Raw genomic sequence first — 54,238 nt, 5'->3', positions numbered from 1 at the left:
TACCTATCGGGCGTCGAAACATCGAGTATGTACGACAGAATACTCGTCCCGACGGACGGCAGCGACTGTGCGGATCGCGCGGTCGAACACGCGCTCGACATCGCGACACAGTACGACGCCGAACTCCACGTGCTCTCGGTCGTCGACTCCCGTGACGTGAGCCACAGCGCTCCGGCGATCAGTCCCGATCAGGTCCAGAAGACCCTCCGGGAACGCGCGGAGTCAGTCGTCGAAGCGGTCGCCGATCGCGCGGCGGAGGCGGGCGTTTCCGCGGTTACCGCCGTCGAGCCCGGAATTCCGGACGACGTCGTCGTCGACTACGCGAGCGACAACGAGTGCGATCTGATCGTGATGGGAACGCACGGACGGACCGGCCTCGAACGGTACTTACTCGGCAGCGTGACCGAACGAACGGTGCGGCGCTCTTCGGTCCCGGTGTTGACCGTCCGCGGCGAGTAGGAGTTGGGCGCGTAAGATCGGTTTTGTTACTGATCGATTTCGTGGATATCGACGCCTCGGAGACTGCCTCGAACAGCAATAACCGGAGAGTAACTCGAACGGCGACAACCGGAGACGGTCTCCAGGCCTCGACAACGACCGTCATTGGCGATGAGGCGCTGCCGATGGATCGAAGGCCACGGTATATACGCCCGGAGACCGTTTCCGGGAATATGGAACTCCGCCGTCTCCTCCGCGGGCGCGTCGAGTGGTCGCGACTGGAGGCCGTCGCCCGCGAGGTATGCGAGCGGTACGATCGCGAGGAGGTCCGCGTGCGGTTTCTCGACGCCGACAACTGGCTCTCCACGCCGATGGTCGTCGACGACCAGTGGTTCGTGAAGGTCATCTCCCGGCAGAACTCGATCGTTCACGGCCTGTTCACGACGGGGCGAAACCTGGGTGCGTTCTCGTCGGGCACGGAGGGGTTTTTCGAGCACTTCGAGACGCCGATCGAGATGGCCAGACACGAACTCGAAGCGACGCGTCGGATGCGTGAAATCGGCCTCAACGCGCCCGAGCCCGTGGAAACGTTCGAGGTCGACGGTCTCGGGGTGGTCGTCTTAGAGTACCTGCCGGACTTCCGGACGCTCGACGAGCTTGAGGAGGCCGCTGAGGCCGACCTCGCGCCGAGATTGTTCGAGGCGCTGCGGACGATGCACGAACACGAACTCCTGCACGGTGACCTCCGAGCGGAGAACGTGCTTATCCTCGACGATGAGATCTACTTTATCGACGCGACGAACGTCCGGGAAGGTGGCGCGACGGACGCGAAATCGTACGACGTCGCCTGTGCACTCGGCGCGCTCGAACCGCTGATTGGGGCCAAGCGAACGGTCGAGGCCGCGCTGGCGGCGTACGAGCCCGACGAGTTGCTCGCGGCGACGCGGTTTCTCGATTTCGTCAACATCCGCCCCGATCACGACTTCGACGGCGCGTTGCTCAAAGGTGAAATCGAAAAGCGGGCATCGTCGCCGTAGCGACGCCCGTCTCCGCTGTCATACTCGAAAGCGTGTTCCGTTCGGAAGCGTGGGAAGGCGGAGGCGGGAGTGATGCGAACAGCCGCTCTCACTCCGGGAAGTGAGAGCGCTGGACGCGGTGGGCCGCAGCGGACCCCGATGCACTGCGGCGGTGTGCGGCGGGCCTGTGCCGACTTCGACGAGAAAAGCGTCGGTCGTCGGCATCCGATGCTAACATCGGGGACTCAATAAACCCTCCGGGACGGGTCGGGTGATCTCATTGGCAGCGTGGCTCCTGTTTCCAGTGCCTCTTCCGCTTCCGATGTGTCCCAGTGCCTCTTCCGCTTCCGATGCGTCTCGCAGTCGCTAGCGATCCGTCTCGACGGACCGCCGTAGCTCGCGTTCCAGGTTCTCCAACTCCGCGTCCAAATTTTTCTCGAAGAACCGTTCGACGCCCGGGACCCGCCCGTCGACGACGAACTCGTTGATCAGTCGCGTCCCGTCGGCGGTCGGTTCGATCGTGTGCTCGCCGGTAACGCGCAGGACGGAAGACTTTCCGACGAATTTGACGTATTCGGGGGGATCGCGGGCGACGTCTTCGGTCTCCACCCGCGCGGTCGATTTCACGAACGGAATCGGCAGTCGGACGTGCCAGGTCGCCGCACCGGTCTCCTCGTCGACTTCGTATCGATCGACGACGCTGATCGCATCCGCTCGCTTCGACGGATCGGCGATGAATTCCCACACGGCCTCGGGCGGGGCGTCGAACTCGAAGACCCGCCGGATGCGTACCGTCATACCCGCTGGTCGGTGGGCGGCGTAAAAAAGGCCCTGATACGGTCGGTTACCGTCTCTTCCAACCGATCGCGGCACCGAGGAAGCGACCGCCGGTACATCGATACAACCGACCGGATGAATCGCACCGTCGAGCGCGTCTCGCCGTTAGCTCCGCGTGACGCGCCAGGTCGTCGATCGGGCGCGTCCCCACTTCTCGATCTCGACGTCTTCGGACTTCTCGGCGAGTCGCGGAAGCCGAACGCCGACCTGCTTGGCCGTCAGCCCGATCGCGTCGGCGATATTTTTCGCCCGAAAGTACCGCTCGCCAGCGGAGACGCTCTCACGGAGGTACGCGACGATCCGCTGTTCCTCCTCGGTGAACTCGCTCATTATCGCAAACTACGGGTGGTTCGGTCTTAAGTTTCTCGTCCGATCCGACGGGATCAGCCGAACAGGTGTGTCGCCGAAACGGCCAGCGAGGCGGCGATGAGGGCTGCGGCGAAGCCCACCGCGGCGACGAACTGATCGCCGGTCAGCCCCGCGACGAACATTCCGACGACGCCGAAGAGCGCGACGATCGAAAAGAGCACGGTCAGACCGAGTCCCGTATCCGAACTGGCGGCTGCGGTGTCCATACCGAGTGATGTCTCGGTTCTGACTTAGTTCATACGACTCTGGCTTGCTCACTACGACTCTTGGTTCGGTTTATTTGGGCCCCCGATACGTTTCTGGTCGGCCTCGCCACGGTCCTGTTATCGTACTAACCGGAGTCGTTCTCAGTCGTGAGAGCTATGTACCTGCCGTGATCTTGAGCGCACAGGATGTGGTCGTTACTGTCGCTCGGCGGTCGCGCTCGCACCGTAGTCGCCGCGGTCGTCGTCGTCGGTCTCCTCGGCGGCGGCGCGTTCGCGGCTGGCGTCGTCGGGGTCCCCTCCGTCGCTGGCGTCGAGAACTCGTTCGGTCCGGTCAACGAGACGACGACGGTCATCGAGACGAATCTCACCGTGTCGAACCCGAACCCGATCGGTGCGTCGCTCGGCGGACTCACCGTCGACTACGACGTCCTGATGAACGACGTGTCGCTCGCCAGCGGCAGCAAAGCGGGCGTCTCCGTCGGCAGCGGCAACTCGACGCTGAACTTCACCACGGCGGCCGACAACGGACAGATCCCCCCGTGGTGGGTGTCACACGTCCGTAACGACGAGCAGACGACCGTGACCGTCGACACGGCTGTGACCTCTGGGACGCTGGGCCGCACGATCGATCCGCCGAACGTCACCCGACAGGTCGAGACGGACCTGCTCTCGCAGTTCAACTCGACGGAGACGCGGGAGGTCGACGCCAATCGAGCGCTCGTCTCCGATCCGGTGCTGTACATCAACGAGACGAGCGCACAGTGGGGTGACGTCACGAACTCGCGGACGGGGATGGATCTCACGTTCGTCGTGTACAATCCGAAGTCGTATCCGATCGCCGTCAGCGAACTCGGCTACAACATCACGATGAACGAGGTCGCGGTCGGCGAGGGCTCGACCGAATCGGAGTACGTGGTGCCGCCGAAGTCGACGGAGACCATCGAGGCGACCGTGTACATCAACAACGAGAACATCGATGACTGGTGGGTGACGCACCTCGAGCGGAACCAGGTGACGGACCTGAAAATCGACTTCGACGCGCGGCTGAATCTCGCGGATACGACCGTAGACGTCCCGCTCAACTCGCTCACGTACACGACGGAGATCGAGACCGACATCTTCGGCACGAAGCCGACCGACGGCGAGACGGGTGAAGACGCGACACAAGGGGAGGACGACGATGACGCGGAGTCGACCACGACGGGCTCGCCGGGCGATTCTGAAACCGAGACGGAGACGGAGACGAGTTCACCGACGGCGACCCCAACCGAGACCGGAGACGGTTCGGAGACGGCGACCTCAGGCGACGAAACGACGACAGACGGGGAAACGACGACCGATGACGGCGGTTTGCTCGATCTCGGCTGAGGTTCGGCGCTCGCTAAGGTTCGCTACTCGGGTGAGATCCGAAGAGTCGTTCCAGTGCTGTCCTACCCGATCGTGACGTGCTCGGATTCCTCGTTGAGCGCCAGATTCGCCGCGATTTCCGCGTTCCGCATCGCGTACTGCGCGGTCTGCTGGAGGCTGACGAGGACCTCGCGAACTTCCAAGAGCTCTTCGTTCGGCATTTCCGGCAGATCGTCGAGGATCTCCTGCTCGCGGTCGCGAAGCTGTCTGAACCGCGTGCGACACTCGACCGTCTTGTCGTAGTCGCGCTCGACGACCGACTGGACCGCCGTTCGCGTGAGTTCATCGACCTGATCGGTGAACTCTCGGATCCGACGCATCGTTCCGGCGTCGACGTCGAGGGTGTGTCCCTCCGCGTTCATCGCGATGTTGGCGATGTCCTCGGCGTTGTCGGCTGTCAGTTCGAGGTTCTTCGCGACCGAGCGGTAGCCGATCAGCGGGAAGCCGGAATCCAATCCGACCGCGCGGGCGAGGTTCGGGTTCTGATACGCCGTGAAGATCAACCGGAGGAGGAGCACGAAGATCTTGTTCGCCTGTCGCTCGCGGTTCAGCGCGCGCTGTGCGAGATCCGTGTTCCCGTGTGCGAGCGCCTTGACCGCCTCGCCGCGCATAGTACTCCCGGTATTTTCGAGTCGCTCCAGCAGGTTATCGAGGGTGAAGTCCTCGGGATCGACCGAACAGCGGATGGCGATCCGATCCGGCGTCTCCTCGATGACGCCCAACCCCATCAGTTGGGTCTCGGCCTTGTAGACCGCGTTGATGTGCTCTGAATCCAGCGCCCCCTCGCTCTTCTCGATGTGGATGACCCGCCGTCCGAGGACGTACTGCGCGACGATCGCCCGTTCGAGAGAATCTGCGTCCAAGTTGTCGGCGCGAATCGTCGCCGAGGCGTCCTCTTGGCTCGCCGACTCAGGAAGCACCGTCAACGTCCCTTTCCCGCCCATCCGTATCGAGACCTCGTCGCCTTTGTTGACGTCGTGTTCCTTAGCCCACTCCGCCGGAAGCGTCATCGCCAGCGTCGAAGGGCCCAACCGCTGTACCTTACGCGTTTCCATATTACATCATATCCTTGAGTGACCTTAATCCTCACTATATGTGAATTATATATTCTGTATTTTATACGTATTGTTCGGTATATCGTGGGTATGTTAAAATAATACTGCGCAGCCGTGTCTACCACTCAAGTTATCTCGGTTGTTCACGCCAGTTCCGGATTCTCTCACACGATCCGCATCATCCGTCGTTCGAAGCGACCGATTCGGACCTTCGTCCACCCTCCGAGTTCGGCGTCGAGGTCGGGATCGTCCGTATCAACGCGGAGTTCGCCGATGGTGTCGAGTTTCGAGCGCGAGGCGACGATCACGACGTCGCAGCGGCGGATCACGTCGGGCGAGAGCTGCGGATTCCCGCGACCGAACACGAACCCCTGTCCGCCGATCGGCGAGACGACGACGACGTTCTCGCCGTCGGGACCGAGCGCGTCCAGAATCTCCGATTCGCTCGCGTCGAGAGCGAGCACTTCGCCCTCACGCCAGACGTCGACGCCGAGCGGCGACCCCTCGAATCCGAGTTCGGCTTTGATCGCGCCGACGGTGCTCCCGGGGCCGAGTACGAACGTCTTGTCACTCTCGCGGATGTCGTCTGCGACGCCCGCCGCGAGCGCTTCCACGTTGCCGCCGCCGAGTTGCTTCGACGACTGGAGCTCCTCGGCGACAGGGACGTGGGCGATCGCCCGCAACTCGGGATGGACCTCGCCCGCGCGGTACTCGTCCTCGTCGATGTCGAGCACTTCCCGGCGTTCGGTCCGCTCGAAGGTCGCGACGACGTGAGCTGCGTCCTCGGGCGAGACGGCGAAGACCGACGAGTACACTTTCACGCCCGCCGGAACGCCCAGAATTGGCGTTTCGGTCCCCTCCACGGCCGCCGCGACGTCCGCGGCGGTTCCGTCGCCTCCGACGAAGAGCACGAGATCGACGTCGGCGTCGAGGAACGCTCTCACCGCCCGCTCTGTGTCCGCTGCGGTCGAGTCGCGTGAGTCGTCCGGGGAACCGAGCACTTCGGAGTCGAATCCGGCTTCCCGGGCCACGTCCGCGCCCATCGGCCCGCCCCACGTCACCAGGTCGAACCCGTCGTTCAGCTCGCGGAGGTGTTCGAGCGCCCGCTTCGCTCGGTCCGGTGCGCGCGGTTCCGCGCCGCGGCGGCGCGCCTCCTCGACCTTGCCGTCGGTCCCCTTGAGACCGACGCGACCGCCCATCCCCGCGATGGGGTTGACGACGAGCCCGATTCGCATACCCGAACCCAGCGTCGGTGCGTGCAAAAGCCCGCCGGTCGAGCGGACGCCCGCCCGTCGGCCCCTCGGTCAGCCGCGCCGTCTCCGGCCGCGCCGCATCCGACTCCTCTCCGACAGTGTGCGAGGATGCGTCGATTCGAGACCGCTCGACCGCCGCCGACAGTATGAACGCTTAAGAACTCCGTCCGGGAACTGGGTGATATGATTCCACTCGCAACCGAGGGAGCGTCCCTCCCGATCGCGGAGACCGGCGCGGTTATCCTCCTCGTGAGCCTCGCGATGACCGCCGGTTGGCTGTACTACCTGTATCGATAGCGCCCTCCTCGCCGGGAACGGCGAGAGGGGGACGGGACGGCGACCGATCGTCCGGCGGCGGACGACCGCGGTTATTCTTCCTCGATGAGATCGACGCGCGAGGCGAGCCACGCGGCCGCCTCCTCCAGCACCGATTCGTCGGTCGCGGTGAACTTCACCCGGACGGACTCGCCCGGGTAGCTTCCGACCGTCACGTCGTAGCGCGTCTGCACCTCGGCGAGCCGGTCGACCAACTCGCTCTCGGGTTCGTCGACGTCGACGACGGTCGTGAACGTCGCCGTCCCGTGGAACTCGTCGGCGATACCCTCGAACATCGCTTTCATCTCGCTCGGGACGCCCGGGAGGACGTAGATTCCCTCGACGACGGCTCCGGGGGCGACGCCCTCGGTGTTCGGGAGCATTCGGGCCCGAGCGGGGAGCTCCGTGGTCCCGTCGACGAGCCCCTCCGCGGAGTAGCCGCCCTCGCCGGTCAGCCACTCGCGCGCCTCTTCGTGCGGCTCCAGGTTGCGGCCGACCGCGGCGGCGACGCCCGCCATCGTCACGTCGTCGTGAGTCGGACCGAGACCGCCGGTCACGATGACAGCGTCGTGTTCCGCGCGATACTCGTTGACGACGCGGGCGATGTCGGCGACGTCATCGGGTATCGTCGTGACGCGCTCGACGGCGACGCCGCGGGCGGTCAACTGCCCGCACAGCCAGGCGGCGTTCGTGTTGACGGTGTCGCCGGTGAGAAGCTCGTCTCCGACGGTGACGACTGCGACGTTCATACCTCTCGTAGCCCCGAACCGGACAAAAGCACAGCGCCTTCCGAAGACGGATCGAAACCGAAACAGTCTGTCAACACATCCCCTGCAGCGTCCTGTCAGCGCATTCTCGGGGGCGGCCCGTCAGCGCGTCCCCGCAGCGTCCTGTCAGCGCATCCCAGGCGGCGGTCCGTCGTCGTCATCGTCGTCGATCTCGACGTCGATCCCCATCTCGTGTCGCTGCTCGCGCAGCCGATCGATCTGCCGCCGGTAGTACAGCAGTCCGCCGCCGCCGATCGCTCCGACGAGCAAAACGATGCCGCCGAAGATGTAGAGATCGCGCTGGAGGTAGAACCGAACCGAGATGTGGTCTGTCGTCACCGGGTCCGCCCAGGCGATGTGGACGCGGTCTCGCTCGTCGATTTCGGTGTCGTAGTTTCGCGGGGAGACCTGTCCGAACACCGGGAAATCGATCCGACGGTTCGGCGGCAACACGACCTCGTAACTCCCGTCGACGTACGTCGGCAGCGTGAACCGCTTAGGCGTCCCGCCGCTGGTGAACGCCAGCGAACCGCCGCTTTCCGGCGCGTCGTCGGGGAGTTCCACGATCGTCTCATCGCGCGTCTGCCGGACTTCGCCGCTGCGGTTCCTGATCTCGGTGCCGGTGATGACGGTTCCGTCGGGGTAGCGGTATCGGACTGCCTCGACCGGCAGCGGGTTCGTCCCGCCGAACCCGTCCTCTCGGTACAGCTCGATCGTCGAGCTGTTCGTTTCGAGGACGGCCCGGAACTGCGTGTTCTCCTGGATCGTGATATGGGCGTTCCGCTCGGTGTCCCACTCGTACCCGTCGGCGGGCTCGCTGTCCAGCCGCTCGGCGTCGACGGGGCCGGTTCCGATGCCGAGACAGCCGCTCGTGATCGCGAGGAGGGCGAGACAACCGGCCGCGAGGAGGAGTCGTCGGTTCATTCGTGATTTCGGGCGGTGGTGGGTTGTGGTCTGTAGCGCGTTGTGATCTGTGGCGCTTGCTCAGCCGGTCAGCACGCACTTCAGTTCCGATCGGAGATACGATCCGATGCTGGCGAGCAGCCCCGGCGGATCGGTGCTTTCGGGGCAGACGATGCTCTGTTCGAGGAGTCCGAGCCGTTCGACGGTGATGATGTCGTTGGCGTGTCCGGCGCGGTTCACCGTCGCGCGCACCTCGCCCCGGGTCGCGCTGTTGACGTTCACCCGGCCGCCTCCCTCCTCCCGCGTCCAATCGTACAGCCGGTCGCGGGTCTCGTCCGCCAGTCGCGGCGTCTCGCCAGCGACGAACCGCAGCGGCGTGTGCTGGACGACGCCGAACCGGTCGCGGATCTGCGACGGCGACCCGGTCCCGAGACCGAGCTCGTCGCGCTCGATCCGAACGGTGTTGCCGTTGCCGACGTCGAGCACCCATCCGTCGTCGTCCCACGAGTCGAGCGTGCCGACGTACGTCTCTCCGTCCTCGTGATCGGCCGTGATCTCCCCCCACGACTCCGCGAGGAGGTTCCCCGCGACCGTCGCGTCATCGCCCGTGAGTTCGACGTCGACGAAGTCGTCCTCGCGGACGTCGATGGCCCACTCCACGTCGAGTTCGCCGACTTCGTTTCCCACGAGCGAACCGAAGCTATCGAGGGCGCGCTCGCGGGCGTCGCCCTCGACGTAGCATTTGGTGGCGAGAACGACCATCAGTCGTCTCGACCCACGTCGACGTTGAGTTCGTCGCGAAGCTCCTCGATGCGGTGTTCCATCGCGACGACCATATCGTCGTTCTCCATCGGTTCCAGCGGCGCGCCCGTCTCGGGGCACTGGAAGCCCTGTTCCATCGCCTCGGAGAACTCGAAGCGAATGCCAGCCGGTTCCGAGAGGTAGAACTCGTGGGTCCGCTCGTATTCGAGGCGCTCTTCGAGCGCGTCCAGCAGGCGGAGCATCTCCTCTTGGAGGTTCTCGGGGATGTTCTCGTAGTGGAACGTCCAGAGGTAGGTGAGCCAGCCGGAATCCTCGTCTCGGACGCGGCGATACTCGGCCAGATCGTTCTCGTAGAGGATAAAGAGCGCCCGCCTGACGTCGTTGAGTTCGAGACCCAGCTCCTCGGCGAGTTCCTCGTCGGTCACCTCGCCGTCCGGGGGGGCAGCCGCCACCGGCATCCCCGTCGGTCCGACGAGCTCGTGGAGGTACTTCTGGATGACAGGGTCGTTCAGCAGCTCCTCAAAAGCCATTATAAACAGTTGCGCCGCTCAGTCGTTTTAAAGTTGCGGATGCGGCCCCGACGACTGCGTTCACGGTTCGTCCACCGATTCATCGCCGTTGACGACCCGCTTTCCGCGCGCTTGCGGAATCACGCTGCGCTCGGCGTCGACCCACTCCCGTTCGAGTTCGCGGCCCTCGAACAGGTGATCCAGAAAGACGGCCAGCCCCGCCACCTCCGAGTGGGGCTGATTCGTGACGCCGACGTTCCAGTCGGCCGCCTCGTACACCTCGAACGGGACCTTCTCGCCCCCGACGACGACGAGCAGCGGCTCCTCGCGGTGCGCGTCGCGGACGTCGCCTTCGACGTCCTGGATCCGCTCGCCGTACATCGTCAGGTGGACGACCGAGCCGTCCCAGTCTCGAATCGTCGCGTCCAACTCGTCGGTGAGTTCGACCCGGAAGGGGCCGCCGAACCGGCCCGTGATGTCCTCGACGGTTTCGAGCGACTGTCCGGCGTTGTCGGGGAAGATCACCCGATCCGCGCCGAGCGCCCGCGCCGTGAGGCCGACGTGGGTCGTCATCCGGTCGTCCCGACCGGGTCGATGGCCGTAGCGCAGGACGGCCACCGCTGGTTCTCCGTGCATACTCCCCTCCAGACGCGGCGGGCGCTAAGGCGCTTCGCTTCGGTAGTCGATGTCGTCCGCGGCGGACCGACCGCCGGAGCGAAGCGCTTGCTTACGGAAAGGAGAACGCACTTACCCCCGCCGAGTGCACCTCGAATATGCACCTCTCCGACAAGCGGATCGTCGTCACCGGCGGCGCGGGTCTCGTCGGCTCGCACCTCGCGCGTCGCCTCCGCGAGGACAACGACGTCGTCGTCGCCGACGACCTCTCGAAGGGAACGCGCGAACGGGTCCCCGAGGGCGTCGCGTTCGTCGAGGCCGATATGACCGAACAGCGAGACGTCGCTGACGTCATCACCGCCGACGTCGACGTGGTGTTCCACTTGGCGGCGTACACTGATACCAACTACGCCGAGCCCCGCAAACTGTTCGAGGAGAACACCGAGATGACGTACAACGTCCTCGAGCGGATGGACGAGGTCGGCGTCTCCGACGTCGCCTTCACCTCCTCGTCGACGGTGTACGGCGAAGCTCCCCGGCCGACCCCCGAGGACTTCGCCCCGTTGGAACCGATCAGCGTCTACGGCGCGTCGAAACTCGCCGACGAGGGGTTGCTCTCGACGTACGCCCACGCGAAGGACTTCACCGTCTGGTGCTTCCGCTTCGCGAACATCGTCGGCCCGAACCAGCGCGGCAACGTCATCCCGGATTTCATCGAGAAGCTTCTCGATGACCCCGAAACCTTGGAAATCCTCGGCGACGGTCGCCAGGAGAAGTCCTACCTCCACGTCACCGAGTGCGTCGACGCCATCTGCCACGTCGTCGAGCACGCCGACCGCGCGATGAACACCTACAACCTCGGCACGCGAACGACAACGTCGGTCACCCGGATCGCCGACGTCGTCGCCGACGTGATGGGCCTGAACCCCGACTACGCGTACACCGGCGGCGACCGCGGCTGGGAGGGCGACGTCCCGAGGATGCGGCTCTCCGTCGAGAAGCTCTCGGGACTCGGCTGGGAGGCGGAGTCCTCCAGCGACGACGCGGTTCGTCGCGCGGCCGAGGAACTGTACGAGGAACTGCGGGCCGAACACGACGAGGCCGCGTCCGATCCCGCAGATTCCTAGCGAGGGACCGCAGAACGGCATCGCTTTCACGCCGGATCGACTACCTCCTCGCGTGCAGTTCGTCGGCTACGACACGGGCGGTCCAGACGACACCGACGCCCCGGGGCTCTACGTGAGCGACGCATCAGCGATCGGCGATCTTGACTTCGTCACGCTTGACCCCGGAACCGAACTCGCCTACACGCTCGGGGAGCGCCGCTGCGCCGGGACGATCACCGATGAGGGCCACGTCTCCTGCTCGAACCCGAGCGCGCCGTACTGCCCGCAGCACCGCTCGACGTGGGTCTGTGCGAAGTGTACGGGCACGTGTCTCAAAGACGAGATGGACTGCGTCGAACCGCACGCCATCTACCTCGCGGCGTTCGCGCCCGACGTGTTCAAAGTGGGCGTCACGAAGGAGTGGCGGTTGGAGACGCGCCTGCGGGAGCAGGGAGCGGATCGCGGTGCGCTCCTGCAGACGGTCTCTGACGGTCGGATCGCCCGGGAGCGCGAGGCCGAAATCGCCCGGGAGATTCCGGATCGCATCCGCGTGCCGACGAAGCGGGACGGACTCCACCGCACGGTCGACGACGACGCGTGGGACGACCTCCTCGGCCGGTTCGACGTCGACGGGGCGGATCGCTTCGATTTCTCGTACGGGCTCGACCTCCGAGACCGACCCGTCGCCGAGACGATCGCGACGGGAACGGTCCGAGGCGTCCAGGGTCGGCTGCTCGTGCTCGATCACGCGCGGAGCACCTACGCCGTCGACCTCCGGGACCTCGTCGGCTACGAGGCGACGCCGGAGGCGACGACGCGCGACCTGCAAGCGAGCCTCGGCGCGTGGGGTTGATTTGGGAACCTGGGCCGCGACGCCAAGTAATTCGAACAAATTCGGATGAATTCGGTATCAACAACGGTCTACTAAATGACGCTGCGTCCCGTGGGATCGGAGTGAAATGAACCGAAACGCAATCGCGAGCCTGCTCGTCGCGGCGCTCGTGCTTCTCGCCGGGTGCACAGGAGGGATGACCGGGGCAGAAGACGGGACCGCGATGGACGGGACGTCCGACGGTGCATCGACCGCCGGAAGTGCGGAGGGAACGACCGGAACGGTGAATCTGTACATCAGCGACGAACAGAACGCGATCGGCGACTTCGAGCACCTCAACGTCACGATCACCAAGGTGGGGCTGAAGCCAGCCGAGGACGACGCTGATGAGGACGATGACGCCGACGAAGAAAACGCGGAAGACGATGACGCCGACGATAGCGACGAGACAGAGGACGGTGACGAATCGACTGACGACGGAGGTGATACCGTCGACGGCGACGACGCAGACGCCAACCAGACGACGACTGACGCGGAAGATGACGCTGATGACAGCGTCGACGACGATGATGCCGACGAAGGAGAAGACGCGGACGAGGAAGAAGACGAAGGAGAAGACGCGGACGATGACGACGACCGCGAGTGGGTCGAATACGAGGTCGACAACCGGACCGTCGATCTGACGCGTCTACAGGGCGCGAACGCCACGAAACTCTCGGAACTCGACGTTCCGAACGGCTCCTACGAGAAGGTGTTCGTCTACGTTTCCGACGTGAACGGCACGCTGAAGGACGGCAGCGATCAGCGCGTGAAACTCCCCAGCGGAAAACTCCAATTGAACTCGGACTTCACGGTCGGTAACGGCGAGTCCGTCGACTTCGTCTTCGACATCACCGTCGTGAAGGCCGGACAGAGCGGGAAGTACATCCTCAAACCGGTCATCTCCGAATCGGGGACCGACGTCGAGATCGAACGCGTCGACGACGATGACGACGAAGATGACGAAGATGACCGCGACCGCGAGGATCGGGCGGAATCCGCGCTGAACGCGACGTTCCTCGACGACGTCGCACCCGGAGAGAACGCGACGCTACGCGTAACGAACAACGGGTCCGCGATAGAAAACGCGACCGTCGACGTCGACGACGGTCCGTCCGGAACCACCGATGCGAACGGCGAATTCGTCGTTTCGATTCCCGATGACGCCGACGAACTCGAAATCGAGGTCAGTCACGGCGGTGCGGAGACCGAATTGGAGTTCGAGTTCGATGAGAGTGGGGATGAGGTGGACGACGCGGACGACGCAGACGAGTAGGACCGGCCCGAACCTCTACCGATGCCTCGGCCGAAAGCGCCTGAAATTGCGGATCGTCGCGTTTGCTGACACTGCGCGGCGTTCGTCCTTTTTTGTAAGCGGCGTTGCTCGCGACGTGAATACGGTATGAATGGCGGACGGCGGGATTGCCCGGCGTTCCGACGCGGGGAATCCCAGTCGCCTCCTCCACCCCGCGATCCTCCGAGCGACGAACGTTCGCAGGTCCGCTGCTCGCTTCCGCGCCTGGCGGGGTACCGGCGACGAATCACCTCGAGCCGACCCTGCGGCCGGTGTCGGTGAACCGCTGTCCCCGAAGGACGAGGTTTCGACGTTGGCTTCCGGGGCCCGCACCGGTCTGACCGGACGCCCCCGAGTTCGGTCCCCGCTGAAGGCCGAAAATGCGGGTAGAGAGCAGGGCCTAGCTGCCCGACCTAGTCCGGATTCAGGTAGACCGGGATCACATAAGGGGCTTTCGACTCATCGACCGCCGTGATCGAAGGACGCCGTGCGGGTCGCGGGCGAAGCGACCGGCGATCAGCGGGCGTTCGACACTCGCGTTAGGGTAGAATCGCCCGAGCGTACGCGCCAGCGGCGACGGCGACGACCGCCGAGCCGGTGACGACGAGCCACCGGTGGTTCTCGATCCACGCGTACTCGGCGGGGAAGCTGAAGAGCAGCGTCGAATCGATCGAGACAGCCCACAGCAGCGAGAACAGGAGCATCGCGACCGCCGCGACGAGCGCGACGCCCGAGAGGGTGATCGGATCGGAACGCTCCTGCGCGCCCGCGAGGAAGACGACGACGGTGAGCAGTGCGAGCACGCCGACGACCGAGACGCCGAACGGTCCCGACGCGTAGTACGCCGCGACCCCGGTCCCCGGCGCAGAGATCACGAGCGCGGGGACGAACACGACGCCCGCGAGGAGGAGACACGCCACGGCACCGAGCTTCGGAGCGATCGAGTCGAGGTCCACGTTCATATTCCAGTGTCGACACGGGGTGGGTGTAAGCGCTTCGAGAGACGATTCTCGCGTGGGAAGCGCGTTCGCGGTTCCAATTCTCCGAAAGGGAAACCGGTAAGCCACCGCCCCCACGTTCTGGACTATGGAGCGCGTAGCGATCATCGGCGCGTCGATGACCCAGTTCGGGCAACGCGAGGAGTGGATCCGCGAGTTGCTCTCGGAGGCCGGTCAGGCGTGCCTCGAAGATGCTGGTGTCGCACCCGACGCCATCGAACACCTGTACGTCTCGAACATGGCGAGCGGCGAGTTCGAGGGCCAAACCGGTATTCCGAACGCCCTCGCGCACGACCTCTCGGCGATTCCGGCCTACACGGCTCGAATCGATCAGACCTCCTCGTCCGGCGGTGCGGGCGTCTACGCCGCGTGGCAGTCGGTCGCCTCCGGTGCGTCCGAGATGACGATGCTCGTCGGCGGCGAGAAGATGACTCACCGATCGACTGCCGAGGCGACGGACGTCATCGCGTCGCTGACGCACCCCGTGGAGTACAAACACGGCGTGACGCTGCCGTCCTTCGCCGGGCTGACCGCCCGCGCCTACCTCGAAACGTACGACGCCCCGCGCGAGTCGCTCGGCAAAGTCGCGGTGAAGAATCACAGGAACGGCGTCGACAACCCACACGCGCAGTTTCAAAAGGAGGTCGACCTCGACACAGTATTGGAATCACCGGTCGTCGCCGACCCCCTTCGACTCTACGATTTCTGTCCGATCACGGACGGGTCGGCGGCGCTGCTGTTCTGCCCGGAGTCCGTCGCCCGCGAGTACGCCGACGAGTACGCGGTCGTCTCGGGGATCGGCGGCGCGACCGACACCCACGTCGTCCACGAGCGCGCGGACCCGACGACGATGGGCGGCGTCGTCAACTCCTCCGAACAGGCTTACGAGATGGCCGATATGCGGCCCGAGGACGTCGACGTCGCGGAACTGCACGATATGTTCACCATCCTCGAGTTCCTCCAATCAGAAGACCTCGGCTTCTTCGAGAAGGGCGAGGGATGGAAGGCGGTCGAGGAGGGTGTCACCGATCGCGACGGCGAACTGCCGATCAACACGTCCGGCGGCCTCAAGTCGAAGGGCCACCCGCTCGGGGCCTCGGGCGTGGCACAGGTGTACGAGATCTACAAACAAGTCGTCGGCGAGGCGGGCCCCCGACAGGTCAAGGCCGAGGCGGCGCTCGCCTGCAACGTCGGCGGGTTCGGCAACTGCGTGACGACGACGATTCTGGAGGGTCAACAATGAACGAGGATCGCGAACTCGAATCCGACGGCGGATCCGACCACGTGATGGAGGCGTATCGCTACCCCGACGGGAGTCTCACCTACCCCGGCCACCCGCTCGGCCCCGGCGGCGAGGAGCCGACCGGCACCGTCGACCTGAGCGAGTACGTCGCCGAAGTGATCACGTGGACGACGTCGACGGCGACGCCGCCGGGCGTCCGACAGCCGAATACGCTCGCGATCGTCGAGTTCGACGTTGAGGGCGAACCCGTCCGCGCGATCGGGCAGGTGACCACCGAGGAGATCGAAATCGGCGACGAGGTCCGGCCGGTCTACTGCCAGGAACTCCGCGAACCCGGCGCGGGAATCAGAGAGCCCGCGAGCCAGGAGTGGGACGGCTTCCGATTCGAACCGGTCGAATAACGGCGATCAGTTTTCGCGGCGCACAGGCGGCAGACACCCACGCTTTTGCCGCTGCCGGGCGTCAATCCGGGTATGAGCCTCAATTACCGACGACTCGGCTCGACCGGCACGAAGGTATCGGAACTCTGCTTCGGGACGTGGCGCTTCGGCCGCGAGACCGACGGCGTCGTCGAGACGACGAGGGACGAAGCCCACGAACTGCTGGACGCGTTTGCCGACCGGGGCGGCAACTTCATCGACACCGCGAACGTCTACGGGACGCCCAGCGGCCGCAGCGAGTCGTGGATCGGCGACTGGCTCGCCGACAGGGATCGGTCGTCGGTCGTTCTCGCCTCGAAGGTGTACTTCGGATTCGACCCCGACAATCCCAACGGCTCCGGCCTCTCCCGCACGCACATCCGAAACCAGATCGAAGGGACGCTCGACCGCCTCGGGACCGACTACCTGGACCTGTACTACATTCACCGCTGGGACGAGGAGACGCCGATCGAGGAGACGCTGTCGACCTTGAATCGGCTGGTCGAACAGGGGAAAATCACCTACCTCGGGGCGTCGACGATGGCGGCGTGGCAACTCGCGAAGGCGCTGTGGAAATCCGACGTCAACGGGTGGGAGCGCTTCGAGGTCACTCAGCCCCTGTTCCACGCGGGTTACTACGAGGACGTGAGCGAGTACCTCGACGTCTGCGGCGATCAGGGCCTGGCGGTCTGCCCGTACTCGCCGCTGGCTGGCGGCTTTCTCACCGGTAAGTACGAGCGCGCCGATCCCGACGATCCGACGCGAGTGATCGCCCCGGATGGCTCCCGCGGATCGATGGACGACAAGTTCGACGACTACTATCTCTCCGAGCGCGGCTGGCGCGTCCTCGACACCGTCAGGGAAGTCGCCGAGGAGGTCGACGCCTCGCCCGCGCAGGTGGCGCTCCGCTGGCTAATGGACTACCCGGACGCGACGGTCGTCCCGATCGTCGGCGCGCGTACGGTCGAACAACTCGACGAGAACGTCGGCGCGGCCGACGTCGACCTCTCCGGTTCCCAGTGGGACCGGATCTTCGAGGCCCGGTACGCCGACGACGGACGTCGGTGGGGACATCGAGACTGAGCCCTCGATTCGGCGCTCGTCGACGCGCTCCGATCAGCGTCCCTCTCGGACGCGGCGGGTGATCTCGTCGACGTCGTAGTCGTCTTCGGATTTATCCCAGACGACGTCGCCGTCGACCGCGACGGTCAGCACGCCGTGGTCGCCGGTCACCAGCGCGACGCGCTCCAGCCGGTCTCCGAACTGTTCGAGCAGCGCGTGTTGGATCTCCTCGGCGCGCCCCAGGAACCCACAGGGCACGCAGTATTCGATCTCGATGTTCGTCATACCCGTCCCTTGGCGGTGGATCGAATTAAGCGCGTTGTGCGGGGCAAGCGCAGGGCCGGTCTGTGCTCTCGGCGTCGGGGTTTTCAGAGGTAGCTTTTTGTTTGTCTAACGCTAACTACTAGTTTGGTATGTGTTACCATTCCCAGCGGCGGGAGGCGCTGGCGAGGTTGGGACACGAGACTGGCCCGCAAGAAGCGAGCGATGACCGATTCGACGCCGCGGAGTCGCGCGACTCCGACGGCGAGCGCGAACGGAGCGAGGAGCACCACCCCGAGAGACCTGATCCGGAGACGACGCGACGTCCCGAACCGGTCGGCTTCGCCTGAGAGGGGCGGTAGCCGCCCCACCAGGTGAGATTGTCGACGTCTCGATCGCCCGGACCGCCCGGACTCATTTTTTGGCTGAACCGAGGCGACCGCCGACGCGCGGCCGCCAGTACAGGAGCGCGACGGTCACGAGAAAGACCGCCGTCGAGATGTCGTACGAGAAGCCCAACGCGAGGGTGGCGACGGCCGATCCGCCGCCGAGCGCGCCCGTCGCGAGAGAGGCGATGAACGGCCACGTACAGGACACGCACGAGAAGAGGCCGAGGAGCCCCGAGATGGCGGACTCGGCGGCGTCGATCACCGTCGCGTAGACGAGGTACGAGAGGGCTAGGTACCCGACGACGCGGGCGGGAACGAGTCCGACGACCACGTACGGGGTCGTCAAGACCGGCGCAGGGCCCCACCCGGGCGGCAGCGGAGCCAAGCGGGCACCCCACACGCTTTGTGCGGCCGGGAGGGTGACGAGGCCACCAGCCGCCGCGAGGAGGGCGAAGTAAAACACGGCGACGGCGGCGGCCCGCCGTTGAGTCGTCGGGTCCGTCGGCGCGACGTCCGTCTTCCAGACGGCGACGACTCCGACGAGGATCCACGCGAGGCCGTAGAGCGCGTATCGCGGTTCCGTGAGGACGACGTTTGTCGACACGACGTACACGAGCGAGCCGATGACGAGCGTGTTGAGTAGAAGTCCGACGCGGAGCAGGTCGTCGCGGAGCGGCGGCGAGAACGCGGCGGAGACGTTCATAGCACTAACGCGTCGATAATGACCGCGAGCAGCAGCGCCCCGAGGTAGGCGTTCGACGCGTGGAACGTGCGGAACGCCGCTTTTTCGGTCTGTTCGTAATGCAGGCGGACGGCGAAGTAGAGGAACAGCCCGCCGAAGACGACGCTCGTGAGCGCGTACAGCAGTCCGAGCGCGTTCATCGACGCCAGCGCACCGGCGGCGACGAGCGTCGCTGCGAGGTACCAGAGGACGTGTTTCCGGGTTTCGGTCTCGCCGCGGACGACCGAAATCATCGGGAAGCCGCCGCGCTCGTAGTCGTCTTTGTACGCGAGCGCGAGGTTGTAGAAGTGTGCGGGCGTCCACAGGAAGATGATCGTCGCGAGCGCGAGCCCGCCGAGTCCGATCTCGCCCGTGACTGCCGCCCAGCCGATGAGCGCGGGGAGCGCCCCGGCGGCCCCGCCGATGACGGTGTTCTGGACGGTGTTCGGTTTCAGAAGCAACGTGTAGACGACGCTGTAAAAGAGGATCGCGGCGACGCCGAGGACGGCCGCGAGGGGGTTGACCCACGCGAACAGCGCGACCGACCCGGCGGCGAGAAGCAGTCCGAACGCCAGCGCGTTTCGGACGGGGACGAGATCGGTCGCGAGCGGTCGGTCGCTGGTCCGCTGCATTCGTCTATCGATGTCGCGCTCGAACACGTGATTAAACGTCCCCGACGCGCCGATCGAGAGGACGCCGCCGCCGAGCGTCGCGAGCACGACGGGAACCGTCAGGCCGCCCGTCGTGGACGCCGCCAGCGCCATCCCGGCCGCCGCGACGAGACAGAGCAGCCACATCAGCCGGGGCTTGGTCAGTCTGACGTAAGCTTTCGCCGTCGCGATCAGCCGTTCGCGCCGATTGCTCGGAATCTCCGGTTTGTAGGAGCGCTCCAACGGCGGCGCGAGGTCGACGCCGTCGACCGGTTCCTCGGAGGGGTCGCCGGTTTCTCGCTCCAACGTCCACGCGAGCGCGGCCACGAGCGAGACGAAAATCCCCATTCCGACGGTCAGATGGACCGTCGAGAGCGTGCTCCCGGCACCGCCGAGTGCGACGAGCGCGCCGAGCGCGGCCTGCACCGGATAGAGCAGTCCCGCGAGTAGCACTGCGGCGAGCACGCGCCGATCGACGGCCGCCCGAATCCCGACGACGAGCGTCGTGACGCCGAGCAGTCCGACCGCGACGGCGGCGAGTCTGTGCGCGACGGCGAGCCACCCGACAGTCGACGTCGGCGTCGTCCAGCCGTTCCCACAGGCGGGCCACGCAGCGCACGATGCCGCGGCGTCCGTCAGCGCCGAAGTCGCGCCCACCAAGAGGAGGAGATAGACGCCGATAGCCGTCGCGGCGAGCAGGCCGTGAAACCGGTTGTGAGTTGCGATCGACCCCACGAAATACACCTACAACCAGTTGGGAACCCCCGTACTTAGGAGCCTCGCTTTCGACGACCCCGATCGGGCGTTTGACGGGGGCGGCGGTGGCGAAAGTCAGCAACTATTTACGTCACTCCTCCTAACTTCGGATCGATGCGAAAGACCCGTTTGGCACTCGTTTCACTGCTCACGGTCCTCGTGGCGGGCCTCGCTGCGGACCCGGTCGCCGCGCAGACATCCGCCAGCGCGGAGCTCATCAACGGGCTGAACAATAAGCTGCTGTATATCGCCGTTCCCGTTACGCTCCTCGTCGAGGGCATCCTGATCTACACGATCGTAAAGTTCCGGAACAACGACGAACCGACGCCGACGAAAGAGAACCGCCGACTGGAGATCACGTGGACGATCGCGACGGCGATCATCCTGCTGTTCGTCGGCGTCGCCTCCTACGGCGTTCTCGCCGACGAGAACGTCGCTGGCCCGCCGGAGGTCGAAGACGCCTCGGGCGAGCCGGTCGTCGTCCACGCCGAGGCGTTCCAGTGGGGCTGGGAGATGTCTTACCCCGAAGAGGGTAACGTCACCACCGGCACCGAAATCGTCGTTCCGAAGGACCGCCCGGTGGTGATTGAAGTGACATCACGCGACGTGATACACGGCTTCCACGTGCCGGACCTTGCGTTGAAGGTCGACGCGATGCCCGATCAAACGAACACCATCAGGACTGTCGCCTACGAGGAGGACGTCTATCAGGGCTACTGCACGGAGTACTGTGGGGTCGCCCACTCGCAGATGTACTTCACTATGGAAGTCGTCTCGGAGGACGAGTACCAAGACTGGCTCGACGAGCAGCAGAGTAGCGAATAGCGAGTTCCGATTCGTCACCGATCGGTTTTGTTCTCTTCTCTCTCGAACGGCCGAGTCCCGACTCCAGCGTTCGGGAGTGAACGTCGGAAACGGTGAGCCAAGCGCCGAACAGCGGGACTTACGTTCCGCTTCCGCCGCAGCCCCGAGACTCGAGGATTCGGTCGATGATCTGACCGGTAGACAACAACTCATCGTCGTAGCGTGGTTCTCTCGCGGACGCGCGAGCGACCTCACAGTCGATGCCGCGTGACGCGAGCGCGTCACGGATAGCGTCGTCGTCGTGGTGTTGGTCGTGGCCGAGGACGATCACGTCCGGGTCGATGCGTTCGATCGGAACGAAGATGTCCTCGGTGTGCCCGAGGTGGGCCTCGGTCACGACTTCGAGCGCGTCGATGACGTCTCGTCGCTGCCGATCCGGGAGCACAGGCGGTTCCTTGTGCGTGACGTTCTCCCGCCGGGCGACGATGACGTGCAGTTCGTCGCCCATCGACGCCGCGTCCGCGAGGTAGTGCACGTGCCCTGGGTGAATGAGATCGAAGGTTCCTTGGGCGACGATTCGGCGGGTCACCGGCGGTTTCCTCCGAAATCGCGATCCCGGTCAGATTCCGCGTAATCGGATGCGGTGTAGTCGATGTCGAGGTCCGCCTCGGTGAAGTCAAAGAACTCCTCTGGGTCCGGGAGGTCGACGTCGAGCACCTCCAGCTCGCGGACGTCGCCGTTCTGATCGAACGCCTTCCAGTCCCGCGGGCCGTACGGATGACCGAGAATGATGTGAACCTCGCCCTGACCGAACGTGTCGAGGTCGGCGTCGCTGGGGCGAAGCACGCCGTTCGGGTGCGAGTGAATCGAACCGACCGCTCGGAGATCGTTCGGGATCATGTTGTTGTCGACGGTGGCGCTCACCGGGTTCGAGCGCGTTCCGGGGACGATCAACACCTCGGTGATGACCGTCCCGGAGCGATCCAGATCGAAGTTCGAGGCGTCTTCCCCGCGCAGAAACCCCATATACTCGTTCGGGTGGGTCTCCTGTGAGGCCTCCCGTGCGAAGTCGAGTGCGTCGGCAGCGATGCCGAGCACGCCGCTCGACCGGAAGAGTCGCATAGCCGGATCTCGGGGTCGTCTCCTTCTAAACCTTTCGAGGACCGCGCCCATTCCGCACGGTAACGGTCCCTGTCTCTGGACGCCTCCGACCTCGACCGCCGGGAAAATCCGATTTCGACCGCCGGGCACCCCTCACCTCGATCACTGGCGGTCCGACCGTTCCGAGCGGTTCGATGACGAGCGCCGTTCGAGATCGATTGTAAAGTCTTAACCGCGACGCACCACTTTTCGCCAGTATGACTGCCGAAAACGCCGGGGATTCCGGCGGCGAGTCCGCTCCGAATTCGGAGGGCGACTCGCGACCTGTCGTCTACGACCTCGCGCCGAACTGCACGCTCGAAGACGTCGAAGCGGGGGAGCGCTACCACGCCGTCGTCAACGGCGTCGTCGAGTACGGCATCTTCGTCGACGTTTCGGACGAAGTGTCGGGACTCGTCCACGAGTCGAACCTGAACCGCTCCTACGAGGTCGGCGATCGCCTGACCGTCACGCTCGAAGAGATCAAGGAGAACGGCGACCTCGCCTTCGACGCCTTCGAGGAGTCGACGTACCAAACGGTCGCCGTCGACCACGAACCGGATATCACCCCGGTCGAGGAACTGAGCGCGGGCGATACCGTGCACGTGCAGGGGCAGGTCGCCCAGATCAAACAGACGGGCGGCCCGACGCTGTTCCGCCTCGTCGACGAAACCGGCATCGTCTCGGCGGCGGCCTTTCAGGAAGCGGGCGTTCGCGCGTTCCCGGCCGTTTCCGTCGAAGACGTCGTTCGGGTCGGAGGGACCGTCGAGTCCCACGACGGCTCGCTCCAGATCGAAGTCGACTCGCTCACCCGACTCGACGACGAGACGTCGGCGGAAGCGCGGCAGCGCCTCGACGCGGCGCTGGACGAGCGTGCCGCGCCCCCGAGCGTCGAACCGCTCGTCGAGTGGCCCGCCTTCGAGAAGCTCCGATCCGACCTCGAAGCGCTCGCGCGGCTGCTCCGACGGACCGTCTTGGAGGGGCGGCCGATCCGCGTGCGTCACCACGCCGACGGCGACGGGATGTGCGCGTCGGTGCCGGTTCAGCTGGCCTTGGAGAACTTCATCGAGTCCGTCCACGACGACGAGGACGCCCCGCGGCACCTCATCAAGCGACTCCCCTCGAAGGCCCCGTTCTACGAGATGGAGGACGTCACGCGCGATCTGAACTTCGCGCTCGAGGGTCGCGCGCGACACGGCCAGCGCCTCCCGCTTCTGCTGATGCTGGACAACGGATCCACCGAGGAGGACGTCCCCGCCTACGAGAACCTCGCACACTACGATATGCCGATCGCGGTCGTCGATCACCACCACCCCGACCCCGACGCCGTCGATGACCTCCTCGACGCGCACGTCAACCCGTACCTCTACGACGAGGATTACCGGATCACGACCGGGATGATGTGCGTCGAGCTCGCGCGGATGATCGATCCCGACTTGACCGATAACCTGCGGCACGTCCCGGCCGTTGCGGGACTCGCCGATCGCTCGAAGGCGGAGGCGATGGAGCAGTACATCGCGCTCGCAGAAGCGGAGGGATACGACCGCGAACGGCTCCTCGACGTCGGTGAGGCGCTCGATTACGCCGCCCACTGGCTGCGCTACAGCGACGGACAGTCGCTCGTCAACGACGTTCTGAACGTCGGCTGCGACGACGACGCCCGACACCGCGAGTTAGTCGAGTTCCTGGCGACTCGCGCCGAGCGCGACGTCGAGCGGCAGATGGACGCCGCCGCCCCGCACCTCGAACACGAGCGGCTCGACTCCGACGCGCACCTGTACACCGTCGACCTCGACGAGTGGGCGCACCGCTTCACCTACCCCGCGCCGGGCAAGACAACCGGCAAGCTCCACGACCGCAAGGTCCGCGAACACGGCGAGCCGGTCATCACGATCGGCTACGGTCCCGACTTCGCCGTCCTCCGCTCGGACGGCGTCCGCCTCGACATCCCGCGGATGGTCGCCGAACTCAACGAGGAAGTCGTCGGCGGCGGCGTCTCCGGCGGCGGCCACCTCGTCGTCGGCTCGATCAAGTTCGTCAAGGGGATGCGCGAGTCCGTCATCGACAGCCTCGTCGAGAAGATGGCCGAGGCCGAACTCGACGAGGAGCTCTCCTCGCAGGCGATCGTCGACACCGAGATCTGAGATCGCCGTCCGCGACTCGCGGTCCGTGCGATTCGCTTTTTATTCGAAACGCACCGTCCGACGGAGGACTGATACCGCGATCGCGACACCCGAGAGCGCCCCGAGCGCCAACGTCGTCCGCGTTTTCCAATCTGATTCGGATGCGCCCGCACCCCCGTTCGTCGCGGACGCCTCCCAGTCGGCTTCGAACGTTCGCCCGTAGTAGTCCGCCGGTTCCGACCCGTCGAGCGCGAGCACGACTTCTCTGTTCTCCCCCGTCGCGTGCGCGTTCCAGTTGAGACTCCCAACGAGAACGGTTTCGCCGTCGATCACCGCCCCCTTCGCGTGCACCTTCCCGAAGCGACCCCTCGGCTCCGCGATCCGCACCTCGATCGGGAGGCCGCGCGCTCGCAACTCCGCCGCCCGCTCGACGACCCTCCGGTTCGACTCCCGGTCGTACCACGCGTTCGAGAGCAGCACCCGGACGCGGACGCCCCGCTCGGCGGCGTCGACGAGCGCCCCGAAGTACGCCCCGTCGGGGTCGAGCCGCGGGGAGAGCACGTCGACGCGCACCGCCGCGCTCGCGATTGACGCGCTGACCGCACCGCCCGCGTTCCCGGGCGCTGTCAGCACCCGAACCTCGTCGACGGCGACGGACGCTGGGTCGAATTCGGGTTCGTAGGTTCCCGTCGCGGGCGATTTCTCGACGAACGCCGTCGCCGCTCGGTGCTCGCGCCACGGCACGGCGTCGATGCCGTCGGCGTCGTGGGCAAACACCGCCGCGAGTTCGGCGGCCGTTCGCTCGGAGTCGACGCGAACGCCCCACCCGCGGCTGTCTCGTCCGCCCGTCCCCGAGGGCTTCCAGTTCTCAGTCATCACCAACGCTGTCTCGTCGGCGACGGCGTACTTCGGGTGGTGGAACGCGAATCTCGCGTGCGGCCCGTCGATCACGCGGACGTCGACGCCGCCCGCGACCAGTCGGTCGAGTTGCTCGCGCTGGGCGGTCGTCATCCCGCCGACGGGCCCGCCCTCCAGCAGTACGCGAACCCGGACACCGCGCTCGGCGGCCGCGAGAAGCGCCTCCGCTGCGCGCGGTGAGGCGAACGTGTACCCCGCGAGCAGGATCCGCTCGTCGGCGCGTTCGAGCGTCTCCATCGGAACGTCGGGCGCATCTGGGAGGACGAACGCCGTGGCGCTCGCCGGTCCGGTGGCGACGACCGACCGCGGCGTCAACCCCCGCGGCGTCCACTCGGTCGTCGAGGCGTTCAGCCGCTCGCCCTCCCGCGCTCGCTCGTATTCGAGTCGGTCGACCGCGGCGTCGCCGCGCCGGAGGACGAGTTCCTCGCCCCCGTTCGAGAGTGAGAGTCCGGGTTCGACCACCGGAACGTCGACGAGTTCTCGTGTCGCGTTCGGATCCGTCGAGAGGGCGACGACGCCGTCCGGCGGGACTCGCACCGTCGACTCCCCGTCGGAGAGTGTCAGGTTCGACGCGCCCGCAGCGTCGACGACGACGTACTCGCCGCTGTCGCCGTCGGCGACGGGATCCGGAAACGCGGCGACGATCCGCGGGTCGGTGTCGGCCGGGGCGGCACTCGCCGGTGGGGCCGAGGCGGCACTCGCCGGTGGGATGACGGCGAGCGCGACGAGTACGAGCGCGCAGACGGCCCAGCGGCTCAGCGATGGCGACGGACTGGGGAGTGGCTCGCGGGGCCGCTGTCGCGCTCGGGGTGACACGGCGCGTCTGGCCGCCTATTCGGATATAAACCCTCGGCGGGAGAACGGAACGGAGAAAGCGGCCGGGTCAGGCCGTCGGCGTCTCTGCGTCGGCGTCACCGAGCGCGTCGGCGGCCAGTTCGGACTCGTGCTGGACGAGGTAAGAGCGCTCGTCGGTGTACTCCGCGGCCGCTTCGAGCGCCTCCTCGGTTCCGATCTGTCGAAGCGCCCACGCGGCAGCCGCGCGGACGGTGTCGCTGTCGTCTTCCGCGAGCGCGTCGGCGAGCGGGTCGACGGCGCGCGTGTCGCCGATGAGTCCCAGCGCGCGGGCGACGTACGGCCGGACGTTGTCGTTGTCCATCTCCAACTTGTCGGCGATCGCCTGGGTCGCCTCCGTCGAGCCGATCTCGCCGAGCGCGCGGAGCGTCACCTTCTGGAGGGCGGGATCGGAGTCGGCGTCGACGTATTCGACGAGCGTCTCGACGGCCTCCTCCGCCCCCTCGCCCATCCGACCGAGCGCCTTGATTGCGGGCTTGTCGCGGCGCTGGGCGAGCCCGTGCATCTCCTCGAAGGCGTCGGGGTTCGCCATCCGAATCAGCGCGTCCATACAGTGCTCCTGCATAAACTCCGACTGGAGGCTGTCCTTCGCGAGCAGGATCATATCGACGTGATCGCGCTTCTCCCACTCCTTGAGCGCCGACAGCTCCGGCGGGTAGTCCTTGTAGTGACCGAGCACGTCGTAGAAGCCCTCGGCCATCAGCTGCTCGTTGACCTCCAGATCGTCCCACTCCTGGGCCTCTTCGAGGCCGGTTTCGAGCGCTTCGGTCGCCTCTAGCAGCGCCGCGATGGTGTCGGCGTCCTCGTCGGCGTCGAGGTCCGCGCCCTCGACCGCCGCGACCGACTCGTCGAGTGCGGCGACGAGCGCCTCCTCTCGCTTCTCGCCGCTCTCGTCCTCGTCGGCGTCGCTCTTGCCCTCGTCACCCTCGTCGACATCACTCCCGTCGACCTCGATATGGGCGTCGAGCGTATCGCTGACGTCGTCGGCGAAGGCAGCGACGACATCGACGATCTCGGATGCGCCCCGTTCGGTCCAGCGCGTCTCCGTCACCTTCGAGCGCGCGGTCTCGATGTCGTCGACGACGTCGCTGCCGTACGGACCGCGCTGCGATTCGAGATCGTCTCGGACGTCGGAAACGCGCGATTCGAGTTCCTCGCGTGGGTCCTCCGCGTCGTCGTCGTCCTCATCGACCTCGGGCAGGTCCGCCGCTTCGAGATCCGACTCGATCCCGTCGAGATCGGCTTCGACGTCGTCGAGGTCGGCCTCGGTCTCGGCGGCTTCGAGGGCGGATTCGACGCCGTCGAGGCGCTCGTTCAGGGTTTCGGGCGTCACGTCTGTGGTGTCGTCGGACGCCGCCGCGTCGGAATCAGCGGCCGTCTCGTCGTCCCCGTCGCTCATATGCCTGATATCCGTCCGTACCCGAAAAGAGCGTTTCCCTTCTGGTTTCCGGACCGCCCCGTCGCTGAAAGCGCCGATCGGCACGTTCTAAGCCCGTCCGATCCCAATTCGGGGCGATGACGACGCCGACCGAGGAGCCGACGGACGACTGGGACTCGAACGCCTACGACGGATCGCACTCCTTCGTCTACGAGTACGGCGCGGACGTCGTGGGTTTGCTCGACCCGCAGCCGGGTGAGCGGGTCCTCGACCTCGGGTGCGGCACCGGCCACCTGACCCACCAACTCGCCGACGCGGGGGCGGACGTCGTCGGGATCGACCGCTCAGCGGAGATGGTCGAGACCGCTCGCGAATCGTACCCTCACCTGGAATTCCGCCGGGCCGACGCTCGCGACTTCGACGTCGAGGAGCCGTTCGACGCGGTCTTCTCGAACGCGGCGCTGCACTGGATCGACGAGCAGGACGCCGTCTGCGAGGCGGTCGCCGACGCGCTCGTCCCCGGCGGGCGCTTCGTCGCCGAACTGGGTGGGAGCCGAAACGTCGAGGCGATCGTCACGGCGGTCGCGGCCGAACTCGTCGAACGGGGATACAAGCCCGCGCCGGAGCCGTGGTACTTCCCGACCGTCGGCGAGCACGCGACCACGCTCGAAGCGCACGGGTTCGAGGTCCGCTACGCGCGACTGTTCGACCGGCCGACCGAACTCGACGACGGAATGGCGGCGTGGATCGGGATGTTCGGCGATCGGCTGCTCGCGGACGTTCCGGCGGACCAGCGCGCGGACGTGATCGACGGCGTCGAGGACCGCTTGCGCGACGAGTTGTACCACGACGGCGTCTGGACCGCCGATTACCGTCGGCTCCGGTTCGTCGCGGTGCTCGATGCGTAGGCGTTCGGGATTGCGGGCTTACGCGTACGTTTCGAGATACGTCTCCGCCAGCGCGTCGAGCGCCTCGTGGTGTTCCGTCGTGTGCGGCGCGGTCAGCGGCGACACCGACACCCGGCCCTCGACGACGGCGCGCCGGTCCGTTCCCGCCGGATCGGGGAGGTCATCGGCGCGCATCCGCTCCCAGATGCGATCGTGCAGCGTGACGGTCCCGTTACCGTCGTGTTCGGCGGTCATCTCGTAGAGCGTGGAGGGAGTCGTGATCTCGATCGGTGCGGGGTCCCCGCTCTCGTCGGCCAGCGGCGCGTTGACGTTCAGATACTCCGCCCGTTCGAACACCCCGGCGTCGAGCGCGTGCCGGAGCAGGTACGAGGTCGCTCGCGTCGCGTTTCGGAAGTCGGCGGGATCGGTCGCCTGTTCGTGCCAGGGCGTGTCGCCGCCGCCCGGAACGTACAGCGACGCGGCGATGGCCGGGACGTCGAAGAACGCCGCTTCGACGGCCGCGCTCACGGTCCCGGAGCGGCCGAGGACGTACGCGCCGAGGTTCGCGCCCTTGTTACAGCCCGCGACGACGGCGTCGACGTCGGGGCAGAGCGATTCGAGACCGGCGACGACGCAGTCTGCGGGGGTCCCGTCAACGGCGTATCCCAGTTCGTGTTCGCGCACGCTGAACTCGTTCGAGAGCCTTCGACCGACCGCGCTCTGGTCGTCGTCCGGGGCGATGGCGATCACGTCGGCGAACGCCGAGAGCTCCTCGTACAGCGCGCGGAGGCCGACGGCGTCGATCCCGTCGTCGTTGGTCAGGAGAACCGAGAGGGAGTCGCTCATACGCGGTGCTTTGTGGGACGAAAGAAATGTGTACCGCTCGGACGGGTGCGCGACAATTCGGAAGGGCTGTCTCGACCGACGCGGTCGATTGTGGAAGGACGCGGTCGATTGTGGAAGAACGCGGTCGAACGTCAAGCCACGCGGTCGACGAACGTCTCGTCGTCGACGACGAGGTTGTACGCGCGCTCGTCGTCGTTCCACAGACAGAGCACGTTCTCGAAGGCGAGGACGTCGCCGTAGGCAGCGAGAAGCAGGTCCTCGTTCAGCCCGTCGCGGACGGTCGAGACGGCGTAGTGCTCCACCGCTTCGCTCCCGTCGCTGACCTTGAACAGCGGATTGCGGTCGTCGGCGTCGGTCAGGTTCCGGCTCAGTTTGGTCGCCAGAAGGTCGATCCGATTGGTGACGTGTCGCTCCATCTCGGCCATCTTCGCGTGGCGATCCGGATCGGCGCGGACGTCGACGCGACGCGTCCCGTCCGGTCGGACAATGGCGTAGGAGAACTGCACCGTCTCGTTCGTGAACGTGCCGTCGCCGGGCGTGCGGCCGCTTACCGGCTCATCACGATCGACGGCAACAGCCTCGCCCGCCTCGTCGAGCCGTCGCTGGAACGCCGGGGCCGCGATATCGTCCCGCCGGTCGAACGACCAGCCGCGGTCGCTGGGGGCCTCGCCGGGCCACAACCGGAGCGTCGGCGAGTAGACCGAACGGGGCGAGTCGGCGGGGACGAGCGCGCGCTCGACGGTCCGCAGCCCGATACTCGTGTTCTGATCGGCGGGCGCGAGCGCGACGAAGGAGCCGTCGCCGTCGACCGCATCGAGGTACCGCGCGGCGACCGCTTCGGGATCGTCGAGTTCGTTCAACACGTTCGCGAAGACGACGAGGTCGGCGTCCGCGCCGATCGAGTCGGGATCGAACTCCTCGGCGGTCTCGCGGTGGACCGTCGTCCGGAAATTCCGTCCCGTCTCCTCCAGCACCCGTTCGAGAACGTCGGCGGCGGCCGAGGGTTCGACGGCGTGGTAGTCGACGAGGGCGTCGTCCGGGAGGTAGTCGTGCAGGCCGAGCGCAGGCCCTCCCACGCCCGCGCCGACGTCGAGAACGCGCAGCGTCCGCGGGAGCAACTCCCGCTCTGCGAGGTCGTCGAGGACGTAGCCGATCGCGGCGTAGTAGTCCGGCAGGTGATAGACCGCGTAGCCCGACGCGGCCACTTCGTCGTACTCGACGGGGTTCTGTCGGTAGTAATCCTCTTTCAACCGTCTGATTGTCTCCCGGAGGCGATCACCGCTCTCGCCGCGGTGCCAGTTCGCTCCGTAGCGCTCGACGAGGAGGTCCTCAACGGCGAACGTGTATGGTTCGGGGAACGCTTCCGGATTCCATCCGGGCCGCGGGGCTGGCTCCTCGCTCGCGGGAACGAACGCCCCGTCCGCGCGCTCGCGGAGCCGGAGGTCGAACGCCTCTTCCCTGAGCGTCTGGCGGACGACCGCGGGGTGCGGGGTTCCGTCGATGTACTCGTGGATCTCCTCGGGGTCGACCGGGCGGACGTTGCGCAGGTACTTCGCGTTCGCGCGGACGGCGTCGCGATCGATCACGACCGGTCCTCGCGATAGCGATCGCCAGCCTCCTCGTACAGCTGTTCGAACGCGTCGCCGTCGGCGTCGGCGATGCGGCGGGCGGCGTCGGCGACGTCGTCGGCTCCCTCGAACGACTCCTGGATCTCCCGGTAGACGCGCGGGGTGCCCTCGGTCACGGTTCCGACGAGGTCAGAGAGCACCCGCGAGATGGGTGTCGCGAACTCCTCTCGTACGTTGTCGGCCGCGAGCGCGTAGGCGAGAACCGCGGTGTGTGCACCCGCCTGAACCGTCTCCATCGCCGAATCGTGCTCTTCGGGATCGGTCTCGAAAACGTGGTTTCCGGCGTCGCCGATCGCGTCGAGTATGGCTCCCGTTACCGGACCCTCGGCGTCGACGACCGCGGCGACGTTGCCGGGGGCGTTCTCCGGGGCGAAAAGCGGGTGGAGACTCACCCGCTCGCGCTCCGGAAGGTGCGCCCGCATCGCTTCGACGGGTCCGGCCATCACGCCCGTCACGTCGACCATCGCCCGCGAGGCTCGCTCCGCGTGAGCTTCGACCGCCGCCTCTGCGGCGCTGATCGGGACCGCGAGACAGACCGCATCGAACGTCTCCGTCGTGTCGAGTGCGACGGAGCGGCCGCCAACGGCCTCCGCAGCGCTCGCTGCGGCGGACGGTTCCCTGTCCGCGAACGCGACGCTGAACTCCCTCGCGAGCGTTTCGCCGGTCCAGCGGCCCATCGCGCCGGACCCGACGACGAGTACCTCCATCGCCGCCGACTACGCGCCGCCGCACTCAAAAGGGGTTCGGTGCGATGGTGGTCGGTTCCGATCTCTCGCATCTCAAATTCACGTGGATTGACGATATTGATTCCGCAGTAGATATCAAGTATGATACCCAGAAGCGTATGTTTAACCGGATTGCGCAGTAATGATTGCTGGGGGAACGAAATCTGCATCGTTACGACACCGATAGGCCGATCGAACTGGGGGAACCCTCCGCTGACGCCCGGGTAGACGGACCCGGGCGGTATGGGGACGAAAGCGCGCTTAATTGCCCTATAACAATACGCACGTAAGGACAGCAGACACTGATGAAATTTCCCACGGTCCCTGGGAGAGACACGCACGGGCGTCGATTGACGTTGCCCGACGACCTCGACGGAGAGCAGACGCTATTGGTCGTGAGTTTTCACCAGCGACAACGCTCACTCGTGAACTCGTGGCGGCAGTTCGCCGCGGAGTTGTGCGGCAAATTCGCCCACTTCGCCTACTACGAACTCATCGTCGGTAGCTCCGGCGGGATGCTCCCGCCGAGCGTCGCCGGTGGGATGTCGCCGACGAACGCCAGACAGCGCGTTCACGATAACACGATCCTACTCTCGGTGGACAAACAGGCGTTCCAACGCCGACTCGGAATCGTCGGCGAACAGACGATCTACGCGTTCCTCGTCGAGGACGGGCACGTCGTCCGACAGGCTGCGGGCGTTATCACACCGAAGACCGCTGAGGCGCTCGAATCGCTGTTGGAAGCCTACCGCGACGAGAAGAACCGCCAGTCGAACAGCTCTGAAAGTCCCGGCGAATCGTCAGTCTGATCGCCAGTTCGCCCGCGCTGTTGTCGACTTCTCCAATTCAGATCCGTAGTTCGATGACCTGTTCGGTCAGATTCTCGTGTCCGTCTTCGGTGACGACCACGAGGTCCTCGATGCGGACGCCGCCGACGTCGGGGTCGTACAGGCCCGGCTCGACCGTCACGACGTGTCCCGGTTTCAGCTTGCCGCCGTCCGGCGAGAGCCGGGGCAGTTCGTGGACGTCGAGACCGACGCCGTGGCCCGTCGAGTGGATAAACCCGGTTTCCGCCCGCGGATCCGATCGTAGCGTCGGCAATCCCGCGTCTTCGTAAACGTCGCAGACGACGTCGTGAACGTCTCCTCCGGTCACGCCGGGTTCGATCGCCGCCACGGCGGCGTCGAGCGCCTCGTGTGTCAGGGCGAACCACGATTCGAGCGTGTCGTTCGGTTCTCCCTTCACGAACGTCCGCGTCATATCCGCGTGGTACTTCGACGCCTTCGAGCGCGGGAATATGTCGACGATGATCGACTCGCGGGGCCGAAGCGGTCCGCTTCCCCGATCGTGCGGGTCGGCGGCGTCGGCCCCGCAGGCGACGATGGTCTCGTCGAGCGCACAGCCGTGTCGGAGCAGCGTTACCTCGATCTCCTCGCGGACGCGCTCGCTCGTGAGAACCCCCGCATCGGTGCGGAGCACGTCGCCGCCGTCGGGACCGCCGCCCGCGTCGATCTCCGCCTCGCGAAGGAGCGCCTCCGCGGCGTCCATCGCCGCCTCGTTGGCGCGTTGGGCCGTCCGGATGTGCTCGATCTCCTCGGGCGTCTTTCGCGCGCGGATCTGGGTCACGACGTCCTCGGTTTCGGGATCGACGCCGACGCCGCGTTCGCGGAGCCGATCCGCGGGACCGAGCGGGAACCGATCGGGGGTCGCGACGCGCTCGACGCCGAGATCGTCGAGCCACGCGGCCACGACCCGCACGTTCGCTTCCTTCGCCCCGTGTTCGGCGGCGAGTTCACGGAAGTCGTACTCCGCCAGCCGCGACACGTCGTCGGCGCGGCTCTCCCGCTTCGCGCGGCCGAACTCCAGCGCCGAGACGAGAAGCGCCGTCGTCTCCGGCGTGTAGACGGTCACGAACGGGTCGGGTGCGTCGAATCCCGAGAGGTACCGCTGCGTCGAGTCTGCACTGTCGGCGTCGACGAGGTAGCCGTCCAGCCCTTCGTCGGCCAGAAACGAGTCGAGCGAGGAGAGGTCCGGATCCATAGGTGGTGATCGGACGCGGGCGGATAAAGGATGTCGCATACGTCGCACCGGCGGACGGCACGATCGGACCACAACCGTATTACGGACGCGATGCGGTTGTCGGAGTATGGCTGTCGAGAACGTCATCTGGCCGCGCTACCTCGACGCGTCCGTCTCTCGAAACGACGGTCGTCGTGTCCCGCTTGCGGAGGCCGTCGAGGAGCCGACGGTCGACGAGATCGCGCAGGCCGTCCAGCAGATCGGCTACGACGCCGTCATCGAGCGCGACGTGACGCATCCCCGCGAGTGGGACGCCCGGGGACGCGTGCTCGTCAAGGGCGCGGAGGACTCGACGAAGAACGACCTCGTACAGGCGGTCGCCGCCTACGTGGGCATCCTTCGGGACTGACGATGCAGCGACTCGGAACCGTCTCGCGGACGGCGCAGAACCTCCTTATCGTCCGCTGCGACGACGCAGAACATCCCGGAATCGGCGCGGAAGCCGTCGACGAATCGCTCTCGACGGTCGGCCGCGTCGTCGACGTGTTCGGGCCGGTGTCGCGCCCGTACGTGGCCGTCACGCCCGCGGGAGGCGTCAGCGCGGCGTCGGTCGTCGGGAAACGGCTGTACGCGCGGTGAGACGCGGTGAAACCGTTCCCCGTTTCTCTCCCTTGGAAAACACAACCCCCATAGTGGGGCGGTCGAATTGCTCTCCTATGCGAAAACGCGTCGCCGCGGGCGTCGGGTTCGCCGCCCTGCTGTTTCTCCTGGTACAACTCGGTGCGCTGGCGCTCGTGCCGACCTTCTACGAATCGGGCTATCAGACCGTCGAGGACCCCTCAGATCCGACGAACAGCCTCGTCTACATCGTCGCGATCCTCGTCGCCACGGCCGGGATGCTCGCCGCGTTCAAATACGACCTCGACTGGGTCGTCAGAGCGTTCGTCGTCGTCGCGGCCGCGTCGATCGCGTGGTACGTCTTTTCGGTGTTCCTCCCGCCGCTGGCGGCGATCGGCGCGTCGATCGCCCTGGCCGCGCTGCTCGTGATCCATCCCGAGTGGTACGTCATCGACGCCGCGGGCGTCCTGATGGGCGCTGGCGCGGCCGGGTTGTTCGGGATCAGTTTTGGGCTGCTTCCCGCCATCCTGCTGCTCTCCGTTCTCGCCGTCTACGACGCGATCAGCGTCTACGGCACCGAACATATGCTCGATCTGGCCTCCGGAGTGATGGATCTGAAGCTCCCGGTCGTACTCGTCGTTCCGACGACGCTGTCGTACTCGCTGCGGGACACTGACGCCGCGAAGACGGTTTCCGATGCGGGTCGGGACGGCGATGCCGACGTTGCTGCCGATTCCGATGCCGACGTGGCTGTCGATATCGAGGGCGACGACGGCGACGTGATCACCGCTGACGGCGAAGACGACGTCGGCGACGCAGACGGCAACGACACTGACGACGACGTTCGCGACGCCTTCTTCATCGGTCTCGGCGACGCCGTGATGCCGACGGTGATGATCGCGAGCGCGGCGTTTTTCCTCCCTGCAGACCTAACGCCGTCACTCGGTCTCGCCTGGCTTCCGGCGCTGACGTTTCCGGCATTGACGTCGATGGTCGGGACGTTCGCCGGGCTGTTCGTTCTCCTCTGGATGGTGTTGAAAGGGCGCGCCCACGCCGGACTGCCGCTCCTGAACGGCGGCGCGATCGGTGGCTACCTCGTCGGCGCGCTCGTGAGCGACGTCCCACTCCTGACAGCGCTGGGCCTCTGAGGCGGCCGGACCGGGTCTATTACTCGTCGTCCGGTTCCGCACCGTCGCGCACGTGGACGGCCATCCCCGTCTCGAAGTCCGCCATCGCGTCGGCGGAGAGCTCGGCGCGCCCCACCGCAAGCACGGTGTCGTCGTCGCGGACGACCGCGACTTCGTCGCCCGGCCTGACGTCGGGGTCGACGTCGCGGACGAACTTCGCGAAGGCGTTCTTGCCCTCGCGGACGAACGGCTCGCTCTCGTCGCCGACGACGACGCGGGCGGCCGGGTACCCGAGCGCGCCGACGAGTCGCCGCCCGCCCGCGACGCCGAGCGTGAACCGCCCGTCGGTGCCGTAGGAGACGATCCGACCGCCGGGTGCGACGATCTGTCGCGGGCGGCCGCTCGTCGAGCGGTGCACCGTCAGCGACTCGTCGCTCTCGCTCGGGAACAGCGCTTCGCCCGCGCCCGCGCCGAACTGGTAGTCGGCGATGGTGCGCAACTCCGCCAGCGTCTCGCCGTCTGCGTCGCTCATACCGCGTCGTTTCCGGCGGAGCGTCAAGACGTTCGCGGTCCGCGACAGACTACAGCAGGAACGTGTCCTGTCGCTCCGAGAGATCCAGGAACGTGTCGGCGGCGTCGATCAACTCCTCGGCGGTCGACTCCTTAAACGCCATCACCTCGACGCGGACGCCCTCGTGGCGGAGGTGCGAGCACAGTCTGGAAAAGTCGCCGTCGCCCGTGCAGAGGACGACGGTGTCGACGTGGTTCGCCAGCGTGACGGCGTCGAGGCTCATCCCGACGTCCCAGTCGGCCTTCTTCGACCCGTCGCCGAACGTCTTGATCTCCTTGATCTTCGGCTCGAAACCGATGTCGACGAGCGCCTCGAAGAAACTCTCCTCGTCGGGCGAGTCCGCGCGTACGACGTACGCGATAGCTCGCGTGAGTTCGCGTCCGGAGACGCCCTTCTCGAGAAGCGACGCGTAGTCGATATTCCGCGAGTAGAGGCTTTGCGCCGTGTGATAGAGGTTCTGTGCGTCCGCGAGCATCGCCACCCGCTGACTCGGGTGAATCTCGGTCATACTGTCCCTGGGGGCGGCATAGTACATGAATGTCCGGTCATGCGTTCGGTTCTCGCATCGAGGGCCCGCAACCGACGACGAAACCTATATTATTCACGAGCGTCCAACTCCGGGTGTGACTCGCGCCACGTCGACTTCGACGGATACGCCCCGTCAGGCAGCGACGCGTGGCCCATTTTTCATCGGTAAAAAACGCGCACCCTGACGCCACCGGCGGGAGTGGCACCCCCGTCTTTGGCGACCTCCGGGCGGGCGCGCACCGACGTTCGATCGCCGACCGGCGTCGAAGGCACGCGGCGACGAACAACCGACACACCCTACACGGTAGACAACAGTACACCCTACAACGATGACACAGATCGACTTCACCGGCGTGTTCCCCGCGATGACCACGCCGTTCGACCAGGATGGCGAAATCGACCACGAAACGCTCGCAGCAGACGCGCAGCGGCTCGAATCCGCTGGCGTCGCCGGACTCGTTCCCGCCGGATCGACCGGCGAAAGCGCGACGCTCACGCACGACGAACACATCGAGGTCGTCGAGACAGTCGTCGAGGCTGTCGACGACGTCCCCGTCGTCGCGGGGTCGGGGTCGAACTCGACACGCGAGGCGCTGAACCTCTCACAGCGCGCGGCCGACGCGGGCGCGGACGCGCTGCTTCTCATCTCTCCGTATTACAACAAGCCCGAGCAGGCGGGCCTCTACGAGCACTTCCGGACGATCGCCGACGAGGTCGACCTCCCGCAGATCGTCTACAACGTCCCGAGCCGGACGGGCCAGAACGTCGAACCGGAGACGGTCGCCGACCTCGCATCGCACGAGAACGTTCGGGCGTACAAGGCCGCTAGCGGCGACGTCGCACAGATCTCCGAGGTTATCGAGTACACCCGCGAGGAGGATCTCGCGGTGCTCTCCGGCGACGACGCGCTGACGCTGCCGATCTGCTCGCTCGGCGGTCGCGGCGTCATTTCCGTCGCGGGCAACGTCGAACCCGAGCGCAACGTCGCGCTCGTCGACGCCGCGCTCGACGGCGACCTCGAACGCGCCCGCGAGCTTCATTTCGAGCTCTCGCCGCTGTTCCGACAGCTCTTCGTCGAGACCAACCCGATCCCGGTGAAGGCGGCGATGGAGATCCGGGGTCACAACTCCGGTGCCCTCCGACCACCGTTGACCGAAATCGAGGCGGCGAATCGCGAAGAACTCGAACGCATCCTCGCCGACCTCGAGGCGAGCGACCTCCCCGAGGCGACGGAGGCCGTCTGATGGGCGGCGGCCTCACCGTCGCGATCACCGGCGCGAGCGGCCGAATGGGCGGTGAACTGCTCGCCGCCGCGGCCGACCGCGACGACGTCGGATTCGTGCTCGCGGCGAGCCGAACGCCCGAGGACGTTCCGAGCGGCGACGCACCGAACGCGCCGGACGCGATCGTCGCGGACGACGAACTCGGCGCGGCGATCGACGAGCACGCTGTCGACGTCCTCGTCGACTTCACCGTCCCCGAGGCCAGCGTCGAGTACCTCCGCGCGGCTGCGGACAACGGCGTCGCGGTCGTCGTCGGAACCACGGGCTACGAGGACGCGGGCGAAGACGCGCTCGATGCGGTCGCGAGCGACGTCCCGTTCCTGCGCGCGTCGAACTTCTCCCGCGGCGTCGCGGCGCTCCGCCGCGCGGTCAGCGAGGCGGTCTCGGCGCTCCCCGGCTACGACATCGAGGTGACGGAGACGCACCACAACGGCAAGCGCGACGCGCCCTCGGGCACCGCGCTTTCGATCCTCGACGACATCGATGCCGCGCGCGGAGCGGGCGGTGGCGGCGCCGCGAGCGACGCCGAGCGCGTCCACGGTCGCGTCGGCGACCAGCCCCGGGAGGGCGACGAGATCGGCGTCCACGCGCGACGGGCGGGCGACGTGACCGGCGAGCACGAGGTCCTCTTGGCCGGAAACGAGGAAGTGGTCGAATTGACGCACCGCGCCGGATCGCGCGGGATCTTCGCCGCGGGTGCGCTCGACGCCGCGGCGTGGCTGTCCGGCCGCGACGCGGGTCGGTACGATTTCGACGAAGTCTTAGACGCAGACGATGACGGCGACGACGGGGATACTGATTCACGATGAGTTTAGAATCCGAGGTTGACGATCTGTGGCAGCGCTATCAGGACGACGACGTCGACGCCGCGAGTGCGGGGTCCGCCGCGCGCTCGACGCTCGACGCCTTCCTCGAAGCCCTCGAAACGGGCGACGTGCGGGCGGCCGAGCAGGTGGGAGACAGCGGCCCGGACGGCTGGGTCGTCAACGAGTGGGTCAAGCGCGGCATCCTCCTCAACTTCAGCCTGCGCGAGACGCTCCCCCGCGAGTACGGCGACGTCACCTACTACGACGTGCTGCCGCTCCGCTCGACGACCGACCTCGGTGGCCGCGGAACGCGGAACACGCCGGACGGGACCGTGATCCGCCGCGGCGCGTACCTCGGCTCCGATTGCATTATGATGTCACCCTCGTTCGTCAACGTCGGCGCGCACGTCGGCGACGGCACGCTCGTCGACTCCTGTGACACGGTCGGATCCTGCGCGCAGCTCGGCGAGGGCGTGAAGCTCGGCGCGAACACGCTGATCGGCGGCGTGCTCGAACCCGTCGAGGACGCGCCTGTGATCGTCGAGGACGGCGTCTCGCTGGGCGCGGGCTGCCGCGTCACCTCCGGGTTCCACGTCGGCGAGAACACGATCGTCGGCGAGAACACGCTCTTGAGCCCGCGGATCCCCGTCTACGACCTCGTCGAGGAGGAGGTCATCTACGGTCATCTCCCATCCGACCGCCGCGCGTTCACCCGCTACGTCGAGTCCTCGCTGGGCGATCACGACCTCTTCGAGTCGGGCGCGTACAAGCCCGCGGTCGTCGCGCTCGATATCGAGGACGACACGCTCGATAAGACCCGCCGCGAGGAGGCGCTGCGGGAATGAGCGGGGGCGGCGACGGCGGGTCGGAGATCCGCCGCCTCGACGAGTGGAACGATGACCGACTCGTCGCGCTCGCCGAGGAGTACGAGACTCCGCTCTACGTCGTCGACCGTCGGAGGATAACGGAGAACTGCGCGCGACTGCGGGCGGCGTTCCCCGACGCGGACGTTCGCTACGCCGCGAAGGCGCACACCGGCCAGCCCGTGCTGCGATCGGTCCGCGAGGCTGGGCTCGGAATCGAGTGCGCCTCCGCCGGTGAGGTCGAACGCGCGTTCGACGCCGGATTCACCGGCGACCGAATCCAGTACACGGCGGTCAACCCGCCCGACCGCGACCTCGATCTCGTGACCGCGCGGTGGCGCGAGCACCCCGAACTGACGATCACCGTCGGCGCCGAGGACACGGTCGACAGACTCCGCGAGCGCGGCTTCGACGGGCGGCTCTGTATCCGCGCGAACCCGGGCGTCGGCGCGGGCCACCACGAGAAGGTCAGCACCGGCGCGAACGCGAAATTCGGGATTCCGATCGAGCGCGTCGCCGATCTCGCCGCCCGGTGGGCCGAGGAGTTCGACCTCGTCGGCGTCCACGCCCACGCCGGGAGCGGCATCTCCGGCGACGACCTCTCGGCGCACCGCGAACTGGTGAGCCGAATGGGCGACCTTTGTCGGGAAATCGAATCCCGCGTCGGGTCGCTCGAATTCGTCGACGTCGGCGGCGGGTTCGGCGTCCCGTATCGCGAGGAGGAACCGCCGCTGGACCTGGAAGCCGTGGCGGAGGCGACCCGCGAGGCGCTCGGAAACCTCGACGCGACGCTGTCGATCGAACCCGGCCGATACGTCGTCGCCGACGCGGGCGTCCTCCTGACGACGGTCAACACGGTCAAGCGCGCGCGCGACGCCACGGTCGTCGGCGTCGACGCCGGAATGACGACGTTGCTCCGCCCGGCGATGTACGACGCGTATCACGCGATACGGAACCTCTCGGCCCCCGAGGACGCCGAACAGATCGACGCGACGGTAGCGGGACCTATATGTGAGTCCGCGGACGTACTGTGTGAACACAGATCGCTCTCGCGTCCCGACCGGGGGGATATCCTGGCCATCGGGAACGCGGGCGCGTACGGATACGAGATGTCGAGCACCTACAACTCCCGGCCGCGGCCCGCGGAAGTCGCGTTGTCCGGCACGACCGTCGTTCTCGCCCGACGGCGAGAGACCCTGACTGACCTGACCGCACTGGAACAATGAGCGTACAGCACGACAGAGTAGCAGTAGAGAAGTACCACGGCACCGGCAACGACTTCATCGTCGTCGATGCCGTCGAATCGATCCCCGACCGACCCGCGTTCGCGACGACGCACTGCGACCGCGAGACCGGCGTCGACCACGAGGCCTCGTCGCGAACGGGCGCGGACGGCGTGCTCTTTCTGGCGCTGGAGGCCCGTTACTCGCCGCCGCGAGTCGTGATGACGCTCGTCCAACCGGACGGCTCCGTCGCCGCGATGTGCGGCAACGGCGCGCGCGTCGCCGCCGCGTGGGCGGCGGAACGCACGGGATCGACGGAACTGATGATCGATACGCCCGCGGGGACCAGACGCGCGGTCGTCGACGGCGACGACGTCACTATCGAGATGGGCGTCCCGAGGTTTGCACCGCGGGATGTACCGCTTGCGCGTGAGACTGAGTTGACCGAGGAAAACGTCGGGGACCTCGTCGTCACGGCGGTGAACACGGGCGTCCCGCACGCGGTCGCCATCGTCGACGACGTCGACGACGTGGATCTCGAAGCCGTCGCGCCCGCGATTCGGCACGCGGACGTCTTCCCGGAGGGAGCGAACGTCACGATCGCCTCACGGGTCGACACCGACACCAACGCAGAAGGTGCCCCCCGCTTCCGCCAGCGAACGTACGAACGCGGCGTCGAGGGCGAGACGCGCTCCTGCGGCACCGGCGCGGTCGCCGTCGCAGCGGTCGCAAAGCGGCTCGGCCTCGTCGACGGCGACGAGACGGTGACCGTCAGCCCGCCGGGCGGCGACCTTCGGATCACCGTCCCCGACGGCGAGTCCGCGACGCTCGCCGGACCCGCCGAACGGGAGTTCGTCGGCGAGCTCGACACGGTAATGCGGTCGATCTAGATGTCCGGAACCGTCGAAGCGTCGGCGTTCGACGCGGTTTCCTTCCTCGAAGCGGCCGTTCCGATCGCCTCGAACGACGACGTCGACGAGATGCGCGAGTTCCTCGTCGAGACGATCGAATCCCAGGGGATCCACGCCCGCGTCGACGACGCCGGAAACACGCTGGCGTCCAAGGGCGCGGCCGACCCCGAAACGCACCTCGTCTTCAACACGCACATCGACACGGTCTCGCCGCACGTTCCGTTCGAGCGCGAACAGGTCGACGGCCACCTCGTCCGCATCCACGGCCGGGGATCTTGCGACGCGAAGGGGCCGCTCGCGTCGATTCTCGCCGCCTTTTTCGCCGTCGAACCGCGCGAGGACGCCCGCGTGACGCTCGCGGTGACGCCCGACGAGGAACTGCTCTCGACGGGGGCGGCCGCCCTCGACCTCGACGCGGACCTGTACGTCGTCGGCGAGCCGACCGGACTCGACGTCTGTCCCGCGGCGAAGGGCCGCTTCCAGGGGACGCTGACGCTCACCGGTTCGGCCGCACACGCGGCGGAGGCAGATTCGGGCGTCAACGCGATCGCCGGGCTGGAGGGCGCACTCGCCTCGATTCGGACGTTCGACGCGGGCCGCGAATCACACCCGCAGCTCGGCTCGGCGTCGCTGACGCCGACTGTCGTCTCCGGCGGCGAGTCGACCAATCAGGTCCCAGCGCGCTGCGAGCTCGTTCTCGATCGACGGAGCGTCCCGCCCGAGACGGCCGAGGGGTTCAGAACGGAACTCGAAACGGCGGTCCGCAAGACCGTTTCCGAGGACGTCGGCGTCGCCTTCGATCTCACTGAGCGGCCGACGCCGTTCCTCGAAGCGTTCGCGACCGACGGATCTCACGAACTCGTGCGCACGCTCGCCACGGCATCGGAGCGGGCGGGCGGCTCGGGCGTCGTGCGGCCCTTCTCGGCCGCGACCGAGGCGTCGTACTTCTCTCCCGCGCCGGTCGTCGTGTTCGGGCCGGGCGTCCTCGCCGACGACGAGGGGGCCGTCGCGCACGCCGACCGCGAGTACGTCGACGTCGCCGACGTCCGACGCGCGGCCGCGGCGCTGACGGACGCGACGGACCGACTGGTCGGCGGAGCGTGACAACGCCTGACGAAGCGTGGCGTTCCGGGGCGTAGCCGACCGTCGGTCCCACGACCGTAACTGCCATACGCGCCCGGAGAGTTCTCCCCAGTATGTACGAGGCGGTCCACGCCTACCCCGACGGAGCCAGCACGGCCGCCCGCTTCGCGGCGACGGCCGAGCGCTACGGGTACGACGGCGTGGTCGTCCGCGCGGACGACGCGTCACCCGAGTACGGACGCCTCCGCGAGTCGCTTTCTGTCGATGTCGTCGACGCCGCGGAAATCGTCGCATCCGACCCACAGCACGCCAGCGGCGCGGTCGGCAACGCTCGGACGAAACACACGGTCGTCATCGTGGCGGGCGGGACGAACGCGCTGAACCGCTTCGCCGTCGAGCAGGCGCGCGTCGACGTCCTCGCGCGGCCGTTCGAGGGCACGGTGAACGGCGACGACCGGAACGGTCCCAACGGGCGAAACGGCAACGGAAACGGTGACGGCGACGTCAACCACGTGCTCGCGAAGGCCGCCCGCGACAACGACGTCCGGATCGAGGTGAACCTCGGGCCGGTGCTCCGCGACCGCGGCGGCCGCCGCGTCCGCCACCTGCGCAAACTCCGGAAACTGAAGCAGCTCCTCGATCACTACGACGCGCCGTACGTCGTCAGCGCGAATCCGACGTCGCACCTGAAGCTCCGAGCGCCCAGGGAGCTCGGGGCGGTCGGCGAGGAGATCGGCCTCGGCGCGGAGTGGACCCGCGCGGGACTCGAAGCGTGGGACCGACTCGTCGCTCGCAACCGAGAGCGGCTGTCCGAGTCGTTCATTGCCCCGGGCGTCGAACGGGGACGGTATGAAGAAGACGATTGACGAGCACGCCGAGCGCTTCTCGGAGCTGGCGTCGTCGTACGACGACGAGCAAGATTCCAGGGAGTACCTCGCGTGCGCCGACCTCGTCGTCGAGCACGCCGCCCCCGGCCCCGAGGACGTCGTCCTCGACCTCGGCACCGGAACCGGCGCGATCGCCCTCGCGCTCGCGTCGACCGCCGAGCGCGTGATCGGCCGAGACATCAGCGGCGGGATGCTCGACGAGGCCCGCTCGAAAGCGGAAGCTGGGGGAATCGAGAACGTCGAGTTCGGGGAGGGAAGCTTCCGCGAGCCCAACTACGACGGCCCGGTGAACATTGTCACCTCCAACTTCGCGATGCACCACCTCTCCGACGACGAAAAGCGCGAGGCGATCGCCGTGATCGCGGACCTGAACCCGCGTCGGTTCGTCCTCGGAGATGTGATGTTCTTCGGCGCGCCCGACCCCGACGAGCCGTTCTACAGTCCCGAGGTCGACGACCCTGCGACCGTGGGGACACTCGTCGACGCGCTGACCGACGAGGGGTTCGCCCTCACGGCCGTCGAACGCGTTCACGATCAGGTCGGCGTCCTCGTCGCCGAGCGCTTCGGCGACGCCAGCGAGCGGGTCGACGTCGCGACCGAAACCGGGTCGGATGCGACCGACGCTGACACGAACGGAAACGGCACTGATACGGATTCGAACGGCGGTGACACGGATGCGAACAGCACTGATACGGATTCGAACGGCAGTGACACGGACGCGAGCGAGGAGTGAGAGATGAAGCACCTTCCGAAGCACCTCCAGCCGCGCTGGCGCTATCTCGCGGTGGGGATCGAGACGTGGCCCGACGCCGACCTCGATCGCGGGTCGTTTCAGCGCGACCTGTGGTACGCGGCGCAAAATCTCTACGGCGACGCAGGGAGCGCCGAGGCCGACCTCACCGTGCTCTCGTTTCACTTCACCGAGGGAGACGGCGAGACGATCGTTCGCGCGCACCGCGGCACCGAGGAACGGGCCCGCGCCGCCATCGCCGCGCTCGACAGCATCGACGGCCACCCTGTCGGTGTCCGCGTCCGCGGGATTTCGGGCACCGTTCGTGCCTGTGAGGAAAGGTATTTGAACGGCCGGACCGGACATGGACAACAGAGAGACGTCGTGTTCGAGAACGAATCCACCCCCGCCGTCGTCCGCGACACCCGCGTCGACGTCGAGGTCGAAGAGGGATTCGCGGGCGCGACGCGGCTCGATTTCGAGTGATACTATGCAGGGACAAGCCCAACAGCAGGCATACGACCGTGGAATCACGATCTTCTCGCCCGACGGTCGCCTCTACCAGGTGGAGTATGCCAGAGAGGCAGTCAAGCGAGGGACCGCGAGCATCGGCGTCCGAACACCCGAGGGAGTCGTCCTCGCGGCCGACAAGCGCTCGCGCTCGCCGCTTATGGAACCGACGAGCGTCGAGAAGATCCACAAGGCGGACGACCACGCTGGCATCGCCTCGGCGGGTCACGTCGCCGACGCGAGACAGCTGATCGACTTCGCGCGGCGTCAGGCGCAGGTTAACCACCTCCGCTACGGTGAGGCGATCGGCATCGAGACGCTGACGAAGAACGTCACCGACCACATCCAGCAGTACACCCAAGTCGGCGGCGCGCGCCCGTTCGGCGTCGCGTTGCTCATCGGCGGCATCGAGAACGGCGAACCGCGGCTCTACGAGACCGATCCCTCGGGCACGCCCTACGAGTGGAAGGCGGTCTCGATCGGCGCGGACCGCGGCGACCTCCAAGACCACCTCGAGGAGAACTTCGCCGACGACCTGACGCTCGATGAGGGCGTCGGACTCGCGCTTCGCGCCATCGCGTCGACGAACGACGACGAGCTCGCGTCCGATGGCGTCGACGTCGCGACGGTGTCGACCGAAACGGAGGCGTTCGTCGAACTCACGAACGACGAGATCGCCACCTACATCGCCGACAACGACCTCGAACCCACCGAGGACGACGAGGACGGCGAAGACGCTGACGGCGACGAGGAGTAAACCGCTACGAGGCGGCATCCCCGTTCACGACGCTCCGCTCCGTCTGTTTCTTTAATCCACCCAGAACCGCCGTGGTTCGACGTCCACGCACTCACTACAACAGCCACGTGCCCACTACATAGCTACGCGTCCACTTCGACGTCCACGCACTCAATTTGACTTCCCGTGTTCCCGAGCCAACAGCTGAATCGGCGTCGACTGTGATACGAGGACCCCGTTCTCGTCGGCGACGACGAGTCGGCTCCGCTCAGTACTCCTCGTAGGCGAGATTCATCAGCCACTGGGAGAAGGCGTCGCTGTTGTGGTTGACTTCTTCCTCGCCGATGAAGGGCGAGAGCATATCCCCGGCCATCAAAAGCGAAAAGTCGAGGTCTCGGGCCGCCGGTTCGAGGTGGTAGGTGTTGTGGCCGTCGTACACCGTCTCCTCGCGCTCGATGAGGCCGAGCCCGGCGAGTTTTTCGGCGATTCGGCTCCCCTTCCGCGAGGAGATGTCGAGTTCCTTCCAGAAGTCGCTCTGGTGGATCCCTCCGGTCTCTCGGATGAATTCCAGTGCTTCGCGTTCGTCTTCCGAGAGGTCCGCTTCGGCGGCTCCTGCGCTCATACTCCTCACGTGGCCCGCGAGTCGTTTAAATGTGACTTTCGACCGGGCGGAACGACGTCTCACACGGCGGGCCGTCTGCGAACCGGAATTCGGACGTTCCGTCCGCAGACAGCGTCACCAGCGACGACGACCGCGTCCCGAAGCGTCGCTCTCGGTCGTGCACGCAGACGCCGTAGTCGTGATCGCCGAGCACGTCGGCCGCGCGGTCACGCCAGGCGGCAGAGTCCTCGGCCGCAATCGGTTCCAACGCCTCGCGAACGCGAACCGCGTTCGCCGCCTGTTCGGTCCCAGCCTCCGCGTCCCACTCGGGCTCGAAGGACTCCCCGTCGATGCCGACGTTGACGACGACGTGGACACCCGGATCCAGCTCTCGGACGCGCAGCTCGCCGTCCCACTCGAAGAGAAACGCCTTTGGGGGTCTCGAAGTGGCGTCGTCGATCCGCCCGCGCTCGGCGACGACGAGATTGAACCCGTCGTAGGTGTCCGCGTCGACGGCCGCTTCGACGACGGTTCTCGCGTCGTCCGCGCTCTCGGTCCCGAGGACGTCGCGGACGAGCAGTCCGCGCGAGCGTTCCCCACCGTTGGGCACGTCGACCCAGCGGTTCGTGACGCCACAGAACACGCCGGATTCGTTGTACCCGATCCACGTGCCGCCCGCTTCGACGTCGCGCGGAGCGACGAAGGACGGGTTCCCGTCGCTGACGGCCGGTCCCTCCGATTCGCGATCCAGCGACTCGTCGCGGTTGGCCGCCACCACGAGGGGAGCGTCTTCGAACACGCGCCACGCCAGTGTCAGTGTACACACGCCGTACCGTTCGCGCGGCGGCGAAATATACCCTCGGCTGGCGGCGAGAGCGGTCCATCGACGTCTCACGATCAGGACATCGTTCAAGAGGGTGCCGGACGAACGGTACGCCGAGATGTACGACGACGTACTCGTTCCCACTGACGGCAGCGACGGGACGGTGCAGGCGCTCGAACACGCGCTGGACATCGCATCGACGCGGGACGCGACGATCCACGCGCTCTCCGTGGTGGACAGGCGGCTCTATCTCGCCGCGGGCGAAGAGCAGAAGGAGACGTTGAAGGAGACGATGAAAGGGGACGCGCAGTCGGCAGTCGAACGCGTCGCCGACCAGGCTGCGGAGGGTGGCGTCGACTACACGACAGCCGTCCGCGACGGGGTTCCGTACCGCGCGATCCTCGAATACGCCGACGAGAACGACGTCGACCTGATCGTGATGGGAACGCACGGGCGCTCCGGGCGGGACAAACTCGCGAACCTCGGCAGCGTGACGGAACGCGTCGTCGAGAATACCCAGAAGCCGATTCTGGTCGTTCGGATGACCGACAGCTAGGCGTCGCGCGGCCGACAGTAACCGACGAGGATTTATATTCGATGACGGGGCCACACCCCGCGTGCGCTGAGAAACGCCTCGCGTCGGGCTGCGGTTGTTCGGCACGTCGACGTGGGGGTACGGCGATCCGGGGTGTTACGCCTCCTGACGATGTCGCCGACGCGGGTGCCGACTGTTCGCCCTTTGGCTCGGAACCGGCAACCCACAGCCGCGGCTCTGTCACTCACTTCTGTCGTGAGGAAACACCCGCTTCGCTTCGCTCAGTCGTGCCGAAAGCACCGCCGCCCGGTGAACACCATCGGAATCCCGCGCTCGTCGCAGGCGGCGATTACGTCCTCGTCGTTGACGGAGCCGCCGGGCTGGATAACCGCTCCGATCCCGGCCTCCGCTGCCTCCTCGACGCCGTCAGGGAACGGGAAAAAGGCGTCAGACGCCATCACGGCCCCCTCGGGGCTCTTGCCCTCGGCGTCGGATTCGGCCTTCATCGCGGCCAGTTTGACGGCGTCGACTCTCGACACCTGGCCCATTCCGACGCCGACGGTCTCGGTGCCGTCGGCGAAGACGATGCCGTTCGACTTGACGTGTTTGAGGACCTTCCAGGCGAACAGCATCGTCTCCAGCTGTTCGTCGGTCGGCTCCGTCTCGGTGGCGATTTCGACGTCGTCGCGGGTGGGCGCCCACAGATCGCGCTCTTGGACGAGTCTCCCGCCGACGAGCGGCTTCTCCGTGAGTCGGTCGCTCCGGTCGTCGAGGTCGCCGACCGCGAGGACGCGCAGGTCGTCTTTCTCGCAGAGCACGTCGAGCGCGGCCTCGGTGTAGCGCGGCGCGACGACGACTTCCTTGAAGGAGTCGACGATCTCCTCGGCCGTCGCGGCGTCGCACTCGCGGTTCAGCGCGACGATGCCTCCAAAGGCGCTCATCGGGTCGGTCGCGAGCGCGTCGGCGTAGGCGTCCGCGAGCGTGCCCGCCGTCGCACAGCCCGCCGGATTGGTGTGTTTGATGACCGCCGCTGCCGGTTCGTCGAACTCCTTGATCAGGTTCAACGCGGCGTCGGCGTCGTTGTAGTTGTTGTAGGAGAGCCCTTTCGCCCCCTCGTTCAGCTGCGGCGCGTCGACGACGCTCGCCTCGTCGACCGCGGCGTCAGCGTACACCGCGGCCGCCTGGTGGGGGTTCTCGCCGTAGCGGAGCTCCGCTCGGCGGTCGTCGGAGACGACGCGACGCTCGGGGAAATCCCCGCCATCGTCGCCCTCGACGGCGACGGTCAGCGCTGTGCCCCCGTCGGCCTCGCGCTCTTCAATGGTGAGTCGATCCTGCGCGACCCACCGAACCGCGCGCGGGTACGCGGTGAACTCCGCGTCGTAGAGCACGCGCGACTTCAACGCGTCGAGGTCGTCATCGGCGTACACCGGGACCGACTCCTGGGTGACGATCGGTCCCGCGTCGACCTCTTCAGTGACGACGTGGACGGTGCAGCCGGTGACGCTGACCCCCGCGTCGAGAACCTGCTCGTGCGCGTCGTCGCCGGGGAACGACGGGAGCAGCGACGGGTGAACGTTCAGCGTCGTCGGCGTGGCCTCCAGAAACGTCCCCGTGAGGATCCGCATATAGCCGTCCAGACAGACGAGGTCGAAGTCGTAACTCGACAGGGCGTCGAGGATCCGCGCTTCGTGCGATTCGCGAGGTTCATCGGCCTCGCGCTCGACGACTTCCGTCGGAATTCCGCGCTCAGCCGCGGCGTCGAGGATCGGTGCGCCCTCGTGGTTCGAGAGGACCACCGCCAGTTCAGCCCCGCCCGGTCCGCTGTCGTCGATGTGTCGGAGGTTCCGTCCGCGATTGCTCGCCAATCCGGCGATCTTGGTCATACCTGTGAGCCCTCGCGCAGACAGTAAGTCAGTTGCGGTCCTCTCGATCGAATTATGCACAATTGCGGATAGGTGTGTGCGAAAAGAGCGCCTCAACGCCATTATCTATACACGGGAGTGAGGCTCGCCATCGACACGCTTTTTTAGCGCACCGCGGAGATTCCGCGTATGGACGATCTCTCACGTTCCGATCCGCTCGCGGCGGTCTCCCCACTGGACGGACGGTACGCGGGCCGAACCGAGCCGCTCGTTCCCTACGCGAGCGAGGCGGCGCTGATGCGGGCGCGGCTCCGCGTCGAGGTCGAATACTTGCTCGCGTTGGACGCCCTCGCGGCCACTCCGCTGTCGCTCTCCGACCCCGAGCGCGACGATCTCCGAACTGTCATCGAATCGTTCGACGGCGACGACGCGCGGCTTATCAAGCGCCTCGAAACCGAGGGCGCTGCGGGATACAGCGCGACCAACCACGACGTGAAGGCCGTCGAGTACTTCCTGCGCACGGAGACCGACGAGCGAATTCACCCGTGGATCCACTTCGGGCTCACGTCCGAGGACGTCAACAACCTCGCGCATCGACTCCTCGTGAAGCCAGCCGTCGAGGAGGTGTTGATGCCCGCGCTCGCGGCCGTCCGCGACGAACTCGTCGACCTGGCCCACGAGCACCGCGACACGCCGATGATGGCGCGAACGCACGGCCAGCCAGCAACGCCGACGACGTTCGGCAAGGAGATGGCCGTCTACGCCGCCCGCCTCGGGACGACGATGGGACGCGTCGTCGACGCCGCGAGCGGGCTTTCCGGCAAACTCGCCGGTGCGTCGGGGACGTACGCCGCGCACGCGGCCGCCTACCCCGACGTCGACTGGCGCGCGTTCTCCCGCTCGTTCGTCACCGACCTGGAACTGGAACACACCGCGCTGACGACGCAGGTGAACCCCTGCGACGACCTCGCGGCGCTGTTCGACGCGCTCCGCGGCGTCAACAACGTCCTCGTCGATCTCGATCGCGACGTCTGGCTCTACGTCTCGAACCGCTACCTCGGGCAGGAAGCCGACGCGGGCGAGACGGGCTCCTCGACGATGCCGCACAAGGTGAACCCGATCGACTTCGAGAACTCTGAAGGGAACCTCTCGAAGGCCAACTCGGACCTGACGTTCCTCGCAGACTACGTCACGACCTCGCGGCTCCAGCGCGACCTCTCGGACTCGACGGTCAAGCGGAACATCGGCGCGGCGTTCGCGCACTGCCTGATCGGCTACGGGAAGGCCGAAGCGGGGCTCGGAAAGGTCGTCCCGAACGAGACCGTGATGCGCGAGGAACTCGAATCCCACCCCGAACTGATCGGCGAGGCCGTGCAGACGATCCTCCGACGCGAGGGCGACACCGAGGCGTACGAGCGAGTCAAGGCGCTCACGCGCGGGCGAAACGTCACGCTCGAAGACTTCCGCGACCTCTTCGCCGATCTCGACGTCGATGACGCGGTGAAAGCGGAGCTCGCTGAGCTCTCTCCGGTGACGTACGTCGGTCTCGGCGACGAACTCGTCGGTGAGCTGGAGTCGCAAACTGGAATGCAATAATTAACTCAATGTAGAATAAATCTTTTATCAGGTCGACGCGTACGTCTGGGTATGCAGGCCATCGCCGTCGAGCGCGGGCGGAACCGACCGGTCGTCGTGGACACCGAGCGACCGATTCCCGCGTCCGGCGAGGTGCTCGTTCGGACGCTCCGCGTCGGCGTCGACGGGACCGACCACGAAGTGATCTCCGGCGGCCACGGCGGATTCCCCGCCGGGTCGGACGCGCTCGTTCTCGGCCACGAGGCGGTGGGTGTCGTCGAGGATCCCGGGGATACGCGGTTTTCGCGTGGAGATGTCGTCGTCCCGACGGTCCGTCGCGCGCCCGGCGAGTCGAACGAGTACTTCGCCCGCGGCGAACCCGATATGGCCCCGTCGGGCGCGTACCACGAGCGCGGAATCGAGGGCGCGCACGGGTTTATGGCGGACTACTTCACCAGCCCCGAGGAATCGCTGGTGACGGTTTCGCGCTCGATTGCGGAGATCGGATTCCTCGTCGAACCGCTCTCTGTGGTCGAAAAGGCGCTCGAACTCGCTGCCGCGTCGCGCTCGTCGTTCACGTGGGAACCCTCGTCCGCGCTCGTGCTCGGAAACGGTAGCCTCGGGTTACTCGCGCTCGCGCTGCTTCGACAGAGGGCAGAGTACGACCGCCTCTACTGTCTGGGCCGCCGGGACCGCCCCGATCCCACGATCGACGTCATCGAGCGTTTAGGTGCGACCTACGTCGACTCGCGGGAGACGCCGCTCGGAGACGTCGCCGACGCGTACGAACCGATGGACTTGATCTTCGAGGCGACTGGCTACCCGAAGCACGCCTTCGAGACGATCGAGGCGCTCGCGCCCAACGGCGTCGGCGCGCTGCTCGGCGTCCCGGGCGCCCAGTCGTTCGAGATAGACGGCGGGGCGCTCCACCGCGAGTTCGTGCTGCAGAACAAGGCGCTCGTCGGCAGCGTGAACTCGAACGTCCGGCACTTCGAGGCTGCCGCAACGGCGCTCGAAGCGTTTCCGGAGTGGTTCTGCGACGCGATAGTCACCGGCGTGTACGGCCTCGACGAGTTCGAGGCGGCGTTCGACGACGACGATACCACTATAAAAACCGCCGTCCAATTCAGCGCGTATGAAGAACGTCGATGACCTCATCGCGAGCGCGGCCGAACTCGCCGAGCGCGGCCTGTCGAAGGGCGAGATCGCCGACGAGTTGAACGTCTCGCGGGAGACGGCGAGTTGGCTCGTCGAACGAAGCGGCACTGACAACCACGAACCCGCACCGGAGCCCGTCGAACGGGACAGTGACGGACGCAGCGGCCCGCACGACATCCACGTCGACTGGAGCGCCGTCGGTCGGGACTCGAAACGGCTCAGGCACGTCGCCCGCGCGATGGCCGATCTCTTGATGAAACAGGGCGAAGAGGTCGATCTCACGATCGGCATCGAAAAGGCGGGCGCGCCGCTCGCGACGGTGGTCTCGACGGAGCTCGACACGGATCTCGGCTCGTACGCGCCCGCGAAGCACCAGTGGGAGGAGGGCGATATCGAGGAGCTCGGCGGATCGTTTTCGCGGAACTTCGCACAGATTCGCGATCGGGAGTGCTACGTCGTCGACGACACGATCACCTCGGGAACGACGATGCGGGAGACGATCGAGTCGATCCGCGAGGAGGGCGGTGACCCGGTCGCCTGCGTCGTCATCGTCGACAAGCAGGGAATCGACGAACTCGAAGGCGTTCCGGTGTACTCGCTGATCGACGTCGTCCGCGTCGGCAGCGAGTAGTCGCTGTCCGCGCTTCGCCCGGCCTCGCGAGCGGGTGCGCCGTCTCGCGCGCCGACGCAACCCATTTCACCGGTGATCGCATAGGGAGCCTATGACGTTTCAGCCCGGTGCGGATCTGAGCGCGGACGAGGTACAGGCGCGGGTCGACGAGGCGATCGAGTCGAACGACGTCGTCCTGTTTATGAAAGGGAACCGACTTATGCCGCAGTGCGGGTACTCACAGCGCGCGGTGAACCTCATCGCTCAGTACGTCGAGGAGTTCGAGACGGTAGACGTGCTGCCCGCGCTCGATCAGTACCGCGGGGCGCTCGAACCACACAGCGGCTGGGAGACGATCCCGCAGACGTACGTCGACGGCGAGTTCGTCGGCGGCAGCGACATCCTCGCGGAACTCGACGAGCGCGGCGAACTCGAGGAGACGCTGCAGGGGTGACCGGCGAGGGATCGCCCCGTCTTTGACCCCGTCCGATCGATCTGACGGCGGCGATCCGGCCGTACGCTCCGTTTCGAGAGCATCTCGATGCGTTTCGGGAGCGGCGCGAACGCTTCATCTCGCCTCCGATCTCGCGAATCAAAGAGTAGACCCTATAAGCCCCCGGTGCCTACCAACACACAGGTACCGACGTCCCGTTGCGTCCGGCTCGTACGGGTACCACTCAAAGTAACTATGTCAGGCCGCGTATACCGACTTCACTCGACACTGGAACTGCCCCTCGAAGAGGTCGAAGAGTACCTGAACGGTGACCCGGACCTGCCGCCCGAGGTCACGGACGTCGAGGTGACCCGTCGGAACAACACGCTCATTCTGAAGGCCGTCGCGGCCGAGGACAATCTGAGCAAGTACACCCCGACGGCGCAGTTGAAAGCCAGTATCACGGAGAACCGCGTCTACGAAGAGGAGCCACCCCGCGCGGGCGCACCGCGCTGGGAGGAAGAAGAGGAGGAAATCCCCTCCGAACTCGTCGAGTTCGCCTGCTTCAAGGGCGACCGCGAGACGGTGTTACAAAACACCGCCCTGCAGTATCCGATGTTTCTCGTTCTCCGCGAGATCGCTCTTCTCGCCGAGAAGGGCACGCTCACGGCGATCACCGAACTCGACGGCGAACTGACCGCACACCGCATCGTCGAGGGCGAGGAGCGCCCCGCGAGCATCGAGGTCGTCGAAAACCCCTCGAAAAACGATAACGGCTCGAACGGCGTGAACTGGCGCGATAATAAATTCATCTCTGACTGACGGTACTCGGATCGACGACGCTCTTCGGTCGAACTATTGAAAATCCGCTCTCGAAAGGAGTTTCTACGGCGTTCTACCGGCGGTCCTGCTTGTACGGCGCGGGCGCGACGGTCGCGCGGATTTCCGTCTTCTCGTGGCGTTCGACGCTCTTGTTCTCGCTGCCGTCGGCTTCGCCCCACGTGAGCGTGACTTCGGTGCCGGGTTCGGCGTACTCGGTGTCGACGAGCGCGAGCGACAGCATCTCGCGGTGGTTGTAAATGTAGCTCATCCACTTCGAGACGCCGACGAGTTCGCCGTCGACTTTCACCTCGTCGTAGTGGCACGCCGAGGAGCGCGGCGCGGGCATATTCATGAACTTCTTCGTCTCACCCTCGCGGAACAGCGACGCGTAGACGTCGACA

General features: G+C 66.5%; 59 protein-coding genes, 1 other RNA gene and 2 pseudogenes. 33 read left to right on the top strand and 29 right to left on the bottom strand.

The window, feature by feature from the left end; genetic code table 11:
• Window positions 1–27: 27 nt before the first annotated feature.
• Together FJT57_RS03120 and FJT57_RS03115 are read left to right on the top strand one after the other, a co-directional pair.
• Window positions 28–459: a universal stress protein gene (locus tag FJT57_RS03120; RefSeq protein WP_144901577.1), complete on the top strand. Its 432-nt coding sequence runs from the start codon at window positions 28–30 to the stop codon at window positions 457–459.
• 212 nt (window positions 460–671) lie between these two features.
• Window positions 672–1,475, top strand: a complete 804-nt coding sequence (locus FJT57_RS03115; protein WP_144901575.1) for an RIO1 family regulatory kinase/ATPase domain-containing protein — start codon at window positions 672–674, stop codon at window positions 1,473–1,475.
• 345 nt (window positions 1,476–1,820) lie between these two features.
• Here FJT57_RS03115 and FJT57_RS03110 read toward each other — a convergent pair whose 3' ends face one another.
• From FJT57_RS03110 to FJT57_RS03100, 3 genes are all read right to left on the bottom strand, one after another.
• Window positions 1,821–2,252 (bottom strand): SRPBCC family protein, encoded by a 432-nt coding sequence (locus FJT57_RS03110; RefSeq protein ID WP_144901573.1) that lies wholly within the window; start codon window positions 2,250–2,252, stop codon window positions 1,821–1,823.
• Between the two features lie 144 nt (window positions 2,253–2,396).
• Window positions 2,397–2,621: a DUF7123 family protein gene (locus FJT57_RS03105; RefSeq protein ID WP_049987014.1), complete on the bottom strand. Its 225-nt coding sequence runs from the start codon at window positions 2,619–2,621 to the stop codon at window positions 2,397–2,399.
• A gap of 53 nt (window positions 2,622–2,674) precedes the next feature.
• The gene (locus FJT57_RS03100) at window positions 2,675–2,866 is read right to left on the bottom strand and encodes a DUF7525 family protein (protein WP_144901571.1); all 192 of its coding nucleotides are present in this window, start codon (window positions 2,864–2,866) and stop codon (window positions 2,675–2,677) included.
• 186 nt (window positions 2,867–3,052) lie between these two features.
• Between FJT57_RS03100 and FJT57_RS03095 the strand changes: the two genes are divergently transcribed.
• Complete coding sequence (locus tag FJT57_RS03095; RefSeq protein ID WP_144901569.1) at window positions 3,053–4,234, top strand: LEA type 2 family protein; 1,182 nt, start codon at window positions 3,053–3,055, stop codon at window positions 4,232–4,234.
• Between the two features lie 62 nt (window positions 4,235–4,296).
• Here FJT57_RS03095 and FJT57_RS03090 read toward each other — a convergent pair whose 3' ends face one another.
• The 7 genes from FJT57_RS03090 to FJT57_RS03060 all read right to left on the bottom strand — a co-directional run bounded on the left by FJT57_RS03090 (window position 4,297) and on the right by FJT57_RS03060 (window position 10,473).
• Window positions 4,297–5,328 (bottom strand): phosphate signaling complex PhoU family protein, encoded by a 1,032-nt coding sequence (locus tag FJT57_RS03090; protein ID WP_144901567.1) that lies wholly within the window; start codon window positions 5,326–5,328, stop codon window positions 4,297–4,299.
• 164 nt (window positions 5,329–5,492) lie between these two features.
• Window positions 5,493–6,563 (bottom strand): ATP-NAD kinase family protein, encoded by a 1,071-nt coding sequence (locus FJT57_RS03085; protein ID WP_144901565.1) that lies wholly within the window; start codon window positions 6,561–6,563, stop codon window positions 5,493–5,495.
• Between the two features lie 386 nt (window positions 6,564–6,949).
• Window positions 6,950–7,645 carry a competence/damage-inducible protein A gene (locus FJT57_RS03080; protein WP_144901563.1) on the bottom strand — a complete coding sequence of 232 codons (696 nt, stop codon included), beginning with the start codon at window positions 7,643–7,645 and terminating at the stop codon, window positions 6,950–6,952.
• A 144-nt stretch (window positions 7,646–7,789) separates the two neighbouring features.
• On the bottom strand, window positions 7,790–8,587 hold the full coding sequence (locus tag FJT57_RS03075; RefSeq protein WP_144901561.1) for a DUF5803 family protein: 798 nt from the start codon (window positions 8,585–8,587) through the stop codon (window positions 7,790–7,792).
• A gap of 60 nt (window positions 8,588–8,647) precedes the next feature.
• Window positions 8,648–9,328, bottom strand: coding sequence for a DUF2110 family protein (locus FJT57_RS03070; protein ID WP_144901559.1), 681 nt, complete (start codon window positions 9,326–9,328; stop codon window positions 8,648–8,650).
• The gene (locus FJT57_RS03065; RefSeq protein ID WP_144901557.1) at window positions 9,328–9,858 is read right to left on the bottom strand and encodes a transcription factor; all 531 of its coding nucleotides are present in this window, start codon (window positions 9,856–9,858) and stop codon (window positions 9,328–9,330) included. The genes FJT57_RS03070 and FJT57_RS03065 overlap by 1 nt, the downstream gene beginning before the upstream one ends.
• Window positions 9,859–9,918: 60 nt before the next feature.
• Window positions 9,919–10,473, bottom strand: coding sequence for a tRNA (cytidine(56)-2'-O)-methyltransferase (locus FJT57_RS03060; RefSeq protein ID WP_144901555.1), 555 nt, complete (start codon window positions 10,471–10,473; stop codon window positions 9,919–9,921).
• Window positions 10,474–10,610: 137 nt separating this feature from the next.
• Between FJT57_RS03060 and FJT57_RS03055 the strand changes: the two genes are divergently transcribed.
• The 3 genes from FJT57_RS03055 (at window position 10,611) to FJT57_RS03045 (ending at window position 13,705) form a co-directional block, all read left to right on the top strand.
• Window positions 10,611–11,579: an NAD-dependent epimerase/dehydratase family protein gene (locus tag FJT57_RS03055; RefSeq protein ID WP_144901553.1), complete on the top strand. Its 969-nt coding sequence runs from the start codon at window positions 10,611–10,613 to the stop codon at window positions 11,577–11,579.
• A gap of 52 nt (window positions 11,580–11,631) precedes the next feature.
• Entirely contained in the window at window positions 11,632–12,411 is a 780-nt protein-coding gene (locus tag FJT57_RS03050; protein WP_144901552.1) for a DUF2797 domain-containing protein, read from the top strand.
• Between the two features lie 106 nt (window positions 12,412–12,517).
• Window positions 12,518–13,705, top strand: a complete 1,188-nt coding sequence (locus FJT57_RS03045; RefSeq protein WP_144901550.1) for a DUF4382 domain-containing protein — start codon at window positions 12,518–12,520, stop codon at window positions 13,703–13,705.
• Between the two features lie 131 nt (window positions 13,706–13,836).
• Here the strand turns inward: FJT57_RS03045 and ffs are convergent.
• Window positions 13,837–14,147: signal recognition particle sRNA (gene ffs, locus FJT57_RS03040), an RNA gene on the bottom strand.
• A 115-nt stretch (window positions 14,148–14,262) separates the two neighbouring features.
• The gene (locus FJT57_RS03035; RefSeq protein WP_394348799.1) at window positions 14,263–14,685 is read right to left on the bottom strand and encodes a DUF7548 family protein; all 423 of its coding nucleotides are present in this window, start codon (window positions 14,683–14,685) and stop codon (window positions 14,263–14,265) included.
• A 124-nt stretch (window positions 14,686–14,809) separates the two neighbouring features.
• On the opposite strand from FJT57_RS03035, the gene FJT57_RS03030 reads away from it, so the two are divergent.
• From FJT57_RS03030 to FJT57_RS03020, 3 genes are all read left to right on the top strand, one after another.
• Window positions 14,810–15,964, top strand: coding sequence for a thiolase family protein (locus FJT57_RS03030; protein ID WP_144901548.1), 1,155 nt, complete (start codon window positions 14,810–14,812; stop codon window positions 15,962–15,964).
• Window positions 15,961–16,365 carry an OB-fold domain-containing protein gene (locus FJT57_RS03025; protein ID WP_238993888.1) on the top strand — a complete coding sequence of 135 codons (405 nt, stop codon included), beginning with the start codon at window positions 15,961–15,963 and terminating at the stop codon, window positions 16,363–16,365. Before FJT57_RS03030 ends, FJT57_RS03025 begins: the two co-directional genes overlap by 4 nt.
• 72 nt (window positions 16,366–16,437) lie before the next feature.
• Window positions 16,438–17,466 (top strand): aldo/keto reductase, encoded by a 1,029-nt coding sequence (locus tag FJT57_RS03020; protein ID WP_144901546.1) that lies wholly within the window; start codon window positions 16,438–16,440, stop codon window positions 17,464–17,466.
• A 33-nt stretch (window positions 17,467–17,499) separates the two neighbouring features.
• Here FJT57_RS03020 and FJT57_RS03015 read toward each other — a convergent pair whose 3' ends face one another.
• Window positions 17,500–17,730 (bottom strand): SelT/SelW/SelH family protein, encoded by a 231-nt coding sequence (locus FJT57_RS03015; protein ID WP_144901544.1) that lies wholly within the window; start codon window positions 17,728–17,730, stop codon window positions 17,500–17,502.
• A gap of 128 nt (window positions 17,731–17,858) precedes the next feature.
• Between FJT57_RS03015 and FJT57_RS03010 the strand changes: the two genes are divergently transcribed.
• Window positions 17,859–18,056 (top strand): hypothetical protein, encoded by a 198-nt coding sequence (locus FJT57_RS03010; protein ID WP_144901542.1) that lies wholly within the window; start codon window positions 17,859–17,861, stop codon window positions 18,054–18,056.
• A gap of 64 nt (window positions 18,057–18,120) precedes the next feature.
• Here the strand turns inward: FJT57_RS03010 and FJT57_RS03005 are convergent, their stop codons facing one another.
• Window positions 18,121–18,798, bottom strand: a complete 678-nt coding sequence (locus FJT57_RS03005; protein ID WP_144901540.1) for a DUF7546 family protein — start codon at window positions 18,796–18,798, stop codon at window positions 18,121–18,123.
• On the bottom strand, window positions 18,795–20,201 hold the full coding sequence (cyoE, locus tag FJT57_RS03000) for a heme o synthase (RefSeq protein WP_394348798.1): 1,407 nt from the start codon (window positions 20,199–20,201) through the stop codon (window positions 18,795–18,797). Before cyoE ends, FJT57_RS03005 begins: the two co-directional genes overlap by 4 nt.
• A 135-nt stretch (window positions 20,202–20,336) precedes the next feature.
• Here cyoE and coxB point away from each other — a divergent pair, with 135 nt between their 5' ends.
• The gene (coxB, locus tag FJT57_RS02995; RefSeq protein WP_144901538.1) at window positions 20,337–21,047 is read left to right on the top strand and encodes a cytochrome c oxidase subunit II; all 711 of its coding nucleotides are present in this window, start codon (window positions 20,337–20,339) and stop codon (window positions 21,045–21,047) included.
• A 118-nt stretch (window positions 21,048–21,165) separates the two neighbouring features.
• Here the strand turns inward: coxB and FJT57_RS02990 are convergent, their stop codons facing one another.
• Both FJT57_RS02990 and FJT57_RS02985 read right to left on the bottom strand, forming a co-directional pair.
• Entirely contained in the window at window positions 21,166–21,615 is a 450-nt protein-coding gene (locus FJT57_RS02990; RefSeq protein WP_144901536.1) for an adenylyltransferase/cytidyltransferase family protein, read from the bottom strand.
• The gene (locus FJT57_RS02985) at window positions 21,612–22,148 is read right to left on the bottom strand and encodes a Mov34/MPN/PAD-1 family protein (protein ID WP_144901534.1); all 537 of its coding nucleotides are present in this window, start codon (window positions 22,146–22,148) and stop codon (window positions 21,612–21,614) included. Before FJT57_RS02985 ends, FJT57_RS02990 begins: the two co-directional genes overlap by 4 nt.
• A gap of 236 nt (window positions 22,149–22,384) precedes the next feature.
• Here FJT57_RS02985 and FJT57_RS02980 point away from each other — a divergent pair, with 236 nt between their 5' ends.
• Window positions 22,385–24,310 carry a DHH family phosphoesterase gene (locus FJT57_RS02980; protein ID WP_144901532.1) on the top strand — a complete coding sequence of 642 codons (1,926 nt, stop codon included), beginning with the start codon at window positions 22,385–22,387 and terminating at the stop codon, window positions 24,308–24,310.
• Between the two features lie 39 nt (window positions 24,311–24,349).
• On the opposite strand, the gene FJT57_RS02975 is transcribed toward FJT57_RS02980, so the two are convergent.
• A complete protein-coding gene (locus tag FJT57_RS02975) occupies window positions 24,350–26,023 on the bottom strand; it encodes a phospholipase D-like domain-containing protein (RefSeq protein ID WP_238993887.1) in 1,674 nt (557 codons plus the stop codon).
• A gap of 67 nt (window positions 26,024–26,090) precedes the next feature.
• On the bottom strand, window positions 26,091–27,458 hold the full coding sequence (locus FJT57_RS02970) for a HEAT repeat domain-containing protein (protein ID WP_144901530.1): 1,368 nt from the start codon (window positions 27,456–27,458) through the stop codon (window positions 26,091–26,093).
• Window positions 27,459–27,574: 116 nt separating this feature from the next.
• On the opposite strand from FJT57_RS02970, the gene FJT57_RS02965 reads away from it, so the two are divergent.
• A complete protein-coding gene (locus FJT57_RS02965; RefSeq protein WP_144901528.1) occupies window positions 27,575–28,345 on the top strand; it encodes a class I SAM-dependent methyltransferase in 771 nt (256 codons plus the stop codon).
• 18 nt (window positions 28,346–28,363) lie between these two features.
• Here FJT57_RS02965 and surE read toward each other — a convergent pair whose 3' ends face one another.
• From surE to FJT57_RS02950, 3 genes are all read right to left on the bottom strand, one after another.
• Entirely contained in the window at window positions 28,364–29,170 is an 807-nt protein-coding gene (surE, locus tag FJT57_RS02960; protein ID WP_144901526.1) for a 5'/3'-nucleotidase SurE, read from the bottom strand.
• 131 nt (window positions 29,171–29,301) lie between these two features.
• A complete protein-coding gene (locus FJT57_RS02955; protein WP_144901524.1) occupies window positions 29,302–30,756 on the bottom strand; it encodes a small ribosomal subunit Rsm22 family protein in 1,455 nt (484 codons plus the stop codon).
• Entirely contained in the window at window positions 30,753–31,505 is a 753-nt protein-coding gene (locus tag FJT57_RS02950) for a prephenate dehydrogenase/arogenate dehydrogenase family protein (RefSeq protein WP_144901522.1), read from the bottom strand. The genes FJT57_RS02955 and FJT57_RS02950 overlap by 4 nt, the downstream gene beginning before the upstream one ends.
• Window positions 31,506–31,828: 323 nt before the next feature.
• Between FJT57_RS02950 and FJT57_RS02945 the strand changes: the two genes are divergently transcribed.
• Window positions 31,829–32,332: a hypothetical protein gene (locus tag FJT57_RS02945; protein WP_144901520.1), complete on the top strand. Its 504-nt coding sequence runs from the start codon at window positions 31,829–31,831 to the stop codon at window positions 32,330–32,332.
• A 37-nt stretch (window positions 32,333–32,369) separates the two neighbouring features.
• On the opposite strand, the gene FJT57_RS02940 is transcribed toward FJT57_RS02945, so the two are convergent.
• A complete protein-coding gene (locus FJT57_RS02940) occupies window positions 32,370–33,563 on the bottom strand; it encodes a M24 family metallopeptidase (protein WP_144901518.1) in 1,194 nt (397 codons plus the stop codon).
• Window positions 33,564–33,669: 106 nt separating this feature from the next.
• On the opposite strand from FJT57_RS02940, the gene srp19 reads away from it, so the two are divergent.
• The 3 genes from srp19 to FJT57_RS02925 all read left to right on the top strand — a co-directional run bounded on the left by srp19 (window position 33,670) and on the right by FJT57_RS02925 (window position 35,308).
• Window positions 33,670–33,951: a signal recognition particle subunit SRP19 gene (srp19, locus tag FJT57_RS02935; RefSeq protein WP_144901516.1), complete on the top strand. Its 282-nt coding sequence runs from the start codon at window positions 33,670–33,672 to the stop codon at window positions 33,949–33,951.
• 2 nt (window positions 33,952–33,953) lie between these two features.
• Window positions 33,954–34,181 carry an H/ACA ribonucleoprotein complex subunit GAR1 gene (locus FJT57_RS02930; protein ID WP_144901514.1) on the top strand — a complete coding sequence of 76 codons (228 nt, stop codon included), beginning with the start codon at window positions 33,954–33,956 and terminating at the stop codon, window positions 34,179–34,181.
• 77 nt (window positions 34,182–34,258) lie between these two features.
• Entirely contained in the window at window positions 34,259–35,308 is a 1,050-nt protein-coding gene (locus FJT57_RS02925) for a presenilin family intramembrane aspartyl protease PSH (protein ID WP_144901512.1), read from the top strand.
• Between the two features lie 19 nt (window positions 35,309–35,327).
• On the opposite strand, the gene FJT57_RS02920 is transcribed toward FJT57_RS02925, so the two are convergent.
• On the bottom strand, window positions 35,328–35,819 hold the full coding sequence (locus FJT57_RS02920; RefSeq protein ID WP_144901510.1) for a PUA domain-containing protein: 492 nt from the start codon (window positions 35,817–35,819) through the stop codon (window positions 35,328–35,330).
• A gap of 49 nt (window positions 35,820–35,868) precedes the next feature.
• On the bottom strand, window positions 35,869–36,366 hold the full coding sequence (locus tag FJT57_RS02915) for a LabA-like NYN domain-containing protein (RefSeq protein WP_144901508.1): 498 nt from the start codon (window positions 36,364–36,366) through the stop codon (window positions 35,869–35,871).
• Between the two features lie 349 nt (window positions 36,367–36,715).
• On the opposite strand from FJT57_RS02915, the gene dapA reads away from it, so the two are divergent.
• The 10 genes and pseudogenes from dapA (at window position 36,716) to psmA (ending at window position 45,439) form a co-directional block, all read left to right on the top strand.
• Window positions 36,716–37,630, top strand: coding sequence for a 4-hydroxy-tetrahydrodipicolinate synthase (dapA, locus tag FJT57_RS02910; RefSeq protein ID WP_144901506.1), 915 nt, complete (start codon window positions 36,716–36,718; stop codon window positions 37,628–37,630).
• The gene (gene dapB / locus FJT57_RS02905; RefSeq protein WP_144901503.1) at window positions 37,630–38,478 is read left to right on the top strand and encodes a 4-hydroxy-tetrahydrodipicolinate reductase; all 849 of its coding nucleotides are present in this window, start codon (window positions 37,630–37,632) and stop codon (window positions 38,476–38,478) included. The genes dapA and dapB overlap by 1 nt, the downstream gene beginning before the upstream one ends.
• Complete coding sequence (locus tag FJT57_RS02900) at window positions 38,475–39,320, top strand: 2,3,4,5-tetrahydropyridine-2,6-dicarboxylate N-succinyltransferase (protein WP_144901502.1); 846 nt, start codon at window positions 38,475–38,477, stop codon at window positions 39,318–39,320. The genes dapB and FJT57_RS02900 overlap by 4 nt, the downstream gene beginning before the upstream one ends.
• On the top strand, window positions 39,317–40,564 hold the full coding sequence (gene lysA, locus FJT57_RS02895; RefSeq protein WP_144901500.1) for a diaminopimelate decarboxylase: 1,248 nt from the start codon (window positions 39,317–39,319) through the stop codon (window positions 40,562–40,564). Before FJT57_RS02900 ends, lysA begins: the two co-directional genes overlap by 4 nt.
• Entirely contained in the window at window positions 40,561–41,451 is an 891-nt protein-coding gene (dapF, locus tag FJT57_RS02890) for a diaminopimelate epimerase (RefSeq protein ID WP_144901498.1), read from the top strand. The genes lysA and dapF overlap by 4 nt, the downstream gene beginning before the upstream one ends.
• Window positions 41,452–42,576 carry a M20 family metallopeptidase gene (locus tag FJT57_RS02885; protein WP_144901495.1) on the top strand — a complete coding sequence of 375 codons (1,125 nt, stop codon included), beginning with the start codon at window positions 41,452–41,454 and terminating at the stop codon, window positions 42,574–42,576.
• A gap of 92 nt (window positions 42,577–42,668) precedes the next feature.
• The gene (locus FJT57_RS02880; protein WP_144901494.1) at window positions 42,669–43,421 is read left to right on the top strand and encodes an RNase P subunit p30 family protein; all 753 of its coding nucleotides are present in this window, start codon (window positions 42,669–42,671) and stop codon (window positions 43,419–43,421) included.
• Window positions 43,405–44,034 (top strand): annotated as a pseudogene (locus tag FJT57_RS02875) (class I SAM-dependent methyltransferase); the annotation flags it as partial. The gene FJT57_RS02880 and the pseudogene FJT57_RS02875, both read left to right, overlap by 17 nt.
• Window positions 44,035–44,178: 144 nt before the next feature.
• On the top strand, window positions 44,179–44,658 hold the full coding sequence (locus FJT57_RS02870) for an Rpp14/Pop5 family protein (RefSeq protein ID WP_144901490.1): 480 nt from the start codon (window positions 44,179–44,181) through the stop codon (window positions 44,656–44,658).
• Between the two features lie 4 nt (window positions 44,659–44,662).
• Window positions 44,663–45,439: an archaeal proteasome endopeptidase complex subunit alpha gene (gene psmA / locus FJT57_RS02865; RefSeq protein WP_144901488.1), complete on the top strand. Its 777-nt coding sequence runs from the start codon at window positions 44,663–44,665 to the stop codon at window positions 45,437–45,439.
• Window positions 45,440–45,686: 247 nt separating this feature from the next.
• On the opposite strand, the gene FJT57_RS02860 is transcribed toward psmA, so the two are convergent.
• Together FJT57_RS02860 and FJT57_RS02855 are read right to left on the bottom strand one after the other, a co-directional pair.
• Window positions 45,687–46,040: a helix-turn-helix transcriptional regulator gene (locus tag FJT57_RS02860; protein ID WP_144901486.1), complete on the bottom strand. Its 354-nt coding sequence runs from the start codon at window positions 46,038–46,040 to the stop codon at window positions 45,687–45,689.
• A 25-nt stretch (window positions 46,041–46,065) separates the two neighbouring features.
• The gene (locus FJT57_RS02855; RefSeq protein WP_144901484.1) at window positions 46,066–46,845 is read right to left on the bottom strand and encodes an NRDE family protein; all 780 of its coding nucleotides are present in this window, start codon (window positions 46,843–46,845) and stop codon (window positions 46,066–46,068) included.
• 115 nt (window positions 46,846–46,960) lie between these two features.
• Here FJT57_RS02855 and FJT57_RS02850 point away from each other — a divergent pair, with 115 nt between their 5' ends.
• Window positions 46,961–47,398, top strand: coding sequence for a universal stress protein (locus FJT57_RS02850; protein WP_144901482.1), 438 nt, complete (start codon window positions 46,961–46,963; stop codon window positions 47,396–47,398).
• Between the two features lie 260 nt (window positions 47,399–47,658).
• Here the strand turns inward: FJT57_RS02850 and purH are convergent, their stop codons facing one another.
• Window positions 47,659–49,260: a bifunctional phosphoribosylaminoimidazolecarboxamide formyltransferase/IMP cyclohydrolase gene (purH, locus tag FJT57_RS02845; protein WP_144901480.1), complete on the bottom strand. Its 1,602-nt coding sequence runs from the start codon at window positions 49,258–49,260 to the stop codon at window positions 47,659–47,661.
• Window positions 49,261–49,428: 168 nt separating this feature from the next.
• Here purH and purB point away from each other — a divergent pair, with 168 nt between their 5' ends.
• The 5 genes from purB (at window position 49,429) to FJT57_RS02820 (ending at window position 53,837) form a co-directional block, all read left to right on the top strand.
• Window positions 49,429–50,835: an adenylosuccinate lyase gene (gene purB / locus FJT57_RS02840; RefSeq protein ID WP_144901478.1), complete on the top strand. Its 1,407-nt coding sequence runs from the start codon at window positions 49,429–49,431 to the stop codon at window positions 50,833–50,835.
• A gap of 51 nt (window positions 50,836–50,886) precedes the next feature.
• A complete protein-coding gene (locus FJT57_RS02835; protein ID WP_144901476.1) occupies window positions 50,887–51,966 on the top strand; it encodes a glucose 1-dehydrogenase in 1,080 nt (359 codons plus the stop codon).
• Complete coding sequence (gene gfcR, locus FJT57_RS02830) at window positions 51,950–52,603, top strand: transcriptional regulator GfcR (protein ID WP_144901474.1); 654 nt, start codon at window positions 51,950–51,952, stop codon at window positions 52,601–52,603. Before FJT57_RS02835 ends, gfcR begins: the two co-directional genes overlap by 17 nt.
• A 91-nt stretch (window positions 52,604–52,694) precedes the next feature.
• A complete protein-coding gene (locus FJT57_RS02825) occupies window positions 52,695–53,036 on the top strand; it encodes a glutaredoxin family protein (RefSeq protein ID WP_144901472.1) in 342 nt (113 codons plus the stop codon).
• 234 nt (window positions 53,037–53,270) lie between these two features.
• On the top strand, window positions 53,271–53,837 hold the full coding sequence (locus tag FJT57_RS02820) for a DUF7110 family protein (protein WP_144901470.1): 567 nt from the start codon (window positions 53,271–53,273) through the stop codon (window positions 53,835–53,837).
• A 73-nt stretch (window positions 53,838–53,910) separates the two neighbouring features.
• Here the strand turns inward: FJT57_RS02820 and FJT57_RS16575 are convergent.
• Window positions 53,911–54,238: pseudogene (locus tag FJT57_RS16575) on the bottom strand (aminomethyl transferase family protein); the annotation flags it as partial.

This window comes from Halobellus captivus, assembly GCF_007655485.1.
Taxonomy (GTDB): Archaea; Halobacteriota; Halobacteria; order Halobacteriales; family Haloferacaceae; genus Haloquadratum; species Haloquadratum captivum.
Note: the sequence above shows the minus strand (reverse complement) of the source record. Positions and strands in the feature narration are given on the sequence as shown.

What these genes read in the sequence shown, in the direction of transcription:
- FJT57_RS03120 (WP_144901577.1), top strand. Translation starts at nt 28, where the DNA reads ATGTACGACAGAATACTCGTCCCGACGGACGGCAGCGACTGTGCGGAT.
- FJT57_RS03115 (WP_144901575.1), top strand. Translation starts at nt 672, where the DNA reads ATGGAACTCCGCCGTCTCCTCCGCGGGCGCGTCGAGTGGTCGCGACTG.
- FJT57_RS03110 (WP_144901573.1), bottom strand. Translation starts at nt 2,252, where the DNA reads ATGACGGTACGCATCCGGCGGGTCTTCGAGTTCGACGCCCCGCCCGAG.
- FJT57_RS03105 (WP_049987014.1), bottom strand. Translation starts at nt 2,621, where the DNA reads ATGAGCGAGTTCACCGAGGAGGAACAGCGGATCGTCGCGTACCTCCGT.
- FJT57_RS03100 (WP_144901571.1), bottom strand. Translation starts at nt 2,866, where the DNA reads ATGGACACCGCAGCCGCCAGTTCGGATACGGGACTCGGTCTGACCGTG.
- FJT57_RS03095 (WP_144901569.1), top strand. Translation starts at nt 3,053, where the DNA reads ATGTGGTCGTTACTGTCGCTCGGCGGTCGCGCTCGCACCGTAGTCGCC.
- FJT57_RS03090 (WP_144901567.1), bottom strand. Translation starts at nt 5,328, where the DNA reads ATGGAAACGCGTAAGGTACAGCGGTTGGGCCCTTCGACGCTGGCGATG.
- FJT57_RS03085 (WP_144901565.1), bottom strand. Translation starts at nt 6,563, where the DNA reads ATGCGAATCGGGCTCGTCGTCAACCCCATCGCGGGGATGGGCGGTCGC.
- FJT57_RS03080 (WP_144901563.1), bottom strand. Translation starts at nt 7,645, where the DNA reads ATGAACGTCGCAGTCGTCACCGTCGGAGACGAGCTTCTCACCGGCGAC.
- FJT57_RS03075 (WP_144901561.1), bottom strand. Translation starts at nt 8,587, where the DNA reads ATGAACCGACGACTCCTCCTCGCGGCCGGTTGTCTCGCCCTCCTCGCG.
- FJT57_RS03070 (WP_144901559.1), bottom strand. Translation starts at nt 9,328, where the DNA reads ATGGTCGTTCTCGCCACCAAATGCTACGTCGAGGGCGACGCCCGCGAG.
- FJT57_RS03065 (WP_144901557.1), bottom strand. Translation starts at nt 9,858, where the DNA reads ATGGCTTTTGAGGAGCTGCTGAACGACCCTGTCATCCAGAAGTACCTC.
- FJT57_RS03060 (WP_144901555.1), bottom strand. Translation starts at nt 10,473, where the DNA reads ATGCACGGAGAACCAGCGGTGGCCGTCCTGCGCTACGGCCATCGACCC.
- FJT57_RS03055 (WP_144901553.1), top strand. Translation starts at nt 10,611, where the DNA reads ATGCACCTCTCCGACAAGCGGATCGTCGTCACCGGCGGCGCGGGTCTC.
- FJT57_RS03045 (WP_144901550.1), top strand. Translation starts at nt 12,518, where the DNA reads ATGAACCGAAACGCAATCGCGAGCCTGCTCGTCGCGGCGCTCGTGCTT.
- FJT57_RS03035 (WP_394348799.1), bottom strand. Translation starts at nt 14,685, where the DNA reads ATGAACGTGGACCTCGACTCGATCGCTCCGAAGCTCGGTGCCGTGGCG.
- FJT57_RS03030 (WP_144901548.1), top strand. Translation starts at nt 14,810, where the DNA reads ATGGAGCGCGTAGCGATCATCGGCGCGTCGATGACCCAGTTCGGGCAA.
- FJT57_RS03025 (WP_238993888.1), top strand. Translation starts at nt 15,961, where the DNA reads ATGAACGAGGATCGCGAACTCGAATCCGACGGCGGATCCGACCACGTG.
- FJT57_RS03020 (WP_144901546.1), top strand. Translation starts at nt 16,438, where the DNA reads ATGAGCCTCAATTACCGACGACTCGGCTCGACCGGCACGAAGGTATCG.
- FJT57_RS03015 (WP_144901544.1), bottom strand. Translation starts at nt 17,730, where the DNA reads ATGACGAACATCGAGATCGAATACTGCGTGCCCTGTGGGTTCCTGGGG.
- FJT57_RS03010 (WP_144901542.1), top strand. Translation starts at nt 17,859, where the DNA reads ATGTGTTACCATTCCCAGCGGCGGGAGGCGCTGGCGAGGTTGGGACAC.
- FJT57_RS03005 (WP_144901540.1), bottom strand. Translation starts at nt 18,798, where the DNA reads ATGAACGTCTCCGCCGCGTTCTCGCCGCCGCTCCGCGACGACCTGCTC.
- coxB (WP_144901538.1), top strand. Translation starts at nt 20,337, where the DNA reads ATGCGAAAGACCCGTTTGGCACTCGTTTCACTGCTCACGGTCCTCGTG.
- FJT57_RS02985 (WP_144901534.1), bottom strand. Translation starts at nt 22,148, where the DNA reads ATGCGACTCTTCCGGTCGAGCGGCGTGCTCGGCATCGCTGCCGACGCA.
- FJT57_RS02980 (WP_144901532.1), top strand. Translation starts at nt 22,385, where the DNA reads ATGACTGCCGAAAACGCCGGGGATTCCGGCGGCGAGTCCGCTCCGAAT.
- FJT57_RS02970 (WP_144901530.1), bottom strand. Translation starts at nt 27,458, where the DNA reads ATGAGCGACGGGGACGACGAGACGGCCGCTGATTCCGACGCGGCGGCG.
- FJT57_RS02965 (WP_144901528.1), top strand. Translation starts at nt 27,575, where the DNA reads ATGACGACGCCGACCGAGGAGCCGACGGACGACTGGGACTCGAACGCC.
- surE (WP_144901526.1), bottom strand. Translation starts at nt 29,170, where the DNA reads ATGAGCGACTCCCTCTCGGTTCTCCTGACCAACGACGACGGGATCGAC.
- FJT57_RS02950 (WP_144901522.1), bottom strand. Translation starts at nt 31,505, where the DNA reads ATGGAGGTACTCGTCGTCGGGTCCGGCGCGATGGGCCGCTGGACCGGC.
- FJT57_RS02945 (WP_144901520.1), top strand. Translation starts at nt 31,829, where the DNA reads ATGAAATTTCCCACGGTCCCTGGGAGAGACACGCACGGGCGTCGATTG.
- FJT57_RS02940 (WP_144901518.1), bottom strand. Translation starts at nt 33,563, where the DNA reads ATGGATCCGGACCTCTCCTCGCTCGACTCGTTTCTGGCCGACGAAGGG.
- srp19 (WP_144901516.1), top strand. Translation starts at nt 33,670, where the DNA reads ATGGCTGTCGAGAACGTCATCTGGCCGCGCTACCTCGACGCGTCCGTC.
- FJT57_RS02930 (WP_144901514.1), top strand. Translation starts at nt 33,954, where the DNA reads ATGCAGCGACTCGGAACCGTCTCGCGGACGGCGCAGAACCTCCTTATC.
- FJT57_RS02925 (WP_144901512.1), top strand. Translation starts at nt 34,259, where the DNA reads ATGCGAAAACGCGTCGCCGCGGGCGTCGGGTTCGCCGCCCTGCTGTTT.
- FJT57_RS02920 (WP_144901510.1), bottom strand. Translation starts at nt 35,819, where the DNA reads ATGAGCGACGCAGACGGCGAGACGCTGGCGGAGTTGCGCACCATCGCC.
- FJT57_RS02915 (WP_144901508.1), bottom strand. Translation starts at nt 36,366, where the DNA reads ATGACCGAGATTCACCCGAGTCAGCGGGTGGCGATGCTCGCGGACGCA.
- dapA (WP_144901506.1), top strand. Translation starts at nt 36,716, where the DNA reads ATGACACAGATCGACTTCACCGGCGTGTTCCCCGCGATGACCACGCCG.
- dapB (WP_144901503.1), top strand. Translation starts at nt 37,630, where the DNA reads ATGGGCGGCGGCCTCACCGTCGCGATCACCGGCGCGAGCGGCCGAATG.
- FJT57_RS02900 (WP_144901502.1), top strand. Translation starts at nt 38,475, where the DNA reads ATGAGTTTAGAATCCGAGGTTGACGATCTGTGGCAGCGCTATCAGGAC.
- lysA (WP_144901500.1), top strand. Translation starts at nt 39,317, where the DNA reads ATGAGCGGGGGCGGCGACGGCGGGTCGGAGATCCGCCGCCTCGACGAG.
- dapF (WP_144901498.1), top strand. Translation starts at nt 40,561, where the DNA reads ATGAGCGTACAGCACGACAGAGTAGCAGTAGAGAAGTACCACGGCACC.
- FJT57_RS02885 (WP_144901495.1), top strand. Translation starts at nt 41,452, where the DNA reads ATGTCCGGAACCGTCGAAGCGTCGGCGTTCGACGCGGTTTCCTTCCTC.
- FJT57_RS02880 (WP_144901494.1), top strand. Translation starts at nt 42,669, where the DNA reads ATGTACGAGGCGGTCCACGCCTACCCCGACGGAGCCAGCACGGCCGCC.
- FJT57_RS02870 (WP_144901490.1), top strand. Translation starts at nt 44,179, where the DNA reads ATGAAGCACCTTCCGAAGCACCTCCAGCCGCGCTGGCGCTATCTCGCG.
- psmA (WP_144901488.1), top strand. Translation starts at nt 44,663, where the DNA reads ATGCAGGGACAAGCCCAACAGCAGGCATACGACCGTGGAATCACGATC.
- FJT57_RS02860 (WP_144901486.1), bottom strand. Translation starts at nt 46,040, where the DNA reads ATGAGCGCAGGAGCCGCCGAAGCGGACCTCTCGGAAGACGAACGCGAA.
- FJT57_RS02850 (WP_144901482.1), top strand. Translation starts at nt 46,961, where the DNA reads ATGTACGACGACGTACTCGTTCCCACTGACGGCAGCGACGGGACGGTG.
- purH (WP_144901480.1), bottom strand. Translation starts at nt 49,260, where the DNA reads ATGACCAAGATCGCCGGATTGGCGAGCAATCGCGGACGGAACCTCCGA.
- purB (WP_144901478.1), top strand. Translation starts at nt 49,429, where the DNA reads ATGGACGATCTCTCACGTTCCGATCCGCTCGCGGCGGTCTCCCCACTG.
- FJT57_RS02835 (WP_144901476.1), top strand. Translation starts at nt 50,887, where the DNA reads ATGCAGGCCATCGCCGTCGAGCGCGGGCGGAACCGACCGGTCGTCGTG.
- gfcR (WP_144901474.1), top strand. Translation starts at nt 51,950, where the DNA reads ATGAAGAACGTCGATGACCTCATCGCGAGCGCGGCCGAACTCGCCGAG.
- FJT57_RS02825 (WP_144901472.1), top strand. Translation starts at nt 52,695, where the DNA reads ATGACGTTTCAGCCCGGTGCGGATCTGAGCGCGGACGAGGTACAGGCG.
- FJT57_RS02820 (WP_144901470.1), top strand. Translation starts at nt 53,271, where the DNA reads ATGTCAGGCCGCGTATACCGACTTCACTCGACACTGGAACTGCCCCTC.